This is a genomic window from Kribbella sp. NBC_01484 (assembly GCF_036227145.1).
Classification (GTDB): Bacteria; Actinomycetota; Actinomycetes; order Propionibacteriales; family Kribbellaceae; genus Kribbella.
Genome location: NZ_CP109437.1, coordinates 519,045 through 576,025, shown reverse-complemented (window position 1 = coordinate 576,025; position 56,981 = coordinate 519,045). Strand labels below are relative to the sequence as shown.

The 56,981-nt window shown below is 68.7% G+C and carries 53 protein-coding genes and 1 pseudogene (2 of these 54 cut by a window edge); 24 read left to right on the top strand and 30 right to left on the bottom strand.

Annotated elements, in window-relative coordinates:
• On the top strand, window positions 1–1,495 hold the 3' portion of the coding sequence (locus tag OG555_RS02690; protein ID WP_329480837.1) for an alpha/beta fold hydrolase. Its footprint begins 62 nt before the window's first position; the window shows 1,495 of its 1,557 coding nt (coding positions 63–1,557); the start codon falls outside the window, past its left edge; its stop codon occupies window positions 1,493–1,495.
• On the opposite strand, the gene OG555_RS02685 is transcribed toward OG555_RS02690, so the two are convergent.
• The 9 genes from OG555_RS02685 to OG555_RS02645 form a co-directional block, all read right to left on the bottom strand.
• Window positions 1,496–2,065 carry an OsmC family protein gene (locus OG555_RS02685; RefSeq protein WP_329480836.1) on the bottom strand — a complete coding sequence of 190 codons (570 nt, stop codon included), beginning with the start codon at window positions 2,063–2,065 and terminating at the stop codon, window positions 1,496–1,498.
• Window positions 2,066–2,078: 13 nt separating this feature from the next.
• A complete protein-coding gene (locus tag OG555_RS02680) occupies window positions 2,079–3,248 on the bottom strand; it encodes an NAD(P)/FAD-dependent oxidoreductase (protein ID WP_329480835.1) in 1,170 nt (389 codons plus the stop codon).
• Between the two features lie 591 nt (window positions 3,249–3,839).
• Complete coding sequence (locus OG555_RS02675) at window positions 3,840–5,216, bottom strand: GH1 family beta-glucosidase (protein WP_329480834.1); 1,377 nt, start codon at window positions 5,214–5,216, stop codon at window positions 3,840–3,842.
• 91 nt (window positions 5,217–5,307) lie between these two features.
• Window positions 5,308–6,306: an ABC transporter ATP-binding protein gene (locus tag OG555_RS02670; protein ID WP_329480832.1), complete on the bottom strand. Its 999-nt coding sequence runs from the start codon at window positions 6,304–6,306 to the stop codon at window positions 5,308–5,310.
• Entirely contained in the window at window positions 6,303–7,331 is a 1,029-nt protein-coding gene (locus tag OG555_RS02665; protein WP_329480830.1) for an ABC transporter permease, read from the bottom strand. Before OG555_RS02665 ends, OG555_RS02670 begins: the two co-directional genes overlap by 4 nt.
• Window positions 7,332–7,336: 5 nt before the next feature.
• Window positions 7,337–8,317, bottom strand: coding sequence for an ABC transporter permease (locus tag OG555_RS02660; protein WP_329480828.1), 981 nt, complete (start codon window positions 8,315–8,317; stop codon window positions 7,337–7,339).
• Window positions 8,314–9,351: an ABC transporter ATP-binding protein gene (locus OG555_RS02655; protein WP_329480826.1), complete on the bottom strand. Its 1,038-nt coding sequence runs from the start codon at window positions 9,349–9,351 to the stop codon at window positions 8,314–8,316. Before OG555_RS02655 ends, OG555_RS02660 begins: the two co-directional genes overlap by 4 nt.
• Window positions 9,352–9,418: 67 nt before the next feature.
• Entirely contained in the window at window positions 9,419–11,101 is a 1,683-nt protein-coding gene (locus OG555_RS02650) for an ABC transporter substrate-binding protein (RefSeq protein WP_329480824.1), read from the bottom strand.
• Between the two features lie 209 nt (window positions 11,102–11,310).
• Complete coding sequence (locus OG555_RS02645; protein ID WP_329480822.1) at window positions 11,311–12,342, bottom strand: LacI family DNA-binding transcriptional regulator; 1,032 nt, start codon at window positions 12,340–12,342, stop codon at window positions 11,311–11,313.
• A gap of 260 nt (window positions 12,343–12,602) precedes the next feature.
• On the opposite strand from OG555_RS02645, the gene OG555_RS02640 reads away from it, so the two are divergent.
• Entirely contained in the window at window positions 12,603–13,772 is a 1,170-nt protein-coding gene (locus OG555_RS02640) for an ROK family transcriptional regulator (RefSeq protein ID WP_329480820.1), read from the top strand.
• Window positions 13,773–13,827: 55 nt separating this feature from the next.
• On the opposite strand, the gene OG555_RS02635 is transcribed toward OG555_RS02640, so the two are convergent.
• Window positions 13,828–14,610 (bottom strand): ricin-type beta-trefoil lectin domain protein, encoded by a 783-nt coding sequence (locus OG555_RS02635; protein WP_329480818.1) that lies wholly within the window; start codon window positions 14,608–14,610, stop codon window positions 13,828–13,830.
• A pseudogene (locus OG555_RS02630) lies at window positions 14,564–15,052 on the bottom strand (glycoside hydrolase family 16 protein); the annotation flags it as partial. The pseudogene OG555_RS02630 and the gene OG555_RS02635, both read right to left, overlap by 47 nt.
• Window positions 15,053–15,287: 235 nt before the next feature.
• Between OG555_RS02630 and OG555_RS02625 the strand changes: the two are divergent.
• The 5 genes from OG555_RS02625 to OG555_RS02605 all read left to right on the top strand — a co-directional run bounded on the left by OG555_RS02625 (window position 15,288) and on the right by OG555_RS02605 (window position 21,026).
• The gene (locus OG555_RS02625) at window positions 15,288–17,150 is read left to right on the top strand and encodes a lectin (RefSeq protein WP_329480816.1); all 1,863 of its coding nucleotides are present in this window, start codon (window positions 15,288–15,290) and stop codon (window positions 17,148–17,150) included.
• Window positions 17,150–18,517 carry a ricin-type beta-trefoil lectin domain protein gene (locus OG555_RS02620; RefSeq protein ID WP_329480814.1) on the top strand — a complete coding sequence of 456 codons (1,368 nt, stop codon included), beginning with the start codon at window positions 17,150–17,152 and terminating at the stop codon, window positions 18,515–18,517. The genes OG555_RS02625 and OG555_RS02620 overlap by 1 nt, the downstream gene beginning before the upstream one ends.
• A gap of 219 nt (window positions 18,518–18,736) precedes the next feature.
• Entirely contained in the window at window positions 18,737–19,552 is an 816-nt protein-coding gene (locus OG555_RS02615) for a MerR family transcriptional regulator (RefSeq protein WP_329480812.1), read from the top strand.
• Between the two features lie 3 nt (window positions 19,553–19,555).
• On the top strand, window positions 19,556–19,906 hold the full coding sequence (locus OG555_RS02610; RefSeq protein WP_329480810.1) for a VOC family protein: 351 nt from the start codon (window positions 19,556–19,558) through the stop codon (window positions 19,904–19,906).
• A gap of 499 nt (window positions 19,907–20,405) precedes the next feature.
• Window positions 20,406–21,026 carry an antibiotic biosynthesis monooxygenase gene (locus tag OG555_RS02605; protein ID WP_329480808.1) on the top strand — a complete coding sequence of 207 codons (621 nt, stop codon included), beginning with the start codon at window positions 20,406–20,408 and terminating at the stop codon, window positions 21,024–21,026.
• 210 nt (window positions 21,027–21,236) lie between these two features.
• Here the strand turns inward: OG555_RS02605 and OG555_RS02600 are convergent, their stop codons facing one another.
• Complete coding sequence (locus OG555_RS02600; RefSeq protein ID WP_329480806.1) at window positions 21,237–21,542, bottom strand: ArsR/SmtB family transcription factor; 306 nt, start codon at window positions 21,540–21,542, stop codon at window positions 21,237–21,239.
• Between the two features lie 37 nt (window positions 21,543–21,579).
• Entirely contained in the window at window positions 21,580–22,155 is a 576-nt protein-coding gene (locus OG555_RS02595) for a TetR/AcrR family transcriptional regulator (protein ID WP_329480804.1), read from the bottom strand.
• 33 nt (window positions 22,156–22,188) lie between these two features.
• Here OG555_RS02595 and OG555_RS02590 point away from each other — a divergent pair, with 33 nt between their 5' ends.
• The 3 genes from OG555_RS02590 to OG555_RS02580 all read left to right on the top strand — a co-directional run bounded on the left by OG555_RS02590 (window position 22,189) and on the right by OG555_RS02580 (window position 24,390).
• The gene (locus OG555_RS02590) at window positions 22,189–22,938 is read left to right on the top strand and encodes an SDR family oxidoreductase (protein WP_329480802.1); all 750 of its coding nucleotides are present in this window, start codon (window positions 22,189–22,191) and stop codon (window positions 22,936–22,938) included.
• A gap of 173 nt (window positions 22,939–23,111) precedes the next feature.
• Complete coding sequence (locus OG555_RS02585; RefSeq protein ID WP_329484759.1) at window positions 23,112–23,717, top strand: DedA family protein; 606 nt, start codon at window positions 23,112–23,114, stop codon at window positions 23,715–23,717.
• A 58-nt stretch (window positions 23,718–23,775) separates the two neighbouring features.
• Window positions 23,776–24,390 (top strand): NADPH-dependent FMN reductase, encoded by a 615-nt coding sequence (locus tag OG555_RS02580; protein WP_329480800.1) that lies wholly within the window; start codon window positions 23,776–23,778, stop codon window positions 24,388–24,390.
• A 255-nt stretch (window positions 24,391–24,645) separates the two neighbouring features.
• Here OG555_RS02580 and OG555_RS02575 read toward each other — a convergent pair whose 3' ends face one another.
• The 3 genes from OG555_RS02575 to OG555_RS02565 all read right to left on the bottom strand — a co-directional run bounded on the left by OG555_RS02575 (window position 24,646) and on the right by OG555_RS02565 (window position 28,576).
• The gene (locus OG555_RS02575) at window positions 24,646–27,111 is read right to left on the bottom strand and encodes an FtsX-like permease family protein (RefSeq protein ID WP_329480793.1); all 2,466 of its coding nucleotides are present in this window, start codon (window positions 27,109–27,111) and stop codon (window positions 24,646–24,648) included.
• Entirely contained in the window at window positions 27,108–27,905 is a 798-nt protein-coding gene (locus tag OG555_RS02570) for an ABC transporter ATP-binding protein (RefSeq protein ID WP_329480791.1), read from the bottom strand. The genes OG555_RS02575 and OG555_RS02570 overlap by 4 nt, the downstream gene beginning before the upstream one ends.
• 74 nt (window positions 27,906–27,979) lie before the next feature.
• Window positions 27,980–28,576 carry a TetR/AcrR family transcriptional regulator gene (locus OG555_RS02565; RefSeq protein ID WP_329480789.1) on the bottom strand — a complete coding sequence of 199 codons (597 nt, stop codon included), beginning with the start codon at window positions 28,574–28,576 and terminating at the stop codon, window positions 27,980–27,982.
• Window positions 28,577–28,679: 103 nt separating this feature from the next.
• On the opposite strand from OG555_RS02565, the gene OG555_RS02560 reads away from it, so the two are divergent.
• The 4 genes from OG555_RS02560 (at window position 28,680) to OG555_RS02545 (ending at window position 33,159) form a co-directional block, all read left to right on the top strand.
• The gene (locus OG555_RS02560) at window positions 28,680–29,678 is read left to right on the top strand and encodes a hypothetical protein (protein WP_329480788.1); all 999 of its coding nucleotides are present in this window, start codon (window positions 28,680–28,682) and stop codon (window positions 29,676–29,678) included.
• A gap of 182 nt (window positions 29,679–29,860) precedes the next feature.
• Window positions 29,861–31,246, top strand: a complete 1,386-nt coding sequence (locus OG555_RS02555) for an extracellular solute-binding protein (protein WP_329480787.1) — start codon at window positions 29,861–29,863, stop codon at window positions 31,244–31,246.
• A 28-nt stretch (window positions 31,247–31,274) separates the two neighbouring features.
• Window positions 31,275–32,216, top strand: a complete 942-nt coding sequence (locus OG555_RS02550) for a carbohydrate ABC transporter permease (RefSeq protein WP_329480785.1) — start codon at window positions 31,275–31,277, stop codon at window positions 32,214–32,216.
• Window positions 32,217–32,331: 115 nt separating this feature from the next.
• Window positions 32,332–33,159: a carbohydrate ABC transporter permease gene (locus tag OG555_RS02545; RefSeq protein ID WP_329480783.1), complete on the top strand. Its 828-nt coding sequence runs from the start codon at window positions 32,332–32,334 to the stop codon at window positions 33,157–33,159.
• Window positions 33,160–33,518: 359 nt separating this feature from the next.
• On the opposite strand, the gene OG555_RS02540 is transcribed toward OG555_RS02545, so the two are convergent.
• From OG555_RS02540 to OG555_RS02530, 3 genes are all read right to left on the bottom strand, one after another.
• On the bottom strand, window positions 33,519–34,496 hold the full coding sequence (locus OG555_RS02540) for a hypothetical protein (protein ID WP_329480770.1): 978 nt from the start codon (window positions 34,494–34,496) through the stop codon (window positions 33,519–33,521).
• A 17-nt stretch (window positions 34,497–34,513) separates the two neighbouring features.
• Window positions 34,514–35,722, bottom strand: coding sequence for an MFS transporter (locus OG555_RS02535; RefSeq protein WP_329480768.1), 1,209 nt, complete (start codon window positions 35,720–35,722; stop codon window positions 34,514–34,516).
• Between the two features lie 110 nt (window positions 35,723–35,832).
• On the bottom strand, window positions 35,833–36,345 hold the full coding sequence (locus OG555_RS02530) for a GyrI-like domain-containing protein (RefSeq protein WP_329480766.1): 513 nt from the start codon (window positions 36,343–36,345) through the stop codon (window positions 35,833–35,835).
• A 135-nt stretch (window positions 36,346–36,480) separates the two neighbouring features.
• Here OG555_RS02530 and OG555_RS02525 point away from each other — a divergent pair, with 135 nt between their 5' ends.
• On the top strand, window positions 36,481–37,194 hold the full coding sequence (locus tag OG555_RS02525; RefSeq protein WP_329480764.1) for a class I SAM-dependent methyltransferase: 714 nt from the start codon (window positions 36,481–36,483) through the stop codon (window positions 37,192–37,194).
• A gap of 174 nt (window positions 37,195–37,368) precedes the next feature.
• A complete protein-coding gene (locus OG555_RS02520; RefSeq protein WP_329480762.1) occupies window positions 37,369–37,794 on the top strand; it encodes a CBS domain-containing protein in 426 nt (141 codons plus the stop codon).
• A gap of 10 nt (window positions 37,795–37,804) precedes the next feature.
• Here OG555_RS02520 and OG555_RS02515 read toward each other — a convergent pair whose 3' ends face one another.
• From OG555_RS02515 to OG555_RS02505, 3 genes are read right to left on the bottom strand one after another with little or no spacing between them, the layout of a single operon-like run.
• Window positions 37,805–38,155: a DUF4190 domain-containing protein gene (locus OG555_RS02515; RefSeq protein WP_329480759.1), complete on the bottom strand. Its 351-nt coding sequence runs from the start codon at window positions 38,153–38,155 to the stop codon at window positions 37,805–37,807.
• 9 nt (window positions 38,156–38,164) lie between these two features.
• Window positions 38,165–39,526, bottom strand: a complete 1,362-nt coding sequence (locus tag OG555_RS02510; RefSeq protein WP_329480757.1) for a M16 family metallopeptidase — start codon at window positions 39,524–39,526, stop codon at window positions 38,165–38,167.
• Entirely contained in the window at window positions 39,523–40,821 is a 1,299-nt protein-coding gene (locus tag OG555_RS02505) for a M16 family metallopeptidase (RefSeq protein ID WP_329480755.1), read from the bottom strand. Before OG555_RS02505 ends, OG555_RS02510 begins: the two co-directional genes overlap by 4 nt.
• Window positions 40,822–40,946: 125 nt before the next feature.
• Here OG555_RS02505 and OG555_RS02500 point away from each other — a divergent pair, with 125 nt between their 5' ends.
• Both OG555_RS02500 and OG555_RS02495 read left to right on the top strand, forming a co-directional pair.
• Window positions 40,947–41,294 (top strand): YciI family protein, encoded by a 348-nt coding sequence (locus OG555_RS02500; protein ID WP_329480753.1) that lies wholly within the window; start codon window positions 40,947–40,949, stop codon window positions 41,292–41,294.
• Complete coding sequence (locus tag OG555_RS02495) at window positions 41,287–42,534, top strand: RNA polymerase sigma factor (RefSeq protein ID WP_329480751.1); 1,248 nt, start codon at window positions 41,287–41,289, stop codon at window positions 42,532–42,534. The genes OG555_RS02500 and OG555_RS02495 overlap by 8 nt, the downstream gene beginning before the upstream one ends.
• Here the strand turns inward: OG555_RS02495 and hisN are convergent.
• Window positions 42,518–43,297 carry a histidinol-phosphatase gene (gene hisN, locus OG555_RS02490; RefSeq protein ID WP_329480749.1) on the bottom strand — a complete coding sequence of 260 codons (780 nt, stop codon included), beginning with the start codon at window positions 43,295–43,297 and terminating at the stop codon, window positions 42,518–42,520. The two genes, OG555_RS02495 and hisN, sit on opposite strands and share 17 nt — an antisense overlap.
• Window positions 43,298–43,441: 144 nt before the next feature.
• On the opposite strand from hisN, the gene OG555_RS02485 reads away from it, so the two are divergent.
• Complete coding sequence (locus OG555_RS02485) at window positions 43,442–43,933, top strand: DUF2231 domain-containing protein (protein ID WP_329480747.1); 492 nt, start codon at window positions 43,442–43,444, stop codon at window positions 43,931–43,933.
• Here OG555_RS02485 and rsgA read toward each other — a convergent pair.
• The 4 genes from rsgA to OG555_RS02465 all read right to left on the bottom strand — a co-directional run bounded on the left by rsgA (window position 43,926) and on the right by OG555_RS02465 (window position 47,690).
• Window positions 43,926–44,948 carry a ribosome small subunit-dependent GTPase A gene (rsgA, locus tag OG555_RS02480; RefSeq protein ID WP_329480745.1) on the bottom strand — a complete coding sequence of 341 codons (1,023 nt, stop codon included), beginning with the start codon at window positions 44,946–44,948 and terminating at the stop codon, window positions 43,926–43,928. The genes OG555_RS02485 and rsgA overlap by 8 nt on opposite strands.
• A complete protein-coding gene (aroA, locus tag OG555_RS02475) occupies window positions 44,948–46,225 on the bottom strand; it encodes a 3-phosphoshikimate 1-carboxyvinyltransferase (RefSeq protein WP_329480743.1) in 1,278 nt (425 codons plus the stop codon). Before aroA ends, rsgA begins: the two co-directional genes overlap by 1 nt.
• A gap of 67 nt (window positions 46,226–46,292) precedes the next feature.
• Entirely contained in the window at window positions 46,293–46,904 is a 612-nt protein-coding gene (locus OG555_RS02470) for a DoxX family protein (RefSeq protein WP_329480741.1), read from the bottom strand.
• A gap of 60 nt (window positions 46,905–46,964) precedes the next feature.
• Window positions 46,965–47,690: a DsbA family oxidoreductase gene (locus OG555_RS02465; RefSeq protein ID WP_329480739.1), complete on the bottom strand. Its 726-nt coding sequence runs from the start codon at window positions 47,688–47,690 to the stop codon at window positions 46,965–46,967.
• 70 nt (window positions 47,691–47,760) lie between these two features.
• On the opposite strand from OG555_RS02465, the gene OG555_RS02460 reads away from it, so the two are divergent.
• From OG555_RS02460 to OG555_RS02440, 5 genes are all read left to right on the top strand, one after another.
• Complete coding sequence (locus OG555_RS02460) at window positions 47,761–48,603, top strand: aminoglycoside phosphotransferase family protein (RefSeq protein WP_329480737.1); 843 nt, start codon at window positions 47,761–47,763, stop codon at window positions 48,601–48,603.
• A gap of 65 nt (window positions 48,604–48,668) precedes the next feature.
• Window positions 48,669–51,080 carry an ATP-binding protein gene (locus tag OG555_RS02455; RefSeq protein WP_329480735.1) on the top strand — a complete coding sequence of 804 codons (2,412 nt, stop codon included), beginning with the start codon at window positions 48,669–48,671 and terminating at the stop codon, window positions 51,078–51,080.
• Between the two features lie 10 nt (window positions 51,081–51,090).
• Entirely contained in the window at window positions 51,091–51,570 is a 480-nt protein-coding gene (locus OG555_RS02450) for a hypothetical protein (RefSeq protein WP_329480733.1), read from the top strand.
• 124 nt (window positions 51,571–51,694) lie between these two features.
• Complete coding sequence (locus tag OG555_RS02445) at window positions 51,695–52,363, top strand: DUF4097 family beta strand repeat-containing protein (RefSeq protein WP_329480731.1); 669 nt, start codon at window positions 51,695–51,697, stop codon at window positions 52,361–52,363.
• A 74-nt stretch (window positions 52,364–52,437) separates the two neighbouring features.
• Entirely contained in the window at window positions 52,438–53,670 is a 1,233-nt protein-coding gene (locus tag OG555_RS02440; RefSeq protein ID WP_329480729.1) for a serine hydrolase domain-containing protein, read from the top strand.
• Here the strand turns inward: OG555_RS02440 and OG555_RS02435 are convergent.
• The 3 genes in view from OG555_RS02435 to aspS are tightly spaced (at most 23 nt apart) and all read right to left on the bottom strand, a layout consistent with a single transcriptional unit that may run on beyond the window.
• On the bottom strand, window positions 53,656–54,897 hold the full coding sequence (locus tag OG555_RS02435; RefSeq protein ID WP_329480728.1) for a M20/M25/M40 family metallo-hydrolase: 1,242 nt from the start codon (window positions 54,895–54,897) through the stop codon (window positions 53,656–53,658). The genes OG555_RS02440 and OG555_RS02435 overlap by 15 nt on opposite strands.
• 23 nt (window positions 54,898–54,920) lie before the next feature.
• Window positions 54,921–55,790, bottom strand: coding sequence for a phosphotransferase family protein (locus tag OG555_RS02430; RefSeq protein WP_329480727.1), 870 nt, complete (start codon window positions 55,788–55,790; stop codon window positions 54,921–54,923).
• Window positions 55,790–56,981, bottom strand: the 3' portion of a protein-coding gene (gene aspS, locus OG555_RS02425) for an aspartate--tRNA(Asn) ligase (protein ID WP_329480726.1). 98 nt of this gene lie beyond the right edge of the window; 1,192 of the gene's 1,290 nt are visible here — the last part of the coding sequence; the start codon falls outside the window, past its right edge; its stop codon occupies window positions 55,790–55,792. Before aspS ends, OG555_RS02430 begins: the two co-directional genes overlap by 1 nt.

Below are 56,981 nucleotides of genomic sequence, written 5' to 3'. Positions count from 1 at the left end.
TGGTGTTCCGGTGCCGTTGGAGCCCCAGGCGTTCGATGTGCTGGCCTATCTCGTTTCGCACCGTGATCGGGTCGTTCCGAAAGAGGAACTGATGGACGGGGTCTGGGGCGGCCGTTTCGTCAGCGAGACGGCCGTCACCAGCCGGATCAAGCAGGTCCGGCGGGCGCTCGGCGACGACGGCCACAGTCAGCGGATGATCCGGACCCAGCACGGCCGGGGCTACCGGTTCGTCGCGCCGGTCGAGGCGCGGACGGTGCTCCGGGCGGCCGAGCCGATCCGGTACACCGTCAGCGACGGGCTCCACATCGCCTACCAGGTGACCGGTGGCGGTCCGCTCGACATCGTGCTGATCTCGGGGTTCGTGTCCCACCTCGAGCTGGACTGGGGCGACCCGCGGCACGCGCACTTCCTGCATCGGCTGGGGTCGTTCGGCCGGTTGATCCGGTTCGACAAGCGCGGCACCGGGATGTCGGACCGGCCGTCCGGTCTGCCGGACGTCGAGACCCGGATGCACGACGTCCTGTCCGTGATGGATGCCGTCGGTTCGGAGCGCGCGGTGCTCGTCGGGTACTCGGAGGGCGGGCCGATGGCGATCCTGTGCGCCGCAGCCCACCCCGAACGCGTCGCCGGGCTCGTGCTGTACGGGACGTATGCCAAGCGAGCCTGGTCGGAGGACTATCCCTGCGCGCAGAAGGAGGAAGTCTGGGCCGCTTACGCCGAGGAACTCGTCAGCCGCTGGGATTGGGAGGCGGACATGCGGATGCGCTGCCCATCCGCGGACGAGCCGATGCAGCGGTGGTGGGGGCAACGCATGCGGGCCGCGGCGACGCCGTCGACGGTCCGGGCGCTGATGAACATGAACGCACTCGTGGACGTCCGGGACGCGCTGCCCGCCGTACGGGTCCCGACCCTGGTCCTCCATCGGCTGGGCGACGCGCTCATCGATCCCGCCGGCGCCCGGTACCTCGCGGAGCGCATTCCCGGTGCCCGGCTCGAACTCATCGAGGGCGAGGACCACTTCGTCTCCGGCGATCCCGATCAGATCCTCGACGCGATCGAGCGGTTCCTGCACGAGCTCCCCGCAGCTGAGCCTCGCCCGTCGGCCCTCGCCGCCGTCGTCGCGCCGGCCGGGCCACGCGCCGACGAGGTCGCGGACGGTCTGGTCGCGGCGGGCGGTCGTCGGTGCTCGGGTCCGGACGGCCGGGTCGTGGTGCTGTTCGACGGTCCGGCGACGGCGGTGCGGGCCGGCCTCGCTCAGCTTCACGCAGTGGCCAGGCTTGGTGTCGCCATCGCCGAGGTTCCGCGTGACGAGACCGAGCTCGACGCGTACGGCGTACTGACCGCGATCGCCATGGCCGACCAGGCGGCGCCGGGATCGGTGTGGCTGACGTCGGCGGTGCGCGACCTGCTCGCCGGCTCCGGTGTCGTGACGGAGTACGCCGGCGAGCACGTGATCGGTGGGGTCGAGCCACAGGCGGTGTTTTGGGCGCTGTGATCAGGCGGTCGCGACGTCGATCGACACCGGGACACCGTGCGTGATCACGTCGTACACGGCCGAGCGGTTCATGGACTGCTCGACCAGGGCCTTCAGCTTCTGCGCCTCGGCGTCGCCCTTGACGTGGAAGACGACCCGGATCGCTTCGTACCCGTTGCGGACGTCTGGGTCGAGGCCGAGGATGCCGAGCAGGTTGATGTCGCCCTCGACCGTGGACGTGACCTCATCGAGGTCGATCCCCCGGGCGGCGGCGATGTTCGCCAGCCCGCTGGTGAGGCAGGCTGCCAGGGCGTGCAGCAGGTGCTCGGCCGGCGTCGGGCCGTTGTCGCCGCCGACCAGTACCGGCGGGTGGTCGGCGTCGAAGGTGAAGTCGGCGGGACGGGTGTTCTCCTGTCCGGCTCCGTAGAACCCGTTGATCGTGCCGCGGTTGTGCGTGCCGCTGATCCACCGGTTGGTGGCGCGGAACTGGAAGCGGGCGATCTCCGGCTGGGCCTTGACGGCGTCGAGCGTCGCGAACAACGTGGCGGTGTCGACTCCGTTCCGATGGCTGTCGGTCGTGGTTGCGGTCATGATGCTCTTCCTTTCAGGCAGCAAGGTTTGCTGTGAGTCCGGGAAACGAGGCCAACGCGTCGGCCTCGCGTTCGAGTGCGTCGCTGAGCTGGAGTTGCAGCTCCACGAAGCGGTTCGGCGGTGGGAAGGCGGTCAACGCGCAGGTCAGGTCGAAGACCTCGCGCGCCATGGCGTCCCGCGTCTGCTGGTACGACGTCATCGCGGTCCGCTCGGCCGTGGGGTCGTCGAGGCACCGGTCGATGGCGGTCGCCAGCAGCTCCGCATCGCGGAACGCGTCGGTGATGCCGTGCCCGGTGATCGGATCGCGGTGATAGCCGGCATCGCCGACGAGGGCCCACCCCGGTCCGTGGGATCGGCGAAGGTAGTTCGGAAGATCCGCGGTTCCACGCAGTCGTGCCGTGATACGGCCGGCGCGGACTCGGTGGCCGAGGTCGGGCACCAGCAGTTCGAGCTGTTGGACGAACGCCGCGCCGCGTCCGGAGCCCGCCGTACGGATCGGTTCGAGCAGCGGGGTCGGGCGGATCAGCCAGACACACGCCGCACCGTCATGCGTCGGGAAAACGCCGGCGAACGCATCGGGCGCGATGTGGAACTCGTAGGTGTCCGATCGGAGACCGGTCACATAGGTGTAGAAGACCGCGCATGGTGAGGTGTGCTGCTCGAGCGTCTCGGCGCCGAAGTAGCCCGCCATGCGCGACCCGCGGCCGTCCGCGCCGACCACCACGCGGGCCGGCAGTTCGACGCGGTCGCCGTTCGCGGACCGGCCGACGATGCCGGCGACCCGGCCAGCGTCCGATCGCAGCAGACCGGTCGCGGTCACCCCGGTCCGGAGCTCTGCGCCTGCCGCCACCGCCGCGTCGGCCAGCAGACCGTCGAGCACGTGACGACGGGGTGCGACCAGCATGTCCACGCCGGCGCGCTGCTTGATCCGCCGTACCTTCGACTCGCCCTCGATGTCGAACCGCACCTGCGTGACCGCCGGCGCGCCGCTGTCGAGGACGCGATCGAGCAGACCCCAGCGGGACAGTTGGACGACGCCGCCACGGATGAGTCCGTGCGTCGACAGCGTGTCGCTCGGCAGTCGCGTCTTGTCGACCATGAGGACGTCGTGACCCATCCCCGCCAGCAACCTCGCGGTCGCCGCCCCGGCACACCGTGCCCCAACCACCACAACGTCGTACATCTGCCGCCCCCATCTCCACCCCGATGGGACGACTCTGCGCCGCGTTGGTCATCCGAAGCTTGGAGAGGACGTGGAGTCCGGATGGAGGCCGAATCTCCACGACTTCTCCACATTTCACCGCCCGGCCGCCGGCCCCTAGGACAGGTTGCCGGGACCTGGGACAGGTCGTGCGGCGTCCCAGGTCTCCAGTTCCTGTCCGAGGTCTCGCCCTCACACGGCCGATGGTTGGCCGAGCGGATTCCTCGATCCACCGTGATCGTCCGCCCGGCGAAGGTCATGGCGCCACGATCGTCAGGTATTGGGACGACATGTTCGCCACACTCGTCACCGCTCTCGGAGTTGCTCGCCCTTAAGGATGCCGGTGCGTCTTTGGGGAAAGAAATCGTCGCCCAGTGCACATTAGTTTCCGCAAATCGCGCCGGCCCGCATCCTGTCCTCACTGCTCCGGCACGTTCCGAGGAGTGGGGACAGGATTTGGGGACCGCGGACAGGAACCGGGAACCGGGGACAGGTCGTGCGGGGGCCCAGGTCCGCGGTTCCTGTCCGAGGTCTCGGTTCTCGGCCGAGTCTGCGTTCGCGCCTTGGTCCGGACTAGCGCGCGCGGTGTTGTTCGGCGAGTTGTTTGAGGTACTGCGCGCTGGCTTTCGGGATGCGGGTCTGGGTGTCGTAGTCGACGCGGACGATGCCGAAGCGTTTGACGTAGCCGTAGGCCCATTCGAAGTTGTCCATCAGGGACCAGGCCAGGTAGCCGCGGATGTCGGCGCCCTGGCGGATGGCTTCGGCAACGGCGGCGAGGTGGGAGGCGAAGTACGCCGTACGGTCGGTGTCGTCGACGAAACCGGTGGCGTCGGGGACGTCCTCGAAGGCGGAGCCGTTCTCGGTGATGACCATCGGGAGGCCCGGGTAATCGCGGGCGATGCCGACGAGGAGGTCGGTGAAGCCTTCGGGGACGATCTCCCAGTCCATCGCCGTGCGGGGCTTGTTCAACGGGAGCGTGCGGCTGATCGGCAGCCCGTCCGCGTCCACCGTGCTGCCGTCCTCGGCGTAGCCGGTGAACTTCTGGCTGAAGTAGTAGTTCACCCCGAGTACGTCGATCGGCGCCGAGATGATGTCCAGATCGCCGTCGAGCACCGGGAGCTCGACACCTTCGCGGGCCAGGTCGGCGACCACGTCGGCGGGGTAGCGGCCGATGACGAGCGGGTCGAGGTAGATGCGTCGTCCCACCCCGTCCGCACGGCGCGCCGCCTCGACATCCGGCTCCGCATCCGAAGCCGGGTACGCCGTCGCCACGTTCAGTGTGATCCCGATGTCGAGCTTGCGCGGCGCTGCCTCGCGTATGCGGGACGTCGCCAATCCGTGCCCGAGCAGCAGGTGATGAACGGCTGCCAGGGCCGCCGGGTACTCGCGTCGCCCCGGCGCATGAGCGCCGTACGCGTAGCCGAGCATCGCCGAGCACCAGGGTTCGTTGAGCGTGGTCCAGGTGTCGACCCGATCCTTGAGCGCGTCGAACACCATCATCGAGTAGTCCGCGAACCGGTACGCCGTGTCGCGCACCGGCCAGCCGCCGGCGTCCTCGAGCTCCTGCGGCAGATCCCAGTGGTACAGCGTCACCCACGGATCGATGCCCTGGGCAAGCAGCTCGTCGACGAGCCGGTCGTAGAACGCGATCCCGGCCGGGTTCACCGGACCCCTGCCGCGCGGCTGCACCCGCGGCCACGCCACCGAGAACCGGTAGGTGTCGAACCCGAGGTCCTTGATCAGGGCGACATCGGCCGGCATCCGGTGGTAGTGGTCGCAGGCGACATCCCCGGTGTCGCCGTTGTCGATCGCGCCCGGCACCCGGCAGTAGGTGTCCCAGATCGACGGCGTCCGGCCGTCGGCGTCGATGGCGCCCTCGATCTGGTACGCCGACGTAGCGACCCCCCACCGAAACCCACCCGGCAGCCCCGCCACAAATGCAGTGCTCATACTCAACGATCTCCCTGCGAGAAGTGATAAGAGCTTACGTCCGAAGAATCGAGGGCAATAGGCCACGGATCTTCGGACGTAAGGGGTGGGGTCAGCCGACGCGGCCGGGGAGCCAGCAGGCGACGGATCGGCTGGGGTCGTTGCGCGCCGACGGGATTCCCAGCAGCGGGATGTCGGTCGAGCAACGGTCGAAGGCGTGCGGGCAGCGCGGGTGGAACGCACAGCCGGACGGCATCCCACGCAGGTCTGGTGGCGAACCCGGGATGCCGGCCAGCTCCTTGCGGGCACCGCGCAGGGCTGGGAAGGACTTGAGCAGCCCTTCGCTGTAAGGATGCAACGAGTCCTTGTACAGGTCCGCCGAGCGCGCCTCCTCGACGATCCGGCCGCCGTACATGATCGCGATCCGGTCGGAGAACTCGACCAGCAGCGAGAGGTCGTGCGTGATGAACAGAACCGAGAACCCGAGCCGTTCGCGCAGCTCGACCAGTTGGGCCAGGATCTGCCGCTGCATGACCACGTCAAGCGCGGTGGTCGGCTCGTCCATGATGACGATCTGCGGTTCGAGGACGAGCGCCATCCCGATCATCACGCGCTGCCGCATGCCGCCGGACAGCTGATGCGGGTATGCGTCCATCCGGTCGGCGGAGATGCCGACGAGCTTGAGCATCTCCTTGGCCCGCGCGACTCGTCCCTGCGGACTCAACTGCGGTTCGTGCGCCTTGATCACGTCGAGCATCTGGGTCGAGACCTTGTGCACCGGGTTCAGCGAGTTCATCGCGCCCTGGAACACGATCGACGTCTCGGCCCAGCGGAACTTCCGCAACTCCGGGTCCGTCAGCGCCATCACGTCGTACGCGTCGCCGCTCGGCGGGTGGTAGATCACCGACCCCCCGCTGATCACGCCAGGTGGTGGCAGCAGTCGCGTCACGCCGTACGCCAGCGTCGACTTGCCGCTGCCGCTCTCGCCGGCCAACCCGAGCACTTCGCCGCGATGCAGCGTCAGCGTGACATCACGGACCGCCTGCACCGCCTGATCGCCGAGGCCGTAGTCGACGTGGAAGTTCTTGATCTCCAGCACCGGCTCCCTCATGCCGCGTCCTCCTTCCGGCGTACGACGGGAGTCGCAGGCGCATCCTTGGACGACAGGACCGGGGTGAACCCGACCCGCATCCGGACCGAGTGGCCGTCCGTGGTCTTCACCCGGGTGTGGCCACTGCTGCGCAACCGCGGACTGACGAACTCGTCGATCCCGAAGTTGATCAGCGACAGCGCCGTACCGAGGATCGCGATCGCGAGACCGGCCGGGACGAACCACCACCAGGCACCCTGAGCCAGGGCCTGCTGGCTTTGCGCCCAGAACAGGATCGTTCCCCAGTTCCATTCGGAGATCGTCGAGATGCCGATGAAGGCCAGCGTGATCTCGGACATCACCGCGAAGATGACCGTCCCGACGAAGCCGGAGGCGATGATCGCGGTCAGGTTCGGCATGATCTCGGCGGTGATGATCCGCCAGGTGCTCTCACCGGTCGCCCGCGCGGCCTCGACGTAGTCGCGCCGTCGCAACGACAGCGTCTGCGCGCGCAGCACTCGCGCGCCCCAGGCCCACGAGGTGAACCCGATGACCAAGGCAACCATGAGATCGCCGGCCGAAGGGATGGTCGAGGCAACGATGATGATCAGCGGCAACGCCGGGATCACCAGGAAGACGTTCGACAGCGCCGACAGGCTCTCGTCAGCGGCACCGCCGAGGAAGCCGGCGCTGACACCGATCAGGATCGACAACGCGGTCGCCACGATGCCGGCCAGCAGGCCGACGAACATCACGCCGCGGGTGCCGACCAGGACCTGGCTGAAGATGTCCTGCCCGAGGTGCGTCGTCCCGAACCAGTGCTTGCCGGACGGCGGCTGGATCAGGTCGCTGCTGCGGGCGGACGGGTCGTACGGCGCGATCCACGGGCCGATGATCGCGATCAGGCAGAAGAACGCGAGCACGATCAGGCCGGTGGCGGCCTTGGGGTTGGCGACGAAGCGCAACCGGCGGCGCTTCGCCGGTGCCGCGGCGACCTCGGGACCTCCCGGCGTGACCGCGGTGATGGTGCTGGCTGGTGCTGACACTGTGATCAGCCCTCCTTCCGGGTGCGCGGGTCGAGCAGCAGGTAGGTGATGTCGGCCATCAGGTTGGCGACGAGCACGGACAGCGTGATCACCAGGAACACGCCTTGCATCAGCGGGTAGTCCTTCGCGCCGACGGCCTGGAACAGGTTGTAGCCGATGCCCGGGTAGGAGAAGACGATCTCCACCAGCAGCGTGCCGCCGACGATGAAGCCGAGCGACAGCGCGAAGCCGGAGACGCTCGGCAGCAGCGCGTTCCGGGCGGCGTAGCCGACCATCACCCGGCGCTCGGGCAGACCCTTGGCATGGGCAACGGTGATGTAGTCCTCGGATGCGACGGTCACCAGCATGTTCCGCATGCTGAGGATCCAGCCGCTGACCGACGAGATCAGGATCGTGACGGCCGGCAGCAGGCTGTGCTGGATCGCGCTGCCGATGAACTGGCTGTCCCAGGACGGCACCAGGCCGGGCTCGTAACCGCCCGACGACGGGAAGAAGCTGCCCGGACCGGCCAGCAGCGTGATCGCCAGCAGGCCCAGCCAGAAGTACGGGATCGACGACAGGAAGGTTGTCGCGGGCAACAGCCCGTCCAGCCAGGAGCCGCGGCGCCAGCCCGCCAGGACGCCGAGCGACGTACCGATCATGAAGCTGGCGAACGTCGTGATGCCGACCAGCGCGATCGTCCACGGCAGGCTCTGCCGAAGGATCTCCGAGACCGGGGTGGGGAAGAAGGTGAACGACAACCCGAGGTCGCCGTGGAGCACCTGTCCCCAGTAGTCGACGTACTGGCTCCAGAGCGAGGCATTCTTGTCCAGGCCGAACAGCACGTACAGCGAGTTGATCGCCTCGGTGCTCATCTGGCCCTGGAACTTGTTGATCAGCGAGGTGACCGGGTCGCCCGGGATCAGCCGCGGGATGAAGAAGTTGATGGTGAGCGCGGCCCACGCGGTGAAGAGGTAGAAGGCGATCCGTTGCAGGAGGAACCTCACTTGGCCGCTCCTTCCTCGTAGAGCCAGCACGCGGCCCAGTGGCCCGGGGTGTTGTCATGGTTGGCCGGCAGGTCGAAGCGGGGCGGGAGTTCGGTCGAGCACTTCGGCATCGCGTGCACGCACCGCGGGTGGAAGCGGCAACCGGACGGCGGCGCGATCAGGCTCGGCGGCTCGCCGCTGCCCTGGTCCTCCGGTGCGCGCAGATCTCCGACCCGGTCCAGACGATCGGGGTCCGGGGCGCTCTCGATCAGCAGGCGGGTGTACGGATGCGCCGGGTTCTGGGTGACGGTCTCCGAGTCGCCGCCCTCGACCAGCCGGCCGGCGTACATCACCAGCGTCTCGTCGGCGAAGTACCGGGCCGACGCGATGTCGTGGGTGATGTAGAGGATGGCCAGGTTGAGCCTTTCCTTGAGGTCGCGCAGCAGGTTCAGTACGCCGAGCCGGATCGACACGTCGAGCATCGACACCGGCTCGTCCGCGAGCAGCGCCTCCGGGTCGGCGCCGAGGGCACGGGCGATCGAGACGCGCTGACGCTGTCCGCCGGACAGTTCGTGCGGGAACTTGTCGAGGTAGCGCTCCGGCGGGGTGAGCTGCACCTGGACCAGCAGGTCGCGCAGGTTCTCCTCGAGATCGCCCGCCCGGCCGTGGATCTTCAGCGACCGGGTCAGGTGGTACCGCACGGTGTGCGTCGGGTTCAGCGAGGCGAACGGGTCCTGGAAGATCATCTGCACCCGACGGCAGTACGCGCGGAACCTGCGGCCGCCGTGGACCGTGACGGACTCGCCGTGCAGCCGGATGTCACCGGACGTCCGTCCGTACAACTGGGCCATCAGCCGGGCGACGGTCGACTTGCCCGAACCGGACTCGCCGACCAGTGCGGTCACGCGGCCCCGGCGCAGGGTGAGCTTGATGTCGTCCACCGCGTGGACTGCCTTGCGATCGCGGCTGAGCAGGTCGCGGACTCCCCGCCGTACTGGGAAATGCTTGGTGAGGCCGTCGGCCTCGAGGACCACCTCGGTGTCGGTCACCGTCATGGATTCGGGTCTCCTGTCGTGGCACCGCGGCGCCGGGAGCGTGAACTCCCGGCGCCGCGGTCCGGCCTCACTGGCTGCCGGCGGGCTTCAGGTTCAGGACGATCTGCAGGGCGTTCTGCTGGGTCGGCTGGGCCGGCCCGTACTGGTTCTGCTCGTCCGGCCAGCCGACCCAGTTCTTGGTGCTGTAGAGACCGCCGACGTTGGACGCCGAGGTGGGGATCATCGGCATCTGCTCGACCATGATCTTCTGCAGCGTGTTCAGCGCCGTGCTCCGGGTCGCGTCGTCGGCGGCGTTGGCGTACTCGTCCAGCGCCTTGGTCGCCTCGGGGCTGTTGAACCGGCCGTAGTTGCCGCTCACGCCGCCCTTACCGACCGGCTTCAGGATCTTGCCGTCCATGATGTTCTGGTAGATGTCGAACGGCGTCGCGCCACCGTTGGTCCAGTGCATCGCCGCGTCGAAGTTGCCCTCGTCGATGTTCTTGAACCACGCGTCCTGGTTGGCCTTGTCGACGGTGGCCTTGATCCCGATCGTGGACAGGTTGTCCTTGATGATCTCCAGGTCGGTGATGTAGTCGGACCAGCCGGCCGGGTCGGTCAGCGTGATCGTCACCGGCTTACCGGTCGGGTCCTTCAGCACGTTGCCCTCGAGCTTGAAGCCGGCGTCGGTCAGGTCCTTCTTCGCGCCGTCGACGTCGACCGAGTGCGACTTGTCCTTGTAGTCCGGCGCGATGAACGACTCACCGGCCGGCGTCGGGATGCCCGTGACGGACTCGACCTTCGGGTAGAAGTAGCCGGCCTCACCCTGCTGGAAGATGTCGTCGCGGTTGATCACCTTGTCCATCGCCCGCCGCAGCGCCGGGTTGTCGAAGGGCTTGCGGGTGGTGTTGATCCACAGACCGTGGATGCCGAGGTTCGCCGGGAACCAGAGCTTGTGGTTCTTCGGGTCCTTGTCCTGGTAGACGGCCTTCACGTTCGGGACGAAGACGAAGCTCCACTCCGAGGCGCCGTTGGCCAGCGCGGTGGTCTGCGCGTTGTTGTCGTTGTACGACGTGTACCGCAGCTCCTTCACCTTCGGCAGGTCCTGCCAGTACGAGTCCCGAAGCGTCAGCGTGGTGGTCTGCGGGGTGAACGACTTCACCGTGTACGGACCGGTGCCGATCGGGTTCTTCAGCGTGTCCTGGGTCGGGTCCTTCAGGGTCGACCACTGGTGCTTCGGGACCACGAACACGGTCAGGATCTTGTTCTGGTTGGTGAACTGGGACCGGGTGAAGGTCAGGTCGACCTTGTTGCCGGACGCGGTGATGGTGCCGTACGGGATCGCGTCCTGGTTCAGGCCCTCGTGGTCCTTGCGGAGCTGGAACGAGTACGCGACGTCGTCGGCCGTCATCGGCTGGCCGTCGGACCACTTCACCCCGTCGCGAATCGTGAACGACAGCTTGGTGAAGTTCGCGTCCCACTTCCACTCGGTGGCCAGCCACGGCTTGCCCGGCTCGGTCGGCTTGATGCCGTTGATCATCACCAGCGGCTCGAAGATCATCCAGCGGTAGCCCAGCGAGGCGCCCGAGGAGGAGCCGAGGAACGGGTTGTGGTTCTCGGTCTGCGGGCCGTTCGGCATGCCGACGTTCAGCACGGTGGCCGTGCTGCTCGACGTGTTGGCGGCATTGTTCCCGTCCCCGTTACTGCAGGCAGCCAGTGCGGCTGCCGCGAGCAAGCCCGTCAGGGCCAGCGCGACAGTGCGTCGTGCTCGCATCGGTTCCTCCTGTGTATCTGTTGGCGGATGCTCACGCCTGAGCCGCGTGAGCAGGTGCATCGTGGCGTGAGAACGCTCTCATGGGAAGAGTGGACGCCTTGACGGATCGATCTCGAAGGGGTTCTCGCCGGCGGCGGGACAGGGGCAGCTGCCCCGCCGCCGGAGCCTTCAGTTGGCCGTCGCGTCCGAAGATCTGTGGGTCATAGCCCTCACTTCTTCGGACGTAGTCGGTAGGGGGCGGGTTTCGGGGCGGTGGAGCTGCGGACGATCAGGGTCGTCGGCAGCACTTGGGGTTCGGCCGGCAGCGGCGTGCCGCCGAAGTAGCCCATCAGCATCCGGGCCGCGGCCTGACCCATCTGGCGCATCGGCTGATGCACCGTGGTCAGGGGCGGCTCGGTGTGTTCGGCGTACGGAATGTCGTCGAAGCCGACCACCGACACGTCGTTCGGCACGTTCCGTCCGGTCTCCCGGACGGCCTGGATGGCGCCGCCGGCCGACAGATCGTTGTGGGCGAAGATCGCGTCGAACTCGAGTCGCTGGTCGAGTGCGTACTGGACGCCGCGGCGTCCGCTCGCATGGGTGAAATCGCCCTCGAACACGAGTCTCGGGTCGAGCTCGAAGCCGGCCTCGGCGTAGGTGTCGCGGAAGCCGTCCAGGCGTTCGTGGGTGCAGCCGAACCGTTCGACGCCGGTGATCACCAGTGGCCGGCGGCGGCCGAGTTCGAGCAGGTGCCGGGCGGCGCACTCGCCCCCGGCCCGGTTGGTGGTGGCGACGGACGGGAACTGTGGGCGCCGGGCCCGGTCGTCGATCAGGACGACCGGAAGGCCGCGCGCGTGGAGTTGCTCGATGTAGGTGAGCGTGCCTTCCGGCTCGATCACCAGCAGGCCGTCGAACGACTGGGCCGAGACCTGCGAGGCGAACTGGTGCATCGACTCCTCACCCCGGTTGAAGGTGAACAGCAGCAGTCCGTAGCCCTCGCTCTCGACCACGTCGACGGCGCCCTGCAGCACCTCGCCCATCCAGGGCCAGGTGAGCGACGGGACCAGCATGCCGACGATCCGGGTCCGGCCGCGGGCCAGGCCGACCGCACGGGCGCTCGGTACGTAGCCGAGCTCGTCGATGACCTGACGGACCCGTTCGGCGGTGCGCAGGTCGAGCTCACCCTTGCCGTTGAGCACGCGCGACACGGTCGTCTTGCTGACACCGGCACGCGCCGCGACATCGGCGATGGTGATCGACACTGCACTGCTCCCCTCGGGCGGGTGAGGGTTCCGGTGGGGGCCGGAACCGGTTTCGGAAGCGGTTCCGTAGAGTGAAGCGGAGTGAGCAAGGGGTCGTCAATCACGGGGCGGTAACGAATCGCGGCTTAATTCATGACCTGGACGAAGGTGCCCCTTCCGGCCTGTCGGTACGACGTGATGGACTCTGGGCGAGCGGCCTGCCGGAGGCCGGACAGGCAGGGGCAGAGGGCATGGATGCACGGCGGACCACTGTGCGCGACATGCGTCGGTCCAACCGGTCCGTGCTCCTCACCGGCATCTACCGCGACGGTCCGCTCAGTCGCCAGGAGTTGAGCGTCCGGACATCGCTGAGCGCCGCGAGCGTCAGCAACCTGGTCGGCGAACTGATCGCCGAAGGCGTGGTCGAGGAGGCCGGCTCGGTCGAGTCCGAGGGCGGCCGGCCGCGCGTCCTGCTGCGGGTGTCACCGACGTTCCGGTACGTCGTCGGCGCCGAGGTCGGCGAGACCCGGATCCGCGTCGAACTGTTCGACCTGGCGATGAACGTGCTCGCCACCTGGGATCACCCGATCAACGAGCCGGAGCCCGCGGTAGTGGTCAAGCACGTGCTGGAAGGCCTGGCGGTAGTGATCGGGTCGGCCGGGGTCCGGTCCGAGCAGATCCTCGGCCTGGGTGTCGCGGTCTCCGGGGTGGTCGAGGGGAACGCCGTCGTCGATGCGCAGACGCTTGGCTGGGACAGGGTGCCGCTGGGGCAGATGCTTGCTGAGGGCATCGATATCCCGATCCACGTGGACAACGGCGCGAACATGCTCGGCCAGGCGGAGATGTGGTTCGGTGCCGGGCGCGGCGCGACAGACGCGGTCGTCGCGCTGGTGGGCTCGGGTGTCGGGTGCGCACTGGTTGCCGGTGGCTCCAGCTACCGCGGGACCCGCAGCAGTGCAGGCGAATGGGGCCACATGACGATCGCGTACGGCGGCCGCCGGTGCCGGTGTGGCGCGGACGGGTGCCTCGAGGCGTACGTCGGCGCGGAGGGCGTGCTCGAGCGGTACCGCGAGGCTGGTGGGACGTTGGCCGCGGTGGACGAGGAGGCGGCGTTCGTCGAGTTACTCGACTCCGTGCGTACGTCGGAGCTCGCGGCAACGATCGTGGACGAGACGATCGGCTATCTGGCCGCCGGCTTCGCGAACCTGGTCAACCTGGTGAATCCGGAGCGCATCGTGCTCGGCGGATGGGCGGGGCTCATGGTGGGGGAGCGCTACCTGCCGCAGTTGCGCGAGGTGGCCGGCCGGCATGCGTTGCGCCTGCCGTATTCCCAGGTCTCCATCGAACTCTGCGAGCTCGGCCGAGACGCCGTCGCGCTGGGCGCAGCAACCCTTCCGGTCCTGCGGTTGCTCCGCGACGGTGGCGTCGTACCGCTGCGGAGCAACCGCTAGGGCGGTGGGGAAAGAAACTTGCGCTGGGTGACGAGAAGTTTCCCCGCCGGGCCGGTCAGACGGTCCACTTCTGGTTGGCGGCGCCGGTGCAGGTCCAGGTCTGGACCGGGGTCGCGTTGGCGGAGTTGTTGCCGGTGACATCGAGGCACTTGTTGGCCTGTGGATTCACCAGGTCATGGCCGGCCGAGTAGGTCCATTGTTGCGCGCCGGTTCCGTTGCAGGTCCAGAGCTGGACTTTCGCGCCGTCGGCAAGGGATCCCGCGTTCACGTCGAGACACTTGCCCAGGGCGCGGATCGTGCCGTCGCCGGGGCGGGTCCATTGCTGGGCGCCGGTGCCGTTGCAGTCGTAGAGCTGGACCGGCGTACCGTCCGAGGAGTTGGCGGCGGCGACGTCCAGGCACTTGCCGGCCAGGCCGGTGATCTGGGTTCCGCCGGAGCTGCTGCCGAGGCTGGACACGCGGACGTAGTCGACCGTCATCGTCTGCGGCATCACCGTCGAGCCGTCGGGGTAGCCCGGCCAGTAGCCGCCGACCGCGACGTTCATGATCAGGAAGAACGGGTGGTTGTAGACCCAGGTGTTGCCGTTCAGGTCGGCCGGCGTACGGCGCTGGTACTGGACGCCGTCGACGAACCAGGTGATCGCGTTCGGCTCCCAGTCGACCCGGTACGTGTGGAACCCGTTCCGGAACGGCTGTCCGTCCGGAGAGTTGTACGCCGCGCCGGATGCCGCCGGCGCCGGAGTAGCCGGGGCCGTGGATCGTGCCGTGCACGGTGTTCGGCTCGCGGCCGATGTTCTCCATGATGTCGATCTCGCCGTCGTTCGGCCAGTTGCCGCCACCAAGCATCCAGAACGCGGGCCAAACCCCTTGTGTGCCGGGAATCTTGATCCGGGCCTCGAATCGGCCGTAGGTCTGGGTGAACGTCTGCGCGGTGAGCAACCGGGCCGAGGTGTACTGGCAGGGGCCGTAGTGGCACTGGAAGCCACCGTTCTCCTGGCGGGCGGTGATCACCAGGTTGCCTTGCCCGTCGAGCGCGGAGTTGCGGGTGCTGTTGGTGTAGTACTCGCGCTCGTCGTTGCCCCAGCCGGAGCCGCCGATGTCGTACCGCCACTTGGCGGGATCGGGGGCCTGGCCGGCCGGGCCGTCGAAGGTCTCCTCCCAGATCGTCGCGGTCGCCGCGGCGGGCGCTTGCTGACCGGCCTGGGCGGGGGCTTGGAGGAGGGTGGTGCCGACGAGTGCGGCACCGATCGCGACGAGCGCCGCGACACGGGAACGCTTCATGGATGCCTCATTTCTCACGGGGGCGTCGGGAGACAGGGCTCGGCCGCAGCTTGCTGTGAGAACGCTTTCACGTCAAGGTCGTGACTAAATAAAAGACCTGAAAAAAGTACGGGCGCGCCGTTGACACGGCTGTGCACGGATGGTTACCTCGTGCTGACCACCTGTTGCGGCGCGGGCAGACGCCGACAACCCCTGTGATGTCCCAGAACCCTTTAGTACAAGGGAGAACCGCCCCATGCCCGCGAAACGCTTCCTGCCGGTTGCGGTCGCCGCCTTGTGCGTGGCCGCCGCCGGACTCGGTTTCGGCACCGCCCCATCCGCCCAGGCCGCCGGTGAGCAGGTCAACATCTGGCTGACCACCACCAACGACTCGGCCGGCCAGAACGTCACCCGCGGTCTGCAGCAGCAGACGCCGGTGAACTTCGGCCCGGCCGGCGGCTCGGCCAACCAGACGATCACGGTCAACGAGAACACGACGTACCAGTCCTTCGAGGGCGGTGGCGCGTCGTTCGCCGACAGTTCCGCCTGGCTGCTGAACAGCAGCAACACGATCTCCGCGGCCACCCGCGACCAGGTGATGAAGGACCTGTTCGACCCGGTCAACGGGATCGGCCTGTCCTTCATCCGCAACCCGATGGGCGCCTCTGACCTGGCCCGGTTCAACTACTCCTTCGACGACACCTGCTGCGACCTGAACGACTTCAGCATCTCCCACGACCTCGCCGACGTGGTTCCGCTGACCAAGCAGGCCCGGCAGCTCAACCCGGCGGTCAAGGTGATGGGCTCGCCGTGGAGCGCGCCGGCCTGGATGAAGGACAACAACGACTTCGTCCACCGCGGCTGGCTGAAGGCCGAGTACTACCCGATGTACGCGCAGTACTTCGTCAAGTACATCCAGCAGAACGAGGCCCAGGGCAACCACATCGACTACGTCTCGGTGCAGAACGAACCGACCTGTTGCGGCACAGACAGTACCGGCTACGCGTCGATGAACTGGAACGGGTCCGGGCTGCTGGAGTTCACCAAGAACAACCTGATGCCCGCGCTGCACGCCGCCGGGCTGAGCACCAAGGTGCTGATCCTCGACTACAACTGGGGCAACTACGACGACCTCGGTTCGGTCCCGCTCGCCGACGCCGCACTGCGCAACGACCCGAACTTCGGCGGCATCGCCTGGCACGGGTACGGCGGTGACGTGAACCTGCAGACGCAGATCCACAACCAGTACCCGAACGTGAACGCCTACATGACCGAGCACTCGGGCGGCACGTGGATCCCGAACCAGCAGGTCGAGGACATGAACAACCTGGTCGACTACACCCGCAACTGGGACAAGTCGTGGGTGAAGTGGGGCATCGCGCTGGACGAGGCCCACCTGCCGTACGTCGGTGCCGGCTGCAACGTCTGCACCGGACTGGTCACCGTGCACCGCAACGACGGCCAGCGCGGTCAGGTCACCAAGACGGTCGAGTACTACACGATGGGCCACCTGACCAAGTTCGTGAAGCCGGGCGCGCTGCGGATCGACTCGACCGCGAACGCCTCGGTGAAGAACGTGGCCTGGAAGAACCCGGACGGCTCGAAGGCGCTGATCGCGTTCAACACCACCGGCAGTTCGCAGTCGGTTCGGGTGAACTGGGGTTCGCAGTCCTTCGTCTACACGCTGCCTACCAAGACGTCCGCGACCTTCACCTGGTCCGGCACACAGGGCGGCGGTGGTGGCGGCTCCCAGATCACCGGGCTGGCCGGCAAGTGCATCGATGTTGCCGGAGCCAACAGCGCGGACGGTACGGCAGTGCAGCTCTACGACTGCAACGGTACGGCCGCGCAGCAGTGGACCCGGCCTGGTGACGGAACGATCCGGGCTCTGGGCAAGTGCCTCGATGTGAACGCCGGCTCGACCGCCGACGGCGCTCGCGTCCAGCTGTACTCGTGCAACGGCAGTGCGGCGCAACAGTGGACTTATACGAGTGGGAGAGATCTGGTGAATCCGCAGGCGAACAAGTGTCTTGATGTCACCGGCAACAACTCCGCGAACGCGACCCCGTTGCAGCTCTGGACCTGCACGGGCGCCGCGAACCAGAAGTGGACCGTCTGATGCGCCGGGTGGCGGCGGTCGCGGCGGCTCTGGTGCTCGGTGCGGGACTGCTGATGACGGCTGCACCCGCGCAGGCGGCGACCGGGACGATCACGGGGTTGGCCGGGAAGTGCGCCGACGTTGCCGCGGCCAACAGTGCCGACGGGACCGTCGTACAGCTGTACGACTGCAACGGAACGGGCGCGCAGAGCTGGACCCGCAGCTCGAATGGCACGTTGACGGCGCTCGGCAAGTGCCTGGATGTCAGCGCCGGCTCGGTGGCGAACGGTGCTCGCATCCAGCTGTGGACCTGCAACGGCAGCGCCGCGCAGCAGTGGACCTACACGGCCGGCCGGGATCTGGTGAACCCGCAGGCGAACAAGTGTCTCGATGTCACCGGCAACAACTCCGCGAACGGTACGCCGTTGCAGCTGTGGACCTGCGCTGGTACGGCGAACCAGAAATGGAACGTCCCGGCTGCCGATGACGGACCGCCGACCGGTGGCGCGCCGATGGCGGCAGCGCCGTACCTGTACCAGGGCTGGGGCAGCCCGCCCAACCCGGCGACCGTGATGAACGCGACCGGGGTGAAGTGGTTCACGATGGCTTTCATTCTGTCCAACGGGTACTGCAACCCGATGTGGGACGGCGGCCGGCCGCTCACGGGTGGAGTCGATCAGCAAGCGCTGAGCACGATCCGCGCCAACGGTGGAGACGCAGTGGTGTCGATCGGCGGCTGGTCCGGCAACAAGCTCGGGCAGAGCTGTGGGTCGGCGAGTGAACTGGCCGGCGCGTACCAGAAGGTGATCAACGCGCTGTCGCTGAAGGCGATCGACATCGACATCGAGGACCAGGAGATCGCCCAGGCGGCGGTCCGGCAGAAGGTGATCGACGCGCTGAAGATCATCGAGCAGAACAACCCCGGGATCGTCACCTACCTGACCTTCGGCACGACGACCTCCGGGCCGGACGGGAACGGTCAGGACCTGATCCAGCGTGGCGCGGCCTCCGGGCTGAACCTCGACGGCTGGGTGATCATGCCGTTCGACTTCGGCGGCGGCTCGACCAACATGGGCACGCTGACCCGGCAGGCGGCCGACGGGCTGAAGAACCAGGTCAAGGCGGCGTACGGGCTGAGCGACGACGCGGCGTACCGGAAGATCGGCATCTCGTCGATGAACGGGATCACCGATGTGGCCGGCGAGCGGGTCAACCTGTCCGACTTCGAGTCGATGCTGTCGTACGCGTCAGAGCACCACCTGGCGCGCTTCACGTTCTGGTCGGTGAACCGTGACCGGCCGTGCACCGGCGGGCCGGCGGACTCCTGCGGTGGCGTCTCCCAGCAGCCCTGGGACTACACCAAGGTCATCGGCCGCTACCGCGGCTGAGCTAGGTCCGCCGCTGACGCGGCCGAGCCAGGTGATCCGCTGACGCGGCTGAGCTAGGTGATCCGCTGACGCGGCTGAGCTAGGTGATCCGCTGACGCGGCTGAGCCGCAGAGGGGTGGGCAGGTTCCGGCCTGCTCACCCCTCTTCTTCATCTTCTTCTCCTCCTGCGGCAGGAGTTCTGTTTGACCCTCCGGTTACCGGAGGGTGGAAGCTTGTCGCATGACGGCAACGGTGACGGTCGGCGAGTTCTCCCGTCTCACGCATCTGAGCGTGAAGACGTTGCACCACTACCACGAGATCGGGCTGCTCGCGCCCGCGTCGGTCGACCCGTCGTCCGGCTACCGCCGCTACGGCACCACTCAGGTGGAGACCGCGCTGCTGATCCGACGGCTCCGCGAACTGCGGATGCCGTTGCCCGAGGTCCGGGACCTGGTCGAGTCGACCGATGGTGTCAAGCGTGAGGAGACGCTGCGGACGCATCTCGAGCGGATGGAGAAGGAGCTCGCACACACCCGCGAGGTCGTCACATCCCTACGTGAACTGCTCACGCCTGGGCAGCCCGTGCTGGATGTCGAATACCGGTTCATTCCCCCGTTCCGGGCGTACGGCGTCCAGGGTCGGGTGGACCGCGAGGACATCGGCCCGTGGTGCGAATACGCCTTCGGCAAGCTCGACGCGGTCGCCGGTGACATCAAGGCCAGGGCGGGAGCGACGTACAGCGACGAGTTCTTCACCGAGGAGGCCGGTCAGGTCGTCGCGTTCCTGCCGGTCGCGCCGGACCAGGCGCCGGCCGACGGGGTCGAGCTCGTCGACCTGCCCGGTGGGTTCTTCGCGATCGCCGTCCACAGCGGGCCACTGACCGACTTCGACCGCAGCTACGGCGCGCTCGGCTCGCACGTCGCCGAGCACTGCGAGGTCGCGCCGGGCCCGATCCGCGAGCTGTACGTCGTCGGGCCGGGGGACGACCCCGATCCCACCACCTATCGAACCGAGATCTGCTGGCCGATCCAGCGGATCCCCGCACTGAAAGGCTGATCCATGTCCATCACCCTCGAGAACGTCGTCTTCGACTGCGCCGACGCGGGCGCCCTCGCGACCTTCTGGGCCGACGTGTTCGTTACCCAGGTCGATGCTGACAGCAACCAGTTCTTCGCCACCGTGAACAGGTCCGCCGACGGGCCGACACTGATGTTCGTCCAGGTCCCCGAGCCGCGCACCGGCAAGAACCGCCTGCACGTCGACCTCGCCAGCGCCGACTGGTCGGCCGAACTCGATCGCCTGATCGGCCTCGGCGCCAAGCGCCTCGACGAACACGACGAGTACGGCACCCACTGGATCACCCTCGCCGACCCCGAAGGCAACGTCTTCGACCTGGCCGAGCTCCGCTAACAATGTCCCCAGAACGGTGGGGGGCTGTGATCGTGCCGGCACCCCCGTCGAACCCCCTCTGATGGGTGAGCCCACGAGATGGCGGGTTAACCAACCGAAACCGGGCAGGCCAACCCACCGTCTGGTGGGTCAGCCCACGAGATGGCGGGTTGTTCAGCCGGAGCGGGGTAGGCGAACCCCGCCGTGTGGTGGGTGAGCCCACGAGATGGCGGGTTGTTCAGCCGGAGCCCGGTGGGTGAACCCGCCGTGTGGTGGGTGAGCCCACGAGATGGCGGGTTGACCAGCCGGAACCAGGTAGGTCGACCCACACGCTGGTGGGCTGACCTATCAGAGCGGGTCCGGCGTGGGGACAGCTGATGGACTCGGGCAGCTTGTTGACACGCCGACGTTCTTGGTACGGCACGCGAGATGTGTCTTGCGCCGGTGCGGCGGCCGGAGGAGGGTGGGCATAGACCGGCGGCGCCGGCGGGGTGCTGCCCTGAGGGTAAGGGGGTGGGTCGTGTACGCGCGTTCCACCACGATCCACGCCGCACCGGGATCGCTCGACGCCGGTATCGCGCAGGTGCGCGACGAGGTGATGCCCATGCTGCTGGAGCTGGACGGCTGTATCGGCGTGTCGATGATGGCCGACCGGGAGTCGGGCCGGTGCATCACCACCAGCGCCTGGCGGTCGGCGGACGCGATGCGGGCCACCGACGAACAGCTCCGGCCGGTCCGGGACCGGCTCGCGGCGATGATCGGTGGCAGTCCGAAGGTGCAGGAGTGGGAGATCGCCGTACTGCACCGCGATCACCGTTCCGTTGCCGGCGCCTGTGTCCGGGCGACCTGGGTGACTGTTGACCTCGCGAACCTCGAGCGGGCGATCGACGTCTACAAGCTGGCGTCGCTGCCGCGTCTCGAGGACCTGGCCGGCTTCTGCAGCGCGAGTCTGCTGGTCGACCGCACCACCGGCCGTGGGGTTTCGTCGGTGACGTACGACAGCCAGGAGGCGATGGACGCGAACCGGGAGGCGGCCGCGTCGATGCGGTCGGCGACCACGAAGGACGCCGGGTCCCAGGTGCTCGACGTCGGCGAGTTCGAGCTGGTCCTCGCGCACCTCCGCGTCCCCGAGCGCACCTGATCGCGTCCGACCCGACCAGCGCGGCCCGGACCCAACTCCGGGCCGTTGCTCAGCCGCCGGTTGCTCAGTCGGCGCTCGCTCAGCCGCGGCTCGCTCAGCCCCGGTTGCTGAGCTGCCGTTGCTCCGTCGGCGGTTGCTCAGTCCCCGGTTGCTGAGTTGTCATTGCTCAGCCGCCGCTTGCCCAGTCCCCGGTTGCTGAGTTGCCGTTGCTCAGTCCATCGTGTCGAGGTGGGCTTCCAAGGCGTCCAGGCGGTTGCGCCAGAGGTCTCGGTAGGGCGCGAGCCAGGCGTCGATCTCGGCGAGCGGTGCCGGCCGGAGACGGTACCAGCGGCGCTGTGCGTCGCGGCGGACCTCGACCAGGCCGGCGTCGCGGAGCACCTTGAGGTGCTTCGACACCGCGGGCTGACTCAGGTGGAGCTCGTCGACCAGCTCGCCGACCGGCCGCTCACCGGCGCGCAGCAGGTCCAGGATCTCCCGCCGCCGCCCCTCCGCCAGCACCTCGAACGCACTTTCCATATCAGGAATATACGCCGTCAGGGTCGTTCGCGACGGCTCAGACAGCGTGCCCGAAAGTTGCCGTGAAGGCGTCGCGGAAGAGGTCGGGGAGGCTGGTCTCGCCGTCCTCGGAGGCCCAGCGGAGTAAGGCGATGTGGGCGACGCCGAGGCAGGCGCTGGCGGCGGCGCGGGCCTGGAACTCCAGCGCCGCGTCGGTGGAGCCGGCGCGGATCGCGGTCACGAAAGCCTCCTGCAGCCGGTACTGGCTGTCGAGGTGGCGGGCCTGGAGGGCCGGTGTCGAGATCATCAGCCGCAGCCGGGTGAGCAGGAAGTCCCGATCGTGGGCGATCGCCAGATCGAACGTCGCCAGCATGGTGCGCGCGATCCGGTCCGCCAGTGATCCTTTCGCGGGGAGTGCGGTGATCGTCGCCGCGGCCACCTGATCGAAGTCGTCGTACAGAACGAGGTCTTCCTTGGTGGGGAAGTTCCGGTACACGGTCATCGCGGCGACGCCGGCCGCGGCCGCCACCTCGTTGACCGTGGTGGCGTCGTACCCCTGCTCGGCGAACAGCCGGATCGCCTGCCGCTGGATCCGTTGCTTCGTCTCCGCGCGCTGGCGCTGCCTCAGGCTCACGTGGTAGATACTAACATCATGAGAGTATCTAACATGAACGACAAGGTCGCCTTGGTGACGGGCGCCTCGCGCGGGATCGGGCGGGCGATCGCGGCGCGGCTCGCGGCGGACGGGGCCGAGGTCGCGGTGCACTACAACAGCGACAAGGCCGGAGCAGGCGAGACGCTCGAACGCATCGGTGGGCGTGGCTTCCTGATCGGCGCCGAACTCGGAGCCCCGGGTGACGTGGATGAGGTGGCCGGGCAGTTGTCGGAAGGACTGGCCGGTCGGCCACTGGACATCCTGGTCAACAACGCGGCGGCGGCTCCGGCCGGCCCGATCGAGACCGACACCGTGACTGCGTTCGATCGGCTGTTCGCGGTCAATGTGCGAGCGCCGTACTTCTTGATCCAGCGGCTGCTGCCGATGATGCGCGACGGTGGCCGGATCGTCTCGCTCTCGTCGGCTGCGACCCGTTTCGCGAACCCGACCCAGACCTCGTTCGCGATGACCAAGGCCGCGCTGGAGACGATGAGCCTGACGCTCGCCCAGGAGTTGGGCCCGCGGAACATCACCGTCAACGCGGTCTCTCCCGGCGCGACCCGGACCGAGGCGAACGGCGCGTTCTTCGAGACGCCGGGGCTGGCTGACTTCGTCACTCACCACACCGCACTGGGCCGGCTCGGTCGTGGCGAGGACGTGGCCGACATCGTCGCGTTCCTCGCCTCGGAGGACGCGCGCTGGATCACCGGCCAGGTCGTGGATGCCACCGGCGGCCTGTTCCTCGGACCTCGGATCGCCTGAGCACGTGGGGTTTTCCCCCGGTCGGTACGGTGGGTGGCCCGACCCGGAGACGGCGGTTGGCCTCAGTGTGCGGGTGGTGTGCGCGGGCCTAGCGTCGTCGCCATGTTCACGACGAATCAGGTGATGATGACCGCGCTGCAGGCGACACAGGAGCCGACCGGAGGAGTGGCCGGCTGGGCCATCGACCTGATGGAGCGGATGGGGGCGCCGGGTGCCGGGCTAGCGGTCGCGCTGGAGAATCTGTTCCCGCCACGCCCAGCGAGGTCATCCTGCCGCTGGCCGGGTTCGCGGCCAGTCGTGGTGAGCTGGGGCTGGTCAGCGCGATCGTCTTCACCACGCTCGGTTCGATCGTCGGCGCACTTGCCTTGTACGGCGTGGGCGCGGGGCTCGGCCGGGATCGCACCAGGGCGATCGCGGAGAAGTTGCCGTTGGTGAAGGTGCGGGACATCGACAAGGCTGAGGACTGGTTCAACCGGCATGGGCCGAAGGCGGTGCTGATCGGCCGCCTGGTGCCGGTCGTGCGCAGCCTGATCTCGGTTCCAGCCGGAGTCGAGCGGATGCCGGTGGGGCTGTTCCTGCCGCTGACGGCGATCGGCAGCCTGGTCTGGAACTCGTTGCTGATCGTCGCCGGCTATCAACTCGGCGAGCGCTGGCACGTGGTGGAGTCCTCGGTGGGCGTCTTCCAGAAGCTCGTGATCGCGGGTGCGGTGGCGGCCGTGGTGTGGTTCGTGGCGGTGAAGATCCGGGCCCGGCGTTCGGATCCTGAGAAAGTCAAGTAGCCAGCTCGACTTTGACTACGCTCGATCCATCACTTGCCGAGCTCAGGAGATGGGTCAGATGCCCTCAGTCGCTTTCGAACCGCAGGTTGTGCCGGATCCGCCGGTGTGGCCGCAGTCTGTCGTCACTGTGGTCGGCAACCCGCGGCCGGGATCGCGGACCGCGGCCGCTGCGGCGTCCGTTGCGGAGTTGCTCGCCTCCGAGCTCGGTACGCCGTACCGGATCGATGAGCTGGTCGACTTGGTGACGTTCGCGCCGGCGATCTTCCAGGGGGAGCGGGCCGCGGACGAGGAGCGGGCGGCGCTGGAGAGTGCGGTCGATCTGGTGTCGTCGGCGTCGGTGATCGTGGTCGCGACGCCTGTGTACAAGGGCAGCTACACCGGTTTGCTGAAGAGCTTCCTGGACGTCTTGCGGCCGCAGGCGCTGGCGGGCGCGGTCGTGGTGCCGGTGACGGTCTCCGCGGCGCCGAGTCACAAGCTGCTGGCGGATCAGCATCTGCGGCCGGTGCTGGCCGAGCTCGGTGCGAGTGTGCCGGTCCCCGGGGTGATCCTGGAGGAACGGGATCTCGAGGATCTGCAGGTGGTTCTGTCCGGCTGGATCCGCGACAACGCCGGCATCGTCCAGGCCACCACGATCGCCCTCCAACCAGTCGCCGAACCTACCCCGGCTCACTGACCCACTCCGGCTCACCGACCCACTTCGGCTCGCTGACCCACTCCGGCTCGCTGACCCGGGTCCGGCTCGCTGACCCACTTCGGCTCGCTGACCCGGGTCCGGCTCGCTGACCCACTTAGGCTCGCTGACCTCGGTCCAGCCCGGTCGCTGCGCGCCCGCGCGGGGCGAACCCTCCATTTCAGTGGGCACCCACGGAGGTGGAGGCTTGCCCCCTGAGAATCTGAGTGGGCAACCCTCCAACTCAACGGGCCGGCTTCAGTCTGTGTGGGTGGGTTGGGTGGGGGAGTGGCGGAGGGTTGTGGTGGCGGGGAGGAGAGTCGAGCCGAACGTGAGGAAAGCGGCGGCTCCGACGATCACGCCATAGATCCAGAGTGGGCCGGTGGGGATGGCGCTGGTGGAGACTTTGGCGGAGAAGGGGATGAGGCAGGCCAGGGCTACCAGGGTGCCCAGGGTGATGCCGGCCAGAGTGACCAGGGTGCTTTCCGTCCACAGCATGCGGAGGACCTGCATGCGGGTCGACCCGGTGAGGCGCTGCAGGGCGAACTCGCGGCGGCGGCGCAGCGTCGAGGAGACGAGGGTGTTGACGACCGAGACGGCGGTGTACGCGATCAGCATGCCGACGAGCATGTAGTTGACCCACGCCTGTGTCTGCAGGTCTTCCGCGTTGGTGGCGACCAGAGAGTCGCGGTCGGCGACCTGGACGCCGGGATGCGCGGCGGCGAGTTTGGCAAGGGCCGGTCCGACGTCGGCGCCGGGCGCGGTGCGGACCAGGAGCTGCTTGGTCAGTCCGTCCGTGGTGTGCGGGGCGAGCAGCGACGCGGGCAGGATGATGTTCTCGTAGCCGCGTTCGGCGGCGAAGGTCGCGACCACCCGCAGCGTCACCGGGGTCCCGTCGCCCAGCGTCATGCTGATCGTCGAGCCAACCCCGCGGTGGATCTTCCCGGCCACGTACTCCGGCAACGCCACCGTCGACCCGTTCAGGCCGGCCAGAGATCCACTCGTCAGCCGCACCGGCGCCGTACCGTCCGCGCCTTGCGCGTCCACGCCGAGCAACGGAGCGCCGTCCTCGTCGAAGGGTGCGTTGCGCGGCTCGTCGATGGTTCCCGTACTGCGGACGAACGCGGAGGCACTCGCCACACCCGGCACCGCCCGAACCTGGTCCGCGATCGTGGCGGACAGGCCGGCATCCGAGACCAGTACGGCGTCCGCCCGCAAGTCTCGCGTGAACGCCGCGGAGGCCGCGTGTACCTGGGTCGTCTGCATGTAGAGGTTGGCGGTCGAGATGCCGACGGCAAGCATCACCGGCATCACCGCGGCCGACATCGCCACCGAGCGAGCCGTGACATTGCGGATCGCGAGGCGGCCGTTGACCCGGGTCAGCGCCTGCACCGGCCAGCGCCACACCGCGAGGACCGCCTTGGTCCAGAACGGGCCGAGTAGTGCGACACCGATCGCCCAGCAGAGGATCGACGGACCCGCGGTCGCGCCGGCGAGCGGACCGGTCATCACGGTCGCGGTGACGATCAGGAGCGCGAGTCCACCACCGAGGAACGCCAGGCCGAAGAGCAGGCGCACCCAGCTGAACCACTTCCGCTGCAGCGACGCCTCCATCAACGCCTCGACCGGCCGGATCTTCGCCGACTTGCGGGCCGCGATCAGTGCGGCGCCGATGGCCGCGAGTACGGCGGCACCCGCACCGGCCGCGAACGGGATCAGGCCTTGCGAGAACTCGACGACCGGCGATGCGACGCCATGCGAACCGAGCTGGTCGAACAGGAAGCGGCCGAGGAAGATCCCGGGCACGGCACCCAGTGCGACCGCCGGGAGCGAGACGAGCAGCGCCTCGCCGAGGATCATCCGGCGGACCTGACCAGGCGTCGTACCGATGCCGCGGAGCAGGGCGAACTCGCGCTCGCGGTGCTGTGCGGACAACGCGAGCGTGGACGCGACCACGAACATCATCGTCATCGCCGCGATCCCGCCGAAGGAGCCGGCGACCGAGATCAACGCGGTTCGGTGCGACTCGGCGTCCGGTTGCTCGGCCAGGCCACGGTCGATCCCGGCGCGGACGGTGATGTTGCCGTCCAGCGCCTTGATCCGGTCTCGCACGTCGTCGATATTGGTGCCGGGGGCAACCAGTACGCCGATGTCCGCGAACCGGGCCGGGCGGCCGGCCAGGCGGGCCGCTTCCCGGTCGGCGAAGAATGCGTGACCGGCCGGGCCGGAGGCCGAGCCGCTGACGGTGAAGGTCTTCGGCTCGCCGTCGATCACGAGGGTGACCTGGCTGCCGACCTTGGCGCCCGGCATGACGACCTGGCCGGAGCGCGGGGCGTGACCGGATGTCAACTTGTACGGCGCCAGCACCGCCGAGGACCAGTTGTGGCCTTCGGCAACCGCCGTACCGACCGCCGGGAAAGTGAGGTCGCCGATAGCGTCCGAAACGCCTTGCACAGAACGGATCTTGGCGACCAGATCGGCCGGTACGCCGACCCGCTCGGGCAGTGGTGTCGCGTCCTCGGCGCCCGGGCGGAGATGCGACTGCTTGCCGGTGACAACAAGTGAGCTGGCGGCGAGCCGCTGAGGTTCGACATTGGAGCGGATGCCCGTCTCCATCAGGCCGCCGCAGGCCATCACGATCCCGGTGCCGAAGACGACCGCGACGAAGGTGGCGATGAAGCCGCTCTTGCGGTGCCGCAAGGTGCGGACGGCCAGGCGCATCATCGTGTCACCGCCTGGAAGCCTCGCTGCGAACGCGCGCCGAGGTGGGTCATTCGGTCGGCAACCTGCTCGGCCGTCGGAGCGGTGAGGCTGCCGGCCAGTACGCCGTCGGCGAGGAACACGACCTGGTCGGCGTACGACGCGGCGACCGGGTCGTGGGTGACCATGACGACGGTCTGGCCCTGGGTGCGGACCGGCTCGCGGAGCAGTTCGAGAACGTCGGCGGCGGTCTGGGTGTCGAGGGCACCGGTCGGCTCGTCGGCGAAGATCACCGCCGGCCGCGCGACCAGGGCGCGGGCGATGGCGACGCGCTGCTGCTGGCCGCCGGACAGTTCGCCGGGGCGGTTCTTGCGCTTGTCCGCGAGCCCGACGCGGTCCAGGACCTCACGCACCGCGGCGCGGTTGACCCGGCGGCCGTCGAGTTCCTGCGGCAGGGTCACGTTCTGCCAGACGGTCAGCGCGGGCAGCAGGTTGAAGGACTGGAACACGAACCCGATCCGCTCGCGGCGGAGCTCGGTCAGCCTCCGCTCGCTCAGGCCGGCCAGCGCCTGGCCGTCGATGAACACGCTGCCGGACGTGGGCCGGTCGAGGCCGGCTGCACAGTGCAGGAACGTGCTCTTGCCCGACCCGGACGGACCCATCACCGCGGTGAAGGTGCCGGGGGCGAAGTTCATGCTGATGCCGTTGAGGGCGGTGACGGCGTTGGTGCCGCGGCCGTAGACCCGTCGTACGTCGTGCAGGACGACCGAGTACTCGGTCCCGCCGACTGCTTCCTGCAACCGTCGCTTCTTCGTCATGCGCTTGACGCTACGGAGCGCGGACGCACCTCCCCAGGGTGCTGGACCACCGTACGGGGTGGGTAAAACCCCACCTACGACCGGAGCAAGGCCCGCAGTCCGGCGGAGTAGGTTTCCGGGGTGACGTCGCCGATCAGCAGGCGTTGAAGGACGAAGCCGGGCACCATGCCGAACAGGACCTGGGCGATGTAGCGGGGATCGGTGTCCGGGTCGACGGTGCCGTCGGCCTGCGCGCGGCGGGCGACCGCCTCGAAGTTGTCCCGGAGCTGGTTGTACTTGCCGGACGCGGTCGCCATGATCGCCGGGTTGCGCAGCGCCTCCGCCCAGGCCTGGACCGCGATCTGGGTCACGTCGCCGCCGGGCCGCTCCGAGACCGCGACGACGTTGTCGAGCGCGGCTTCGAGGGCCATCAGCGGAGTCAGCACCTGTTCCGTGGCGAGGATCTTCTGGAAGAGTTCGTCGACTGCGCTGAGGGCGTCCTCGGCGATTGCGGCGACGATCTCCTCCTTGCTCTTGAAGTAGCCGTACACCGCGCCCGCGGACAGGCCGGACTCCCGGATCACGTCGGCCATCGTCGTCTTGTGGAAGCCCTCCTCGAGCACGCAGCGGCGGGCCGCGTCGACGATCTGCGTACGGCGGGCCAGACGATGCTCCTCGGTGACTTTCGGCATACCCGGAACATAAAACGAATGTCCGTTCTTGACAAGTCGCCACCGATGTTCCAGGCTCGGAACTGATAAAGAACGGTCATTCGGTTTTATAAGGAGTCTCCTCATGTCCGCTGAGGTGCACGCGGCCGAACGCCGCCGCCCGCCGCTGGTCGCAGTCATCACGCTGCTGACCGCCCTGCTCACCGTGCTGCTGATCGCCTTCGCCTGGCCGGCCGCGCGCTCCGAACCGCGGGACGTGCCGCTCGCCGTCGCGGGTCCCGGCCCAGCCGTCGCGCAGGTCAAGGCGGGTCTCGATCAGGCGATGCCCGGCGGCTTCGACGTCACCGCCGTACCCGATCGGGCCGCGGCGGTTCAGCTGATCCAGGACCGGGACGCGTACGGCGCGATCGTGCTCGACTCGGCGCAGCCCGAGGTGCTGACCGCGTCCGCCGGTGGTCCCGTCGTCGCGCAACTGCTGACGCAGTTGTCGACCCGGCTCTCTCCGCAGAGCCCGGCGAAGGTCACGGATATCGTGCCGCTTCCCAAGGATGATCCGCGCGGTGCCGGTCTGGCCGCCGGCGCGCTGCCGCTGGTGCTCGGTGGCATCATCGCCGCCGGCGCGCTGACGCAACTGGTGCGGTCCGGTTCGAGGCGGATGATCGGCGCCGTCGCGTTCGCGATCACGGGTGGGCTCGCGTTGGCCGCCGGACTGCAGTACTGGCTGGGTTCGTTCGAAGGCAGCTACTTGGGCAACGCGGGCGTGATCGCGATGTCGATCGCGGCGATCAGCCTGACGCTGCTCGGTCTGGAGTGGTTGCTCGGTACGGCGGGTCTGGCGCTGGGTGGCGCGGTGATGATGCTGCTGGGAAACCCGCTGTCCGGGATGACGAGTGCGCCCGAGATGCTGCCGAGCGGCTGGGGTGCCCTGGGTCAACTGCTGCCGCCGGGAGCCGCAGGTACGGCGCTTCGTTCGGTGAGCTTCTTCGACGGTGCGGGAGCCGCCCGGCCACTCGTCGTACTGACGTGCTGGCTGGTCGCCGGCCTCGCCCTTTGTGCACTCGGAGCGATGAGGTCGCAGCGCGCCGTACACCCGCGCCACGAGGCAAAACCCGTGACCGTCTGAATGTCATGACAACGCGGTGACCGGATTGTTACCTCCCGGTCACCGCGTGACCGCGTGGAAGCGGGGACAACGTTGTCTGTCAAGCATTGACTTCGGTCGCTCGGGACTCCTACGGTCGCGGAAAGCCCGCTGGGTTTGGGCCGTGGTACCGGGATGACAACGATTGCCCGAAGGTGGACGTGATGACTAGGAAACGTTTCAAGGTAGCGGCCGCTGTGAGCGCGGTGCTGCTGGCGGTGACGGCCTGCAGCCAGGGCTCGACGACCAAGCAGCCGGAGGCGGGAAGCTCGCAGAGCGCCGGCCCGGCGAACATCAAGATCGCCTATCAGCAATGGGGCCCGGGAACGGTGATGAAGACCTTCCTCACCGGGGTGAAGACCGAGTACGAGTCGGCGCACCCGGGCTCGAAGGTCGAGATCGTGCCGATCGTGGCGAGCGAGAACGACTACTACACCAAGCTGCAGCTGATGATGCGGTCGCCGAACACCGCGCCGGACATCGTCTACGAGGACACCTTCCTGATCAACTCCGACATCACCGCGGGGTACCTGAAGCCGCTGGACGACTACATCAAGGGCTGGTCGGACTGGGGTCAGTTCGAGGAGACCGCCAAGGGCGCCGCGAAGGGCCAGGACGGCAAGACGTACGGCATTCCGGACGGCACCGACACCCGGGCGCTCTGGTACAACAAGCAGATCTTCCAGAAGGCCGGCCTGCCCGCCGAGTGGGCGCCGAAGACCTGGGACGACGTCCTGAACACCGCGCGCACCATCAAGCAGAAGGTGCCCGGCGTCACCCCGCTGAACGTGTACTCCGGCAAGCCGATGGGTGAAGCCTCGGCCATGCAGGGCTTCGAGATGCTGCTCTACGGCACCAAGGACACGCTCTACAACTACGACCAGCAGAAGTGGGTCGTCGGCAGCCAGGGCTTCAAGGACGCGCTGAACTTCGTCAAGACCGTCTACACCGAGGGCATCGGCCCGTCGCCGAAGGAAGCGCTCGACCCGAATATGGGCTCGCGCGTCGGCAGCGAACTGCTGCCGGGCGGCAAGCTGGCCATCGCGCTGGACGGCTCGTGGCTCTACAACAACTGGCAGAGCACCGGCCCGAAGCCGTGGCCGCAGTGGAGTGAGGTGCTCGGCCAGACCGCGATGCCGACGCAGGACGGTGGCGGCAAGGGCAAGGTCAGCCTCTCCGGTGGCTGGACCTGGGCGATCCCGGCGAAGTCGAAGTCACCCGACGCGGCCTGGGACTTCATCAAGACCCTGCAGACGCAGCAGAACGCGGCCAAGTACGCCACGAACGGCGCGCAGATCGCGGTCCGCAAGGACGTCGCCTCCGACGCCGGCTACAAGGAGTCCTCGAAGAGCACGCAGTTCTTCACCGACCTGGTCTCGGTCACCGTGTACCGCCCGGCGCTGCCGGAGTACCCGAAGGTCTCGAACGAGATCATCACCGCGATGGAGTCGGTGATGACCGGGCAGTCCACGCCGGACAAGGCGGCGAAGAACTACGACGAAGCGGTCGAAGGGATCGTCGGCAAGGACAAGACGACCACAAGTCAGTAACCCTCGTCCCACGAAGGAACCCTCCCCTGTGACGACGACAATTGCTCCAACGGCGGCGGCCCCCGCTCCTTCCGGTAAGTCCTCCGGAAAGAGCGGGAAGCCGCGGGCCGCCAAGCTGGTCCGGATGCTGCCGCTGAGCCCGGCGATCGGGCTGATGCTGGTCTTCCTGGCCGGCCCGATCCTCTACTGCCTGTACGCCGCGTTCACCAACATGGCGCTCACCGGCACCGGCGCGGCGAACGTGAAGTTCGTCGGGCTGGACAACTTCCGCAAGGCCTTCGGCAGCGGCGCGTTCACCAACTCGATCTGGCTGACGCTGGTGTTCACGCTGATCTCCGCGATCATCGGGCAGAACACCCTCGGGCTCGGCCTGTCGCTGCTGATGCGCAGGTCCACCAGGGTGGTCCGCAACTTCGTCGGTACGGCGGTCATCGGTGCGTGGGTGCTGCCGGAAGTGGTGGCGGCGTACCTGCTGAGCGCGTTCTTCAACGACGACGGCACGCTGAACGTGATGCTGCACGCCGTCGGCCTGCCCGGCCAGGACTGGTTGTACGCGGCACCGATCATCGCGGTGTCGCTGGCCAACATCTGGCGCGGTACGGCGTTCTCGATGCTGGTGTACTCCGCCGCGCTGAGCGAAGTACCGAAGGAGATCGAGGAGTCGGCCGAGATGGACGGCGCCTCCGGTCTGCGGCGGCTGGTGTTCGTCACGCTGCCGATGATCAGCCGGGCGATCATGACCAACCTGATGCTGATCACGCTGCAGACGCTGAGCGTGTTCGGCCTGATCTACGCGATGACCCGTGGCGGCCCGGGGACCAAGAGTCAGACGTTGCCGCTGTACATGTACGAGCAGGCGTTCAGCTTCTCCCAGATCGGCTACGGTACGGCGATCGCCCTGGTGATGCTGGCGATCGGTGCGATCTTCTCGCTGATCTACCTGCGTGGACTCAACTCGGAGGCAGCGTGACAGTGTCATTGCCACGCCTCCGGCGCGGCGGATCATGGGGCTTTGACTCCCGTCCTTCCCTCGTCGCTCCAGTCGCTTCGCTCCCTACGCTCCTCAGTCCAGGCCGGGAGGCCCCATGATCGCACGCGACCGGATCAGCAAACTGACCGCCAACCTCGTTCTGCTGGCGATCGGCGTGCTGTTCGTGCTGCCGCTGCTCTGGGTGTTGTTCGCGTCGATCAACCGGACCGCCGGCCTGCGGGTCGAGTTCCCGACGCATCCGACACTCGGGAACTTCAAGGCGGTGCTCAATACCGACACGACCTACCGGCCGGTGTTCAACGGCATCGTGCTGTGTGGTGGGGCCGCCCTGCTGACCATGGTGTGTGCAGTGCTGGCGGCGTACCCGCTGTCGCGCTTCAGGTCGAAGTTCAACCGGCCGTTCCTGCTGACCGTGCTGTTCTGCACCGGGCTGCCGATCACCGCTGTCATGGTGCCGGTGTACGGGCTGTTCGTGCAGCTGAACCTGATCGACACCCTCGGCGGCACGATCATGTTCATGGCGACCGCCTCGCTGCCGTTCGCGATCTGGCTGACGAAGACGTTCATGGACGGTGTACCGATCTCGCTCGAGGAAGCCGCCTGGGTGGACGGTGCCGGCAACATGCAGGCGCTGCGCAGGATCGTCCTGCCGCTGATGTGGCCGGGGATCGCGGTGGTGCTGATCTTCACCTTCATCGGCATGTGGGGAAACTTCTTCGTCCCGTTCATGCTGCTGCTGTCCCCCGAACGCCTGCCGGCCTCGGTCAGCATCTTCACCTTCTTCAGCCAGTACGGCGAACCGAACTACGGCCAACTGGCGGCGTACTCCCTGATCTACACGATGCCCGTCCTCCTCCTCTATCTCCTCCTCAGCAAGAAGCTCGGCGGCGCCTTCGCCCTGGGCGGCGCAATCAAGGGCTGAATGGCACCGCTCCGCGTCGTGTGACGCGAACCGTGGGATTCGGTCGTAGAGATCGACGTTCGCCGACCATCTCTCACGACTCGAGTGCGTGGTCGGGCGATCCGCGCGCGTCGCGTGTGGGAGACGAGTAGCGCGGTTTGTTGTGTCTTGTGGGTCGGGGCCGGCGCTGACAGTTGCCCGTGGCAACGGTGGTCGGGTGTGCAAGGTCGACAGGAGGTCCTCGGCGCGCCGGCTTCCCGCCACGCTGAGGACGCTCCTCGGCACGCGCTTTACGAGGGATACTTCCTGTCGAGCTGCACACATCGCACAGAAAACAGCCCGACGCCTCGGTCGAGGCGGCGGGCTGGGAACGACCAAGTTCAGCGTGGTGGGGCCAAGGCCTCCAGGCGGTCGCGGAGGGCTTGGAGGGAATCGTCTCGGCTGGCGTCGGGGAGTTCGTCCAGGGCTTGCCAGTACTGGAGTTTGTCGGTGGCGGGGCGGTCCAGTTGGAAGCAGGCGACCCAGGCGCGGGCGGAGCGGACGAGGAGGCGGAAGGCGGCGGCCGTGTCGATGGTCGGCTTGGCTTCGGTCAGGGACTCGAGGAGGTCCTTGTGGGTTTGGACTGCGAGGGTGGCCGGCTCGTGTTCGTGCCAGGCGTCTGCGAGCGCCGCTGTCTTGCGTTCGAGGGCGAACGCGGCGAGCGCGCCGACCGCCGGCGGAATCAGGGTGTCCAGGTGCTCGTTGCCCGTGGCCAGTTGGGACGCGGACTGTGAGTCGACGGCGGTGCCGAGGGCGAGTACGAGTCTCACGATGAAGCCGGTCAGTGGGGTGAGGCGGGTGTGATCCATCGTGACTTCGACCTGTTGCAGCTGAATGCGGAGCTGCTTGATCGCTCGCTGCGCCGTACGACGGTCAGCCCGGGACCGGCGGACCGGACGGCCGGCGTCGTCGATCGCCCCGTCGAGCTCGTCGGCCGGTATGCCGAGCAGATCCGCCACCTCGTCGAACGAGACCTCGACCGTCGATGGAGAGGCCTTCCGGGTCTGACGCCCTGACCGCCCTGGCTCTGTGTCCTGGATGCGGTCGGCGGCCAGGTCGAGGAGGTCGTCCAGCCCGCCGACGAGGTCGACCAGAGCCGCGTCGGCGGCCTTCCAGCGGTATCCGGCGAGAGCGCTCGTACGCCGGAAGTCGTCCTGCACCACCTTCTGCAACGCCGGCGACCACCCGGCGAACTCCACCACCGGCGGCTCCTCGACCGGTGCCGGCGTGGTGGATTCGGGAGTCAACGGCTTGGCACCGGCGCGCGTGCCGATGACCTCTTCGTTCTTCTTCCCCTGCCCCGGCACGATGAAGCTCACACCACAACCTTACGTGGCTACTCGGTTCGCCTCAGGTGCCAGACGGACGGGACGACGAGGGTTGCCGCGGTGATCGCGACGTACAGGCCGGCGCCGTACAGCTCGACCGCGGTGATGCCGGCGGCGGCTGCGACGGCGCCGACCGACAACTGGCCGATGGGTACGGCGATGATCGAGCCGAGCATGTCGTACGACGAGACCCGGGAGAGCTTGTCGATCGGGATGTGCTGGCCGAGCGCGGTCTCCCAGCCGATGCCGAAGATCTCGTAGCTGACGCCGACCAGGAACGACATCGCCGCGACCATGACGGTGTTCGGTGACAGCGCCAGCACGACCATGATCGGTGCGCCGAGCAGGATGCCGAACATGCCGATCCGCAGCGGGTAGCGGGGTTTGACCCGGATCATCAGCACGCCGCCCACGATCAGTCCGACTCCGAAGCAGGCGCTGGCGATACCCCAGCCGGTCCGGCCGAAGGTGTTGTCCGCGATCACCGGGCCGAGGGTGCGGTAGCAGGCCACGAAGATCACGTTCAGCAGGCAGAAGCCCAGCACGACCGTCCAGACCCACTGCCGCGAGACGAACTCGGCCCAGCCGACCCGCAGATCGGTCAGTACCGAGCTCGTGGACCGAGCGATTCTGGGGATCGACAGGCGGGCGAGCAGGTACGCCCCGAGCAGGAATGTGACCGCATCGACCGCCAGGCCGACACCTGGTCCGGTGAAGCCGACGATCACGCCGGCCACCGCGCCACCGCCGATCATCGCGACCGAGCGGGCGAAACCGGACACGGCGTTCGCCTGGGGGAGTTCGGCGCGGTCCACGATCGACGGCAGGATGCCGGTCAGTGCCGGCATCACGAACGCGGCGGCGGCGCCGTTCACCGCCTCGATCGCGGCCAGTTGCCAGATCGTCGCGTGACCGGACAGCACCAGCGCGGCGGCGAGGCCCTGGGTGAGTCCGCTGACCGAGTTCGCGACGACCAGGACCAGGTTGCGGGGGAGCCGGTCAGAGATCACCCCACCGGCGAGCAGGAAGACGATGTTCGGGATGCTGCGCGCGGCGAGCACCGTGCCGACGGCGCCGGCCTTGTCGGACACGTCCAGTACGGCGAACACCAAGGCGATCGGCGCGATCGCCGAGCCGAGCAACGACACGAACCGGGCCGACACGAAGATCCGCACGTCCCGATGCCGCAGTACGGCGAGATCCTGCCGCCAGCTCACCCAAACCCCTCTCCCGAACCCGCCGATCCTATGAGGTGCCGGGGCCGAAGGGCCTGGTGTTTTCGCAGGGCAGAGCCCGGACCCAGGAGCCGCGGTGCGGGTGTGGTGCGTCAGTCCCCGGTGCCGGGCGGTTCGGCGAGGCGGATGTTGAGTTCGACCTCCCACTTCGTCTTGCGAGGCTCTTTGCGGGGATCCGTGCGGAACAACTCGTACCGGCAGCCGAACAGGTCGCCGTCGGCGACCTCGCGACGGTCGAGCGTGAGGTCTGCTGCGCCGGCAAAGTCGAGGAGGGCACGGTTCGCGCGGAGGGAGTGGTTGCGATAGGTCAGCGTCACGTAACGGCCCGCCGGGAGTACGTCCGGCCGCACCCGAGCATCACCGCTCAACGGGCCAGGCGTGGTCACGCCGACCTCCAAGTCCATCGGGCCGTTCATGTCGATCACATGCAGCCGAAGGAAGAACAGTCCGGCGTCGTCTACGCCCTCCCGAACCAGCCAGTCACTGAGCTCGTCGATCAGCTCGTTCCGCACGCTCAACATGCCCCGGAACGGCGTGACCACCCGAATGCCGAGATAGTCCGCCTCCGGCCGCTCGACAACCCGAGGCGGTTCGAGCAACTCCATGTGGGCCTCCTCAGTCTCGCTCCCCAGCATCGGGCCTGCCCCAGGGGCAGCCTCAACGTAGTTCACAGACGGCGTGGTGCGGTTGGCTCAGAGCAGAAAAGGAACGTCGGCACCACGGCTGCCGTTGGTAGACACATGACGAACCTGACGAGTGCGTACGAAGAGCTGGCCGATGCCTACCACGCGACCGTCGATCCCGACGGCGCCGGCCTGGACGATCCGACGTTCGACGAACTGGTGGGTGACGTGCGCGGTCTGCGGGTGGCCGCGGTCGCTTGCGGACAGGGCCGCGACGCGCGACGTCTGGCCGATCTCGGCGCCGAGGTGGTCGGCATCGATGCCTCGGAATCGCTCGTGGCCCACGCGCGGAGGCTCGAGCAGCAGACGCCGCGCGGCATCGAGTACGTCCATGGCGACGCGCAGGATCTCGGCCGGATCCCCGACGCCGCGTTCGACGCGGTGGTGTGCCACATGGCGCTGATGGACATCCCCGAACTCGAGCCGGCGGTGCGGTCGATCGCGCGGATCCTCAAGCCTGGCGGCTGGTTCGCGGCGTCGATCGTGCACCCGTGCTACAAGACGCCCGTCGCCGGTGAGCTCATCGATCACGTCGATGGCTCGACCCGGCGCGTCACCGGTCGCTACTTCGAGGAGGGTCCCTTCAACAGCGTCACGCGGTGGAACATCCTGCCGCGCGTCGCGTACCACCGGATGCTGTCGACGTACGTCAACACCTTGGTGACGGCAGGCCTGCCCGTCGTCCGGATGATCGAGCCGGTCGGCGATCGCCCGGTCTGGCAGTCAGTCCCCGGGCTCCTCTACTTCCGGTGCCAGAACCAGGGTGGGTGACCTGGGTCGGCTTCGGAAAGAACCTTCATTTTGCAGGAGTTGGGGGTTGATCGGTGCCGGGGGCAACTGGTTCGGGTTGTCCTTCGTTGTCACGCTTGGTGACCTGCGGGGACTGCCGGATTGGGGTGGATTTCGCTACCTTGGGGTATTGGTCCTCGAACTGCAGGAGGCTCCGTGAAGATCAAGGACGTACTGCGCGGCAAGGGCAACCAGGTCGTCACCATCTCCCCAGAAGCCACTGTCACCGAACTGCTCGCACTGCTGGCCGAACACAACATCGGCGCGGTGGTGGTCAGCGCGGACGGGTCGTCGGTGGACGGCATCGTGTCCGAGCGCGACATCGTCCGGCTCTGGAACGGTACGCCGGAGGCCGGCGAGGTCCGGGTGAGCGCGATCATGACCGCCGAGGTCCGGACCGCCACCCCGGACGACCTGATCGACAACCTGATGCGGCTGATGACCGAGCACCGGATCCGGCACGTGCCGGTCGTGGTCGACGGCAGCCTGGCCGGGCTGGTCAGCATCGGTGACGTGGTCAAGTCCCGGATCGGCGAGCTCGAGTTCGAACGCGAACAGCTCTCCAACTACATCAGCAGCTAGGCATCAGCAGCTAGGCGGACGCGAAGACCAGCACGATCAGCAGCAGGAACAACAGGCCGGCTCCGAGCAGGACTGTGCCGATCAGGCCACAGATCTGCCCGGCCTGAGCCATGCCCCGGTTGTTGTAGACGCCGGGCGTGGCGTCGATCTCCGCGGTCGCCTGGGAGCCGAGCCACCAGGCGACCGGAGACACGAACAGCAGTCCGGTGCACAGCGCGATCACGCCCAGGACCAGAGCGACCGTGGCCTGGGAGTGGTCGCGCAGGACGCCGTACGCCGGTTGGTCCGGGAAGCCGGGCTGGAGCGGGTAGAACGTGTGAGTCCGGTCCGTGGCATCCGTAGGCCGTCCGACGAACGACATCCTGTGCTCCTAGGGCGTGAGATCGACCAGTTCGCCCACGACGTCTGCGCCCAGCTCCGCGAGCTGGGGGCGGACGTCCTTGGCTTCCCCTACGACGACGACCAGTAGGCCGTTGGTTCCCACATACCGGCGGTAGGCGTCGGTGGCCTCGGCGGCGGTGGTGGCGGCGATCTGGGCCAGGTAGGTGTCGGCGAAGTCGATCGGTACGCCATTCGCGATGTTGCTGCCGACCTGCTGGGCCACCGAGTCGGCCTGCTCGTAGCGCAGCGGCGCGGTCCGGATCAGGCTGTCCTTCGCCTCCTGGACCTCCTGCTCGGTCAGGCCGTCGCGGGCCTCCCGCAGGATCCGCAGCGCGTCGCCGATCGCGGCGCCGGTCACCTCGGTGCGTACGGCGCCACCCAGGCTGAACGTGCCGCCCCTGCGAGGCGCGGCGAAGCTGGTCCGCGTGCCGTACGTGTAGCCCTTCTCCTCGCGCAGCACCGTGTCCACCCGCGAGGTGATGGTCCCGCCCACCACGTGGTTCGCGACCGCGGCGGCACCCCAGGCCGGGTCCCGCCGGTCCGGACCGGCGCAGCCGATCAGCAACTGGCTCTGCACCGAGCCCGGCCGGTCGACCAGAACGACGCGGTTGCCCGGGAGGTACAGCGGTTCCGGCGTCTCGAGCGCCGTACTCGCGGTGGAGGTCCAGCCGCCGAAGGCCTCGTCGATGATCCCGGCGACGTCCACCCCGGTCGCGTCGCCCGCGAACAGGATCTCCGCCCGCTCCGGGCCGATGTTGTTCCGGTAGAAGTCGGCGACCTGCACGTTCGTCAGCGGGCGGATCGTGTCCGGCGTCCCCGCGGTCGGCCGGGCCCGTCGCGTCGACGGGTCGAACAGATGGGCCGCGAACGCCTCCCGCGCCCGGTATCCCGCGTTCGCCCGCTCCTGGTTGATCTCGCCGAGGCGGATCGTCACGTGCCGGCCGACGTCGGCCTGATTGAACGCGGGCCGGGTGATCGCCTCCGCGAGCAGCTGCACGGCCGGCGCCAGATGCGACACCGGTACCGAGATCTCGACGTGCAGTGCGTCCGAGCTGACGTCGACGCCGTACGCCGCTCCGTGCCGCTCCAGGGCCGCCGCGAACTCGTTGGCCGAGTGCAGCTCGGTGCCCTCGTCGAGGGTGCGGGACATGATCGTGGCGACGCCCTCGATGTCCCGCGGTTCGGCGATCAGCGGCATCGCGATCGTGACCCGGACGGTGGCGACGTACTGACCCGGGCGGTCGAAGACGTGCACCGGGGCGCCGACGCTGGTGATCGTGGTCGTCGCGGCCGGGAACTTCCACGGGCGGGGAGCGCCGACGGCCGGTGGGGTGGTCAGCACCTGGTTCATTCCTGCTCTCCCATGGTTTCAGCAGCTGTCTCGGCCCGGCGGTAGCTCACCTGGACGCGCCTGTCGGCACGGATCCACTGCGCCGCGGCCGCCTGCACCTGCTCGACGGTCACCGCGCGGACCTGGTCGATCCGGGTGTTGATCCGGTTCGGGTCGCCGAACAGCAGGGCGTGGTGGGAGATCTCGTCGGCGCGGCCGGCGCACGTCGCCAGCTGCTCCAGCCAGTCCCGCTCGGCCTGCGCCTGCACGGTGGCCAGCTCGTCGTCGGTGACGCCGCTCTCGGCCAGCTTCTCGATCTCCTCGAGCAGCGCGTCCTCGACCTTCTGCAGGTCGATACCGTCGGACGCGATCCCGGTCAGCGTGCCGAACGAGACCCCGCCGATCAGCGGCAGCGCGCCGCCGGACACCGACTGCGCGATCTGCTCGTCGCGGACCAGCCGGCGATTCAACCGACCGCTCTGGCCGGCGGCCAGGATGTCCAGGGCGAGACCGGCCGCGTCCAGCTCCGGCGTCCCGTCGACGGGCAGCCGGAACATCATCGTGATCAGGTCCGACGGTACGTCGGACACCACGTCGTCGCGCTGTACGCCGGTCAGCGGGCCGATCGTGCCGTCCGCGGCGGCCGGCGGCTGCGGGATCGCGGGCAGGTGGCCGAAGTACCGCTTGGCGGCGTCGAACGCGTCCGCCACGCTGACGTCCCCGACGATCGTGAGGACGGCGTTGTTCGGGCCGTAGTACGTGCGGAAGAACGCGTGCACGTCCTCCACGGACGCCGCGTCGAGGTCGGCCATCGAGCCGATCGTCATGTGCGCGTACGGGTGGTCCGCGGGGAAGGCGAGCCTGACCAGCCGCTCGTACGAGTCGCCGTACGGGCGGTTGTCGTAGCTCTGCCGCTTCTCCTCCTTGACCACGTCGCGCTGGTTGTCCAGGTTCTCCTGGTTGACCGCGTCGAGCAGGTAGCCCATCCGGTCCGCCTCGAGCCAGAGCGCGAGGTCGAGGCCGCCGCTGGGCAGTGACTCGAAGTAGTTCGTGCGGTCGAAGAAGGTGCTCGCGTTCAGGCTGGCGCCGGCGTTCTCGAGCAGGCTGAAGTGCTGACCGGAGGCGACGTTGCGCGATCCCTGGAACATCAAGTGCTCGAACAGGTGCGCGAACCCGGTCAGCCCGTCGGGCTCGTGGCGCGATCCGACGTCGTACCAGAGGTTCACGGAGACGATCGGGACGGCGCGGTCGGAGCTGACGACGACCCGCAGGCCGTTGTCGAGCGTCTGCTCCGCGATGGGGTACGTCAAGGGCATGCCTGCCACCCTACGTGGTCCGGAAATTGTTCGGGTGAGATGTCGATCTCGCCGCAGGTCGCGCATCGGAGTGGTGGATGCTGGAACCGGCCATGCATCAGACATGGACAGGAGAGGTGACATCAGTGGGCAAGTACCTGGTGATGATCTACGACGACGAAGCCAAGTGGGACGCGGCTGATCCGTCGGTGATGGAGCAGAACCACAAGAACCACCAGGCCTTCGCGGACGCGAACGGCCCCGCCCTGCGCGGCGGCGGGCAGTTGGACGGGAGCACCACCGCCACGTCGATCCGGTCCGACGGCGACGGCGGGTTCGTGGTCACCGACGGGACGTTCGCGGAGACCAAGGAGGTGATGGGCGGGTACTACATCATCGAGGCGGCCGACCTGGACGAGGCGCTCGCGATCGCCAAGCAGGTCCCGTCGCCGATGGGCGGCGTCGAGGTGCGGCCCCTCATCAACGGTGGCTGACACCGTCGCCGAAGCCGTGGCGGAGGCCCACTCGACCGAGTGGGCCTTCGTCCTGGCCGCTACGGCACGGGTCGCGGCCGATCTCGACCTGGCCGAGGACTGTGTGCAGGACGCGTATGCCAAGGCGCTGGTGCACTGGCGTGAGCAGGGCGTGCCGCGGCGGCCCGGCGCGTGGTTGACGACAGTCGCCACCCGGCGGGCGCTGGAGCATCGGCGGCGGGCCGGGGTGGCGGCGCGGAAGCTGCCGTTGCTGATGCCGGATCCGGTCGACGACGAGGATCTTGCGGCCGGGGTGTTCCCGGACGACCGGCTGCGGTTGGTGTTCACCTGCTGTCACCCGGCGCTCGCGCAGGAGGCCCAGATCGCGCTGACGCTGCGGCTCGTCTGCGGGCTGTCGTCGACGGAGATCGCGAAGGCGTTCCTGGTGAAGGAAGCCACGATGCAGGCGCGGATCACCCGGGCCAAGCACAAGATCTCGCGGTCCGGGATCGCCTACCGGATCCCGCGGCTGGAGGATCTGCCGGAGCGCATCGACGCGGTGCTGGACGTCGTACACCTGGTCTACACGGCCGGACACACGGCGGCGGACGGGGACGGACTGACCCGGCCGGATCTGGCGCGACGAGGGATCGAGCTGGCCCGGATGGTGCGCATGCTCTTGCCGGACAGCGGAGAGGCGGCTGGTCTGCTCGGACTGCTCTTGCTGACGCAGGCGCGGCAGGCTGCGCGCGTCGACGACGCCGGTCGGTTGGTGCTGATGGAAGACCAGGACCGGAGGTTGTGGGCCCGGGGGCAGATCGCCGAGGGGCTGGAACTGGTGCACGAGGCGCTGGCCGGACAACCAGCGACCCCACGAGGGCGCGTCGGGCGGTTCGGCGTGATGGCGGCCATTGCCGCCGTCCATGCCGAGGCGGAGCGGTGGGAGGACACGGACTGGGCAGAGATCCTCGGCCTCTACGATCTTCTCGTGGAGCGCTGGCCGTCTCCGGTGGTCGCCTTGAACCGGGTGGTCGCCTTGAGCTATGTCTCCGGGCCCGAGGTGGCGTTGACCGAACTCCAGGAGCTGGCCGGCGATCCGGCTCTCGCCACTTATCCGTACCTCGCGTCCACGCGCGCCGAACTGCTTCGGCGTACTGGGCGAGACGCTGAGGCGAAGGCGGCGTACGAGGAGGCGCTGGCGTTCACCAGCAACGCGGTCGAGGCGGACTTCCTGGTCCGGCGGCTCACTCGAGGCGCTTGAGCACCTCGTCGTGCAGGCGGCCGTTGGTTGCGATGGCGTTCGGACCGTTCGGGCCGGGAGCCCCCTCGACGGAGGTGAACTTGCCGCCGGCCTCGTCGACGATGATCGCCAGTGCGGCCATGTCGTACAGGTTCAGCTCGGGCTCGGCGGCGATGTCGACCGCGCCCTCGGCGACCAGCATGTAGGACCAGAAATCGCCGTACGCGCGGGTGCGCCAGACCGAATCCATCAGGTCGGCCCACTGGTCCTTCTTGCCGATCTTCTCCCAGCCCTTGAGCGACGCGTACGACAGCGAGGCGTCCTCGATCTTGCTCACGTCGCTGACCCGGCACGGCTGCGACGAGTGCAGGGCGCGGCCCGTCCAGGCGCCGTCGCCGTACGACGCCCACCAGCGCTTGCCGAGGGCCGGGGCGGAGACCACGCCGACGACCACCTGGTCCTCGATCATCAGGCTGATCAGGGTGGCCCAGACCGGGACGCCACGGATGTAGTTCTTGGTGCCGTCGATCGGGTCGACGACCCAGCGGCGGACGCCCCAGCCGCTGGTGCCGTCCTCTTCGCCGACGAACGCGTCCCGGGGCCGGGCCCGGGACAGAGTCTTGCGCATCACGTCCTCGACCTTTTTGTCCGACTCGCTCACCGGCGTCAGGTCCGGCTTGGTGGCCACGTGCAGGTCGAGCGCCTTGTAGCGGTCCATCGTGGTCGAGTCCGCGTCGTCGGCCAGGATGTGGGCGAGCCGCAGGTCATCCGTATGCGAAGGCATGCCGGAAGGCTAGCCTGATCCCCTGCTCAGCGCGCCACGCCGCGGCCAACGTTGCGGATCGGTTGCGGCGCGGAGTGAACCGAATGCGGTCGTTGAACGTGCGGTAAGTGTCGGACCAAGTCTATGAACGCCATGGAGGCGTCAATGTTCGAGCGCTTCGGGGACCTGCCGCTGCACGTGCTGGTGATTCATCTCGCGGTGGTGGTGCTGCCGGTGGCCGCGCTCACCGCGATCGCCTTCGCGGTGCTGCCGAAGTGGCGCTGGCTGCTGCGCTGGCCGGCGCTTGTGCTCGGGCTGGGTGCGCTGGTGTGTGCGTTCGTGGCGAAGAAGAGCGGGGACGCGTTCGTCGCCGCGGTCCCGCAGCTGCAGAAGCTGGTCGCCGTGCATCGGTCGCGGGGGAATCTGCTGCTGTGGTTGGTCCTGGCGTTCGCCGTGCTGATCGTCATCGCCTTCCTGCTGCTGAGCGGACCGACGGCGCTGGCGAGCGGAAAGGGTGCGAAGGCAACCAAGAGCCGTCCGCTCGAGCTGGTCGTCACCGCGGCCGTCGTGGTGCTGGGAGTCGTCGTGATCTACCAGACCATCCGCACCGGCGACGCCGGCGCCAGAGCCCTCTGGACCGGCATCCTGCCTAAGTGACGTCCTGCTCCGGTACGGCGTCCTGGCGGGTGTCGCGGCCTTCGCGGCTGGCCAGGAGGCGGCGGAAGGAGGCGACGCGGTCGGCGTCGGCGCGGCCTTCGGCGACTGCCTCGTCCAGGGCGCAGTCGGGAGCGGTCTCGGTGTGGGTGCAGCCGCGGGGACAGGTCTCGGCGATCTCGGCCAGGTCGGGGAAGGCATTGATCAGCTGGTCCGGCTCGACGTGAGCCAGGCCGAAGGTGCGGATGCCGGGGGTGTCGATGAGCCACCCGCCGTGGGGCAGGCGCAGCACCAGGGTGTTCGTCGACGTATGACGCCCTCGGCCGGTCACCAAGTTGACCACGCCGATCGCGCGGTCCGCGCCGGGGATCAACCCGTTCACCAGCGTTGACTTGCCGACACCGGAGTGGCCGACGAGGACGCTCGTGCGGTCGTCGAGTTGCTCGCGCAGTCCGCTGAGGTCGCCACCTTGGTACGTCGCGACGGACTCGACCCCGAGCGGGCGGTAGATCGACAGCAGCGGATCCGGATCGGCCAGGTCGGTCTTCGTCAGACAGAGCAGCGGCCGCATCCCGGCGTCGTACGCCGCCACCAGGAAGCGGTCGATCAGTCCGGTCCGCGGCTCCGGGTTCGCGACCGCGACGACGATGACGAGCTGATCCGCGTTCGCGACCAGCGGTCGTTCGACCGGGTCGTCGTCATCGGCCGACCGGCGCAGCAGCGTCGTCCGCGGAAGGACCTCGACGATCCGGGCCAGCGTGCCCTCGTCGCCGGTCGCGTCGCCGTCGAGCTTGACCCGGTCGCCGACGATCACACTCGTGCGGCCGAGCTGGCGCGCCTTCATCGCGGTCACCTCGTGGCCTCCGTGGGAGTCCTCGACCCAGCACGCGTAGCGGCCGCGGTCGCGGGTGAAGACGAAGCCCGTGGTGGCGTCGTCGTACGACGGGCGGTCCTTGGTCCGGGGCCGGGTCCGGCGCTTCGGACGGTCGTACCGGGCCTCCTCGTCGTACCGCGACATCAGCCCGCGAGCCCCGACCAGAGCTCGGGGAACTCCGGCAGCGTCTTCGCCGTGGTCCCGATGTTCTCGATCTCCAGCCCGTCCACGAGCAGCCCGAGGACGGCGGCGGCGTGCGCCATCCGGTGGTCGTTGTAGGTCCCGAAAAGCCCACCACGCAAGGGCTTCGGCCGGATCTCCAGCCCGTCGGCCGTCTGCGTCAATTCTCCGCCGAGCGCGTTGAACTCGGTCTCGAGCGCCGCCAGCCGATCCGTCTCGTGGTTGCGCAGATGCGCGATCCCACGCAGGTACGACGGTCCGTCCGCGAACGCAGCCACCGCCGCGATGACCGGGCTGAGCTCGCCGACCTCGCTCAGGTCGAGGTCCACACCCTGTACACGACCGGTGCCACGGACGGTCAGGCCGTCGTCGGTGCGGGAGACCTCCGCGCCGAAGCGAGTGAAGATGTCGCGCAACTGGTCGCCGGGCTGCGTGGTCTGCGAAGGCCAACCGGTCACGGTGACCTCGCCACCGGTGATCACGGCCGCGGCCAGGAACGGCGCGGCGTTGGACAGGTCCGGCTCGATGACGGTGTCCAGCGCGCGAATGGGGCCGGGGGCAACGACCCAGCGGTTCGGCTCGCCGTCGTCGACGCACACGCCGCGTTCGCGCAACATCGCCACCGACATGTCCAGGTGCGGCTGGGACGGCACCGGCTTCCCGTCGTGCCGGAGGTCGACGCCCTCGTCGTACCGGGCTCCGGCCAGCAGCAGCGCGGACACGAACTGGCTCGAACCGGACGCATCCAGGGTCACCTTCCCGCCGCGGACCGAGCCAGTGCCGGAGACCGTGTACGGCATCCGGCCGGTGCCGGCGTCGTCGATCTGTACGCCGAGGGTCCGCAGGGCGCCGAGGATGACACCCATCGGGCGCTCCCGGGCGTACGGATCGCCGTCGAACGCGACCACACCGTCGGCCAGCGCGGCGACCGGTGGGACGAAGCGCATCACGGTGCCGGCCAGGCCGCAGTCGACGTTCGCCGGGCCCTTGAGCGAGCCGGGGGTGACGGTGACCGTCGTACCGCTGTCGCTGTCGCTGATTCCGACGCCGAGGGAGACCAGGGCGGACCGCATCAGGGCGGTGTCGCGGGCGGCGAGCAGGCCGCTCAGGTGGGACGGGCCGTCGGCGATCGCGGCGAGGATGAGTGCACGATTACTGATCGACTTCGATCCGGGCACCGTGATCCGGCCGGTGACCGGTCCTTCCGCCCGCGGCGCCGCCCAGCCCTGCTCCGTGCTCATCCCACTCCTTCGGCTCGTCGTTTCCGACTCTGAGCCTAGGGCATGGGCGCCACCGTGCCGTCCGGTTTCAGCCGAGGTCGAGCTGCGCCTTCGCGAGCTTCGCGGCCTGCCGGACCTCGTGGGCCTGCTGCTTCGCCTCCCGCTTGGCCGCCTTGGCGCTGCGCGTCGTCTCGCGCTTGGCTGCCTTCACACCGCGCTTGGTCTCGCGCTTGGCGGCCTTTGCGCCGTGGCTGGCGCGCCAGGCGACACCCGGCTTGCCCTCGGTGTCGACCGCCGCGAGCAGCAGGCCGCCGAGCAGGCTGAGGTTCTTCATGAACTGGATCCGCTGGGTGTTCCGGACCGTCTTGTCCTTCTCCAGCCAGAACGGGTGACCCGCGATCGTGGTCGGCACCAGCGACGCCGCGAGAACGCTCGCAGCCAGCCGCCGGCCCTTGCCGCTGGCCAGCGCGAGCCCGCCGACCACGTGGACCGCGCCGTTCAGCCGGACGAGGTTGACCGTGGTGTCGGGGATGCGGTCGCCGACCTGCGCCGGAGCCGCCCGCTTCACCAGCGGCACCAGCCGGTCGGTCACCGGCTGCGCCTTCGGCACGAGCGGCTCGGGGTTGCGAATCGCGTTCGCACCCTGAACGATGAAAATGACGGACAGCAGCGGCCTGGCCAGTGCGCGCACGACAGTCATGCCTCCTTCATACACCACGTCTTGTCATACTTCCGGTACCCAACGCTCAAGCACTCAGGCTCAGATGGGGCAGCCGTCCGGGCCGCAGGTGGGATCGTCGGTCGCGCCGGGGCCGGTGATCAGCGTGACCGGCTTGCGGTCCGCGTTCGCCCGGCGCAGTGCCTCCTGGAACACCTCGACCGGTTGGGCGCCGCTGACGCCGTACTTCTCGTCGATGACGAAGAACGGCACACCGTTCGCGCCGTACGCGAGGGCCTGTGCCTGATCCGCGGCGACCTCTTCGGTGTACGTCGTACTCGCGAGGACCTCGTGGACACGGTCGGACGGGAGGCCGGCCTCTGTCGCCAGCTCGGTCAGCGTGGCGTGGGCGCCCACGGGGAGGCCGTCGGTGAAGTACGCCTTGAGGAGGCGCTCCTTGAGGCGGTCCTGGGTGTCGGCGGGCACCTGCCCCGCGTCGACGAGCTCGCGGGCCAGGTGCAGCAGGCGGTGGGCGTCGACGGTGTTGGCCGACTTCGCCTGCTCGAGGTTGTACTCGAGGCCCAGCTCGGCCGCGATCTCGGTCACGTGAGCGTTGGCCTGCAGACCCCACTCGCGGCCGCGACCGTACTTCTCACCCAGCCGGGTCGCCAGGTCCCGCGGGTCGTCGTTGGTGGACGACGGATCCAGCTGGAAGCTGTGCCAGACGATCGTCGCGGTGTCACCGCTGCCGGCCAGAGCCTCTTCGAGCCGACGCTTCCCGATGTAGCACCACGGGCAGACAACGTCGGACCACACATCAATGCGCATAGTTGTTGCCAACCCGGGTTGTTCCAGCACTATTCCGAACCCGATCCGGTTGTGACGCGTCTGACGCTCCATGGACGACGAACTCGTACGAACCCTCTTGCAAGAGCAGCATCCGGACCTGGCCGACCTGGAGCTGAAGGAGGTCGTCGGCGGCTGGGGCAACCAGATGTGGCGGCTCGGTGCGGACCTGGCAGTCCGGATGCCCCGGACCGAGGAGGGAACGGAGCTGCTTCTCAACGAGCACCGCTGGGTCCCTGACATCGCCGCCCGCGTTCCGCTGCCCGTCCAGACCCCTGTCCGCCTCGGCAAACCGTCGGACCGGTTCCCGCGAACCTGGTTGGTGACCACCTGGGTAGCCGGCGAACCAGCTGACCACGCACCGATCACAGACCCTGCGGCAGCGGACGTGCTGGCCGACTTCCTGCTGGCCCTGCACATTGAGGCGCCGGCCGAAGCGCCGGCGAACGACCGAAGCAGTCTGCCGCGGAGCCTGGGGTTCACCGAGGTGCACGAGTACGTCGGCCGTGGTGAGGAGATGCGTGCGGTGTGGGCGGACGCGATCGCCGCACCGGCGTGGGACGGGCCGCCGGTCTGGCTGCACGGTGACCTGCACCCGGCGAACGTGGTCGTTGCCGACGGCGCGCTTGCCGGTGTCATCGACCTCGGCGAGGTGTGCGCCGGTGATCCGGCGACCGACCTCGCGGCCGCCTGGATCCTGCTCCCGACCGGCGCCGCCGACCGGTTCTTCGAGCGCTACCCGGCGGACGACGCCACGGTACGGCGAGCTCGCGGCTGGGCCGTGCAGCGGGCGCTGTTCCTGATCGCGATGGGGATCAACGGCGACAAGGGCCTGCCCGGCGGCAAGCCGCACTGGGGACCGATCGGGCTGCAGGCCCTCGAGCGTCTGCTCTGATCGCGGGCCCCGTTGGGCGGGCCATCTAGACTCGGCGCGCTGAAACCGGAGGAGGGCTGGCAAGGGTGCGCGATGAGTTGGCGAGGCAGTTGTCGCAGCTGCGTGATCTGACCGGCCGGAGCCTTCGTGAGCTCGCCCGTGACATCAACGCCAGCAGCTCCTCGCTGTCGCGGTACTTCTCCGGCCAGGCCGTTCCACCCTGGCCGACGGTGGTGGCGCTCTGCAAGGCAGCCGGTCGCGACCCGAGGCCGCTGCGTGAGGTGTGGGAGGGCGCCAAGGACCGGCCTCAGGCGAGCCCGGCTACGGCTCCGCCGGTACGCAATGATCTGCCGCACGACATCACTGCGTTCACCGGTCGCCGGGCGGAGCTGGACGCCCTCCTCGACGCCGCGCGGACCACGTCGGTGGTGGCGATCGACGGCATGGGCGGGGTAGGGAAGTCGGCGCTGGCCGTGCACGCAGCGCATCTACTGACCGCGGACTTCCCCGATGGGCAGCTCTACCTGGACCTGCACGGGTTCACTCCGGGCCGGAAGCGGCTCGAGCCTGGAGAGGCGCTGCGCGTCCTGCTGTCCGCGCTCGGCGTGCCTGCCGGCAGGATTCCTGACGGGCTCGCCGAGCGGGCTGCGCTGTGGCGGTCGGAGCTGGCGACGCGGCGTGCGATCGTACTGCTGGACAACGCCGCGGATGCCGAGCAGGTGCGTGAACTGCTGCCCGGCGCCGGCCAGACCTTCGTCGTGATCACCAGCCGCCGGCGGATGGTGGAGCTGGATGCCCAGCCCGTCTCGCTGGACGTCCTGCCAAGCGAGGAGGCGGCACAGCTGTTCGTCGAATCCGCGGGCGGGGTGCGGCCTGGCGACGTCGACGCGGTACTGCGCCACTGCGGCAACCTGCCGCTGGCCATCCGGGTGGCCGCCGCCCGGCTCCGGCACCGGCCCGCGTGGACGCTCGACACACTGGTCGAACGGCTGCGCGATGGCGACCTGGTGGCGTCGGACGTGTTCGAGATGTCGCTGCGGCAGCTCGACCCCGCGCAGCGGCGGATGTTCCGGCTGCTCGGGCTGGTGCCGGGCGAGGACATCGACGCGTACGGCGCGGCCGCGCTGGCCGGGATCCCACTGGCCAACGCCCGCACTCTCCTGGAGGACCTGGTGGATGTCCATCTGGTCCAGGAGCCCGCAGCCGGCCGCTACCGGATGCATGACCTACTCCGGCAGGCCGCCCGCGCCGACGACCCCGCAGCTGATCCGGTGCCGGCGATCGCCCGGTTGGCCGACTACTACCTGAGCGGCCTACTGGCCGTGAAGAAGCTGATCCTGATCCTGATCCCACTCCCGGTCACCGTGTCACAGCCACCGTCGGCCCTTCCCGACCTCTCCGACCACGACAGCGCTGTCAACTGGATGGACACCGAGTGGGGCAACCTCACCGCGACGTTTGCGCTCACTGTGCAGCTGCGCATCGACCTGGCGGCGGTGGGGCTCGGACAGCTCGCCACGATCGCCCATGCGCGACGCGGTGGTTCGGCGCAGCTGCGCGACGGTCTCGAGGTCACCCTGCCCGCCGCCGAAAGGCTCGGTGACCGCCGCGTGCTCGCCTCGCACCGCTACCTGCTGGGCGTCCTGCTGTTGCGCATGGGCCGGCTGGACGACGCGATGCCGGAGCTCGAGGAGGCCGCCGTGCTGATGGCTGTGGAAGGAGACATCGTCGGCGAGGCCATGGCGCTCTTCCAACTGGGGGAGCTCCGGGAGCAAGTCGCCGACGCCGAAGGCGCCGTCGAGATCCTGGAGCGGGCAGCCGCTCTGCTACCACCGCACGAGGCCGCGGTGGGAGCCCGGGTACGCAGCAGTCTCAGTCATGCTCTGGTGAGCCTGCGGAAATATGCCGCGGCCCGTGAGATCGCCACGGACGTGATGGAGACGACCCGAGAGACAGACCGCCAGACGGTGCGGATGTGCCTGGACGTGCTCGGCCGAGCCGCGCTGGGCCTCGGGGATGTGAAAGCTGCGCTCGACTACGCCGAACAGGCCGTTGCCGTCAGCCACGCGACCCATCACGCGATCTTCGAGGCGATCAGCCTCAACGACGTAGCCGTCGCACTACTCCACCTCGGTCGCACGGCGGAGGCGGCAGCCAGGCAGGCCGAGGCCATCGGAATTCTCGAACAGGCCGATGAGCCAGATCAGGTGGCGCGCGTCCACCTCCAGTACGCCGAGGCGTGCTTGGACACTGGCGATCGGGACGCCGCGGCACGGCACTTCCAGGCCGCAGTGGAACTCGCCACTGCTCACGGTTTCGGCTACCTGGTTCCGGCGGCGCGTTCGGGGCTGGCCCGCCTGTCCCGTCCCGTCCCGTCCCGGGACACGTTCCCACCAGCCGTCCGCGACGGTGACTGCGCAGGTCAGCCCTGGATCGGTGGGTCGTCCCGTGTCCCGGAGGGCTCGGCGTGGATTGTGTCGGACAGACCGCGACACTGAGGCTTCGGTCATGCACACAACCCCTTCGCTGCTCACCGGACTGGACGCGCTGCCCGCTCAGTGGGAAGTGCACGGGACGGTCGCCGCGCCCGTCGAAGCAGTCGTCGGGCTCCTGCTCGCGCTCGCCGAGGGCCGGGTCGGCGATGACAACCTAATGGTCCTGGCCAGGGCTTCGGCGGCACGCCAGGGCGCGATGACCGTCGTGGCGGGGTCCGCGGAGGCCGGCACCTACCGTGCTGAGCTGGCCGGGCAGGTCGAGCCGGTGGAGATCCAGGTCGACGGTTCCAGACTCGCCGTACAGAGCTGGTACGCCGGCGTGCACGCCGTCACCGCCTGTCCCGAAGGGACCCGGGTGACCCACAGCGTCCATCGCGTCCTCCCCGACCACCCTGGGTTCGCGCCCGGGATCGCCGACCTCGGCCTGCGTGCCCGGATGGCACGTGATCTGCACCAAGTGCTGGGTGTGATCGCCGACCACCTCGGCTGCTGACAACCGCTCTTCCATGGTGGCGTGTCAGACGACATGTCAGCACGGCGGCTGTCCGGTGTCAGGGCGGCCTTCGATCGTGGTGTCACTCACCAAGTTCATCACTAGCGAATCAGGAAGGTACGACATGCCGACTTTCAACACCCCAGAGCCGATTTCCGCAGTTCTGGACATCCCAGCAGGACGCATCCAGTTCATCGCCGCCGACCGGGCCGACACCGCAGTCGAGATCCTGCCCGCGGATCCCTCGAAGGGCCGCGACGTGACCGTGGCGGAGGAGGCCAAGGTCGCGTACGGCGATGGCGTCCTGCGGATCGAGGTCTCGGCGAAGAACCAGTACTTCGGGCCGTCCGGCGCCGTCGCGGTCACAGTGCAGCTGCCTGCCGGCTCGGCGGTCGAGGTGAACGCGGCCAGTGCCGAACTGCGGGCCGTCGGACGGCTCGGCGACGTCGCCATCAAGAGCGACCACGGCTCGATCGATCTCGAGGACGTAGCGGGCGCCCGCATCACCACCGCCGCCGGTGACGTCTCTGTCGGCCGCCTCAACGGGCCTGCGGAGATTCGCACCAGCAAGGGCGACATCCGGATCGCCGAGGCCGTGCGCGGCGCGGTCGTACTGCGCACCGACGCCGGCGGGATCGAGGTCGGCGCCGCCGCCGGAGTCTCGGCCACCCTGGATGCCGGTACCGCCACCGGCCGGATCCAGAACGCGCTCAACAACACCGAAGGCGCCGCCGCCCCGCTCACCATCCGCGCGACCACCAGCGTCGGCGACATCGTCGCCCGCTCGCTCTGAGAAACACCATCCGGTGGCCTACCTCACCGGCTCCTGACCACCGTTCGTCCGTTCAATCGAAGGAGTGCAACACGATGTCCACCACTGCTACCGGCTTCTCCGCGGCAGGGTTGCGCAGGCTGCACGACGTACTGTCCCGGCATGTCGACTCCGGGAAGATTCCCGGGCTGGTCGCCCTGGTCAGCCGGGGCGACGGTGAGCCGCACGTCGAGACGATCGGGACGATGCGTCACGACGGTGGGCCGGCGATGCGCCGGGACACGATCTTCCGGATGGCCTCGACGTCCAAGCCGGTCTCGGTCTCGGCGGCGATGGTGCTGCTCGACGAGTGCCGGCTGCGACTGGACGACCCGGTGGAGCCCTGGCTGCCCGAGCTCGCGAACCGCCAGGTGCTGAAGCGCATCGACAGCTCGCTGGACGACACCGTGCCGGCCCGGCGGCCGATCACCGTCCGGGACGTGCTCACGTCCACGTTCGGGCTCGGCATGGACATGACGGTCCTCGGCACGCCGATCATGGCCGCGGTCTTCGAGCAGGGCATCACGCCGAACCTGCCGGTGCCGATGCCCGAGCAGGACGAGTGGATGGCCCGCCTCGGCACGCTTCCGTTGATGTACCAGCCCGGAGAGCGTTGGCAGTACCAGATCAGCAGCGATCTGCTCGGCGTGCTCGTCTCCAGGGTCTCGGGACAGTCGTACGACGCGTTCCTCCGCGAACGCGTCTTCGAGCCGCTGGGCATGAAGGACACCGGCTTCTCCGTACCCGCCGACCAGATCGACCGGCTGCCTCCGCTGTACGCGCCGGACCCGCAGACCGGGGAGTTCCACGTGTGGGACGAGGCCGAGGGCGGTCGGCACAGCAGTCCGCCGGCGTTCCAGGGCGGTGGCGGTGGGCTGAACTCCACCGCCGACGACTACCACGCGTACCTCCGGATGCTCTTGAACCACGGAACGCATCAGGGCGAGCGGATCCTGTCCCGACCGGCCGTGGAGCTGATGACCACCAACCGCCTGACAGCCGAGCAGTTGGCGGCCCGGGAGGCCTTGGCCCGCGACAACGTCCACATCTCGTTCGGCCAGGGACAGCACGGTGGCTGGGGCTTCGGCATGGCCGTGCGCACCTATCGCGGCGACTACGCGCCCATCGGCCAGTTCGGTTGGGACGGCGGAGCCGGTACGTCGACCTACGCCGACCCGAGCAACCAGCTCGTCGGAATCCTGCTCACCCAGGTCGGCACGTCCGCGCCGTACTCGGTGCAGCTCATGCACGACTTCTGGACCACCGTCTACCAGTCACTCGGCGACTGATGCACAGCGGCGGACGACGAGGAGGGCGTAAGCGCGGGCTGCTTGCAGAACCTCCGCGAGGATCACGTGTTCGTCCGCCGCATGCGCGTACCTGACGTCACCAGGTCCGTACTGCAGGGTGGGGATGCCCGCTGCCGCGTACTGACGGAGATCGGAGCCGTACGGCGCGCCCCTGACTTCTGGAGGCGGGCTGCCGGCGTCCGTCACCGCCTGGCGGGTGTCGGCGAGGAGCGGGTCGTCGTCCCGGAGGAGGCCGGACGCGAACTCGCCGCCGGGCCAGCTGACCTTGACCGGATGGTCGCGGAGCCAGTCGTCCTTCAGACAGGTCTCCGCGATCGCCGTCTCGAAGGCGGCCCGGGCGTCCGCGAGCGGTTCACCGAGGCGTACGCCGTACCTGCCCTCCGCGACCAGGTGGTCGGGCACGGTGCTCGCCCAGTCTCCGGCCGCGATCGTGCCGACGGACAGTGGGTTGGCGAGGTCGAGGTGGGCGAGGAGCGGATGTGGGTCCCGGTTGCGCGCGGCCTCGAGTTCCTGTAGCGCGGCCTGGATCACGGTGAACTTCTCGATCGCGCTCACCCCGCGGCTGCGGGTCGACCCGTGGGTGGCCAGGCCCGGTACCTCCAGCCGGAAGGTCAGCGAGCCGGCGTTGGCCGGGATCACGGATCCGGCGGTCGGCTCCGCGATCAGGCAGGCCTCGCCGCGATGACCGCGGCGCAGGGTCGCGAACGCGCCGACGCCGCCGTCCTCCTCGCCGATGACCGTATGGACCGCCAGTGGCCTCCGCAAAGTGATGCCGGCGGCAACAACCGCCGCCGTCGCGCCGAGGATCGCCGCGACGCCGCCCTTCATGTCGCAGGTGCCGCGACCCCACATCACGCCGTCCTCGATCCGCCCGTCGAAGGCGTCTCCCGGCACCACATCCACATGCCCGTTGAGGATCAGCCCCGGCGTCCCGTCCTCGCCGAGCACGCCGACACAGCCCCACGCCTCGCTCCGCTCGACCTCCATCCCCGGGAATTCCGGATCGGCGGTCAACGTAGGCATGTCGATCGGCCACTTGTCGACAATCAGACCAAACGCCGCCAACCGCTCCGCACACCACGCCTGTACGTCGCTCTCGGCCGGAGTCCCGTCGACACTCGGGATCCGCACCAGGTCACGCAGATCCTCGATCACCCGCGCGTCGTCGACCGCGGCCAGCACCCGCTGCTCCACCTCACTCAGCATGCGCACATCATGCCCCGCGCGGGTCAGGCCTCGAGCAGTTCGAGCACCCGCTGTGCACCCTGCTGGATCAGATCCTGCGAGACCTTCGAGCGTTCGTGAACGAACTCGGCGATCGTCACGTACGCCGACGCCGCGGACACCGCGACCGCCGCCCGTCCACCGGCCCGCAGCGCCGCCTCCAGGAACAGTTCGTCGACTCCGGCCGGCGCACCGTCGCGTGCCGCCGACGTCGCCAGCGAGACCAGGTCATAGGCCCGCGACCCACCGCCCGCCGCCTCGATATCGATGATCCCGGCGATCCGCCCATTGTCGACAATCAAGTTGCCGACATTGAGATCCCCGTGCACGAGATCGTCGTCGGGCAGAACCTTGCCACGGTACGGCCGGCACAACTCGGTGTAGCGGTCGAGCAGTTCGGCGACCTCACCGCCGTACTCGTGCACCCGGCCCCACACACCGTCCCAGTCGTCGAAGACGACGCCGCTCGACCACCCCGACCAGCTCACACCGTCCTCGGGGACGAGGTCGCGCTGCAGTTCACAGATCGCGATCAGCTCCTGGGCGAGCCGCCTGTCCAGCACCGACGCGTCGCGAAGCGGCTCGCCGGCGACGAACTCTTGCAGCTGGTACGGCGAGCCCGCCGCGGTCTCGCCCACGGTCAGCCACGCCGGTGTCGGGTAGCCGACCGTGCGAGCCCGGCGGACCAGCTCGTGCGCCCGCCGGACCCGCGGCGCCCAGCCCGGGGCGGCCGTCCACTTCAGGACGACCGCGGTCTCGCCGTCGGTGAGCTCGTACGCGCCCGACTGCAGCCCACCGGCCAGTTGCCGCACGAGCCGATAATCGGTGCCCAGGGCAACGTTCAGCTCGGCGACAACTGACTCGGTGGTCTCCATCAGGGGGTGAGGCGGTGCAGGTCGCGGGGGAACAGCGTGACCTCGCGGACGTTCTCCACCCCGGTCAACCGGGCCACGAAGCGCTCGAGCCCGATCGCGAACCCGCCGTGCGGCGGCATCCCGTGCTTGAACGCCTGCAGGTACGAGCGGTACGCCGGTGACTCCGCCGACTCACCCTTCGCCTCCAGTGCCGCGACGTAGTCGCTGTACCGGTGCAGCCGTTGCCCGCCGGTGACCAGCTCCATCCCGCGGAACAGCAGGTCGAACGAGTTCGACCAGCGCGGGTCCGACGGCTGCGGATGCGTGTAGAACGGCCGCTTCACCATCGGATAGCCCTCGACCGCGACGAAGTCGCTGCCGTGTTCCCGCAGCGCCCACTCACCCAGGGCCCGCTCGTCGGCCGGCGCGAGGTCCGGCTCGTCCGGGTCCGCACCGGCGATCTTCAGCGCCTCGCTGAAGTGCACGATCGGTACGTCGACCGGGATCTCGGGCAACTCCGCCCCGAGCCGCTCCAGCGCCCCGCCGGCCCGCTCGCCGACCGCGGCCAGCATCCCGGCGACGGTGGACCGCAGGACGGCGAGCACGTCGCGATGGTCCTGGATGAACCCGAACTCCGCGTCCAGCGAGACGTACTCGGCCAGGTGCCGGACCGTGTCGTGCGGCTCGGCCCGGAACACCGGCCCGACCTCGAACACCCGCTCGAACACCCCGACCATCGTCTGCTTGTAGAACTGCGGCGACTGCGCCAGGTACGCCGGGCCGCCGAAGTAGTCCAGCGCGAACACGTTGGCCCCGGACTCCGTCGCCGTACCGACGATCTTCGGCGTCTGGATCTCGGTGAAGCCCTGCCCGTCCAGAGCCGAACGGAACCCGTGCAACGCCGCCGCGGCGATCTCCCACCCGGCCCGCACGACCGGGTGCCGCAAGGCGACCGGCGCGTTGTCCAGTACGACGGGCAGCCCGGCGCCCACCGTGGGTCGCCACAGCTCGATCGGCGGCGTCGCGGCCGGCTCGGTCAGCGGCTCGATCACCGGGTCGACGATCTCCGCGCCGCCCGGCGCCTGTGGGTTGGCGGCGACCGTGCCGGTCACCTGGACCACGGTCTCCTCACCGAGTTCGTCCAGCTGTGCTTGGGCTTCCGGCGCCTTCACGACGATCTGGCTCAGGCCGGATCGGTCGCGCAGAATCAGG

Coding starts and splice junctions, on each gene's coding strand:
- OG555_RS02685 (WP_329480836.1), bottom strand. CDS start 2,065: ATGACCGCAACCACGACCGACAGCCATCGGAACGGAGTCGACACCGCC.
- OG555_RS02680 (WP_329480835.1), bottom strand. CDS start 3,248: ATGTACGACGTTGTGGTGGTTGGGGCACGGTGTGCCGGGGCGGCGACC.
- OG555_RS02675 (WP_329480834.1), bottom strand. CDS start 5,216: ATGAGCACTGCATTTGTGGCGGGGCTGCCGGGTGGGTTTCGGTGGGGG.
- OG555_RS02670 (WP_329480832.1), bottom strand. CDS start 6,306: ATGAGGGAGCCGGTGCTGGAGATCAAGAACTTCCACGTCGACTACGGC.
- OG555_RS02655 (WP_329480826.1), bottom strand. CDS start 9,351: ATGACGGTGACCGACACCGAGGTGGTCCTCGAGGCCGACGGCCTCACC.
- OG555_RS02650 (WP_329480824.1), bottom strand. CDS start 11,101: ATGCGAGCACGACGCACTGTCGCGCTGGCCCTGACGGGCTTGCTCGCG.
- OG555_RS02640 (WP_329480820.1), top strand. CDS start 12,603: ATGCGTCGGTCCAACCGGTCCGTGCTCCTCACCGGCATCTACCGCGAC.
- OG555_RS02625 (WP_329480816.1), top strand. CDS start 15,288: ATGCCCGCGAAACGCTTCCTGCCGGTTGCGGTCGCCGCCTTGTGCGTG.
- OG555_RS02620 (WP_329480814.1), top strand. CDS start 17,150: ATGCGCCGGGTGGCGGCGGTCGCGGCGGCTCTGGTGCTCGGTGCGGGA.
- OG555_RS02615 (WP_329480812.1), top strand. CDS start 18,737: ATGACGGCAACGGTGACGGTCGGCGAGTTCTCCCGTCTCACGCATCTG.
- OG555_RS02610 (WP_329480810.1), top strand. CDS start 19,556: ATGTCCATCACCCTCGAGAACGTCGTCTTCGACTGCGCCGACGCGGGC.
- OG555_RS02600 (WP_329480806.1), bottom strand. CDS start 21,542: ATGGAAAGTGCGTTCGAGGTGCTGGCGGAGGGGCGGCGGCGGGAGATC.
- OG555_RS02590 (WP_329480802.1), top strand. CDS start 22,189: ATGAACGACAAGGTCGCCTTGGTGACGGGCGCCTCGCGCGGGATCGGG.
- OG555_RS02580 (WP_329480800.1), top strand. CDS start 23,776: ATGCCCTCAGTCGCTTTCGAACCGCAGGTTGTGCCGGATCCGCCGGTG.
- OG555_RS02575 (WP_329480793.1), bottom strand. CDS start 27,111: ATGATGCGCCTGGCCGTCCGCACCTTGCGGCACCGCAAGAGCGGCTTC.
- OG555_RS02570 (WP_329480791.1), bottom strand. CDS start 27,905: ATGACGAAGAAGCGACGGTTGCAGGAAGCAGTCGGCGGGACCGAGTAC.
- OG555_RS02565 (WP_329480789.1), bottom strand. CDS start 28,576: ATGCCGAAAGTCACCGAGGAGCATCGTCTGGCCCGCCGTACGCAGATC.
- OG555_RS02560 (WP_329480788.1), top strand. CDS start 28,680: ATGTCCGCTGAGGTGCACGCGGCCGAACGCCGCCGCCCGCCGCTGGTC.
- OG555_RS02555 (WP_329480787.1), top strand. CDS start 29,861: ATGACTAGGAAACGTTTCAAGGTAGCGGCCGCTGTGAGCGCGGTGCTG.
- OG555_RS02545 (WP_329480783.1), top strand. CDS start 32,332: ATGATCGCACGCGACCGGATCAGCAAACTGACCGCCAACCTCGTTCTG.
- OG555_RS02530 (WP_329480766.1), bottom strand. CDS start 36,345: ATGGAGTTGCTCGAACCGCCTCGGGTTGTCGAGCGGCCGGAGGCGGAC.
- OG555_RS02525 (WP_329480764.1), top strand. CDS start 36,481: ATGACGAACCTGACGAGTGCGTACGAAGAGCTGGCCGATGCCTACCAC.
- OG555_RS02515 (WP_329480759.1), bottom strand. CDS start 38,155: ATGTCGTTCGTCGGACGGCCTACGGATGCCACGGACCGGACTCACACG.
- OG555_RS02510 (WP_329480757.1), bottom strand. CDS start 39,526: ATGAACCAGGTGCTGACCACCCCACCGGCCGTCGGCGCTCCCCGCCCG.
- OG555_RS02505 (WP_329480755.1), bottom strand. CDS start 40,821: ATGCCCTTGACGTACCCCATCGCGGAGCAGACGCTCGACAACGGCCTG.
- hisN (WP_329480749.1), bottom strand. CDS start 43,297: ATGCCTTCGCATACGGATGACCTGCGGCTCGCCCACATCCTGGCCGAC.
- OG555_RS02485 (WP_329480747.1), top strand. CDS start 43,442: ATGTTCGAGCGCTTCGGGGACCTGCCGCTGCACGTGCTGGTGATTCAT.
- rsgA (WP_329480745.1), bottom strand. CDS start 44,948: ATGTCGCGGTACGACGAGGAGGCCCGGTACGACCGTCCGAAGCGCCGG.
- aroA (WP_329480743.1), bottom strand. CDS start 46,225: ATGAGCACGGAGCAGGGCTGGGCGGCGCCGCGGGCGGAAGGACCGGTC.
- OG555_RS02470 (WP_329480741.1), bottom strand. CDS start 46,904: ATGACTGTCGTGCGCGCACTGGCCAGGCCGCTGCTGTCCGTCATTTTC.
- OG555_RS02465 (WP_329480739.1), bottom strand. CDS start 47,690: ATGCGCATTGATGTGTGGTCCGACGTTGTCTGCCCGTGGTGCTACATC.
- OG555_RS02460 (WP_329480737.1), top strand. CDS start 47,761: ATGGACGACGAACTCGTACGAACCCTCTTGCAAGAGCAGCATCCGGAC.
- OG555_RS02450 (WP_329480733.1), top strand. CDS start 51,091: ATGCACACAACCCCTTCGCTGCTCACCGGACTGGACGCGCTGCCCGCT.
- OG555_RS02445 (WP_329480731.1), top strand. CDS start 51,695: ATGCCGACTTTCAACACCCCAGAGCCGATTTCCGCAGTTCTGGACATC.
- OG555_RS02440 (WP_329480729.1), top strand. CDS start 52,438: ATGTCCACCACTGCTACCGGCTTCTCCGCGGCAGGGTTGCGCAGGCTG.
- OG555_RS02435 (WP_329480728.1), bottom strand. CDS start 54,897: ATGCTGAGTGAGGTGGAGCAGCGGGTGCTGGCCGCGGTCGACGACGCG.
- OG555_RS02430 (WP_329480727.1), bottom strand. CDS start 55,790: ATGGAGACCACCGAGTCAGTTGTCGCCGAGCTGAACGTTGCCCTGGGC.